Source organism: Psychrobacter sp. D2, from assembly GCF_013608135.1.
Taxonomy (GTDB): Bacteria; Pseudomonadota; Gammaproteobacteria; order Pseudomonadales; family Moraxellaceae; genus Psychrobacter; species Psychrobacter cryohalolentis.
This window is the reverse complement of sequence record NZ_JACDXZ010000007.1, coordinates 1-57,671: the sequence shown is the minus strand read 5'-3', so window position 1 is coordinate 57,671 and position 57,671 is coordinate 1. Positions and strand designations below refer to the sequence as shown.

The window sequence follows — 57,671 nt, the reverse complement described above, 5'->3', positions numbered from 1 at the left end:
AAACCTTGCCACCACTTGGGTTTCTTTCCAGCCAATCTCTTCAAAATGGTGATGCAGCGGTGCCATACGAAAGACGCGCTTTTTGCGTAGCTTATATGAGCCAACCTGTAGCATTACCGACAATGCTTCTGCAACGAACAGTCCGCCCATAATTGCGAAAGCGATTTCTTGACGGGTCATCACCGCAATGGTACCGAGCATCGCGCCCAGTGATAGCGCGCCCACATCACCCATAAACACTTGCGCTGGATGGGCGTTAAACCACAAAAAGCCAAGCCCTGCGCCAATCATCGCGCCACAGACAATAATCACCTCAGAATTGTAGGCAATATAAGGTACGTGCAAGTAATCCGCAAAGCGTACGTCACCAGAGACATATGCCATCGCGCCCAAGCCTGCAGCAACCAAGACCACTGGCAAAATCGCCAATCCATCCAAGCCATCAGTTAAATTGACCGCGTTAGAGGCGCCATTAATCACAAAGTAAGTAAAGATAATAAAGCCAATACCAAACGGCACTGCCGAAAATGGAATCATCCAATCTTTAAAGATAGGTATTAATAAATCCTGCATCTCGCGAGTCGTCGCAATATCTGGCTGCAGTGTGGCAATATAATATAAAGAAATGCCGACGAACAATGCGCCCATCGAGAGCCAAAAATATTTTTTGCGAGCGATTAGACCTTTTGGATTCTTATATTTAATTTTGAGCCAGTCATCCGCCCAGCCTACCGCACCAAAGATAATCATGACGATGAGCAAAATCCAGACATACGGATTATTCAAACGCGCCCAAAGCAAGGTTGATACCCCAATCGCGCTTAAAATCAGCACCCCACCCATGGTAGGGGTGCCAGTTTTGACCAAATGCGACTGTGGTCCATCATTACGAATCGCCTGACCGTACTTAAGTGCACGCAAACGTCGAATAACGCGATTACCAAAAACCATGCTAAAAGCAAGGGCGGTAACGACCGCCAGTAACGCGCGCAGCGTCAAAGAAGAAACCGCATAAAACGGGGCATAATAATGACCAAGCCAGCTAAACAACCAAACTAACACCGCCTACTCCTCGACTAGCGCATTGATAAGTGTTTCCATTTCCATGGAACGAGAACCTTTAAACAACACCGTACAAGGTTGCGCCTGCTGCGCTTGCAAATAAGGTTTCAAATACGCCAATAAACTGTCTTTATCGGTAAACGCATGGGCATTGATATCAGAAATCTCCTGCGCACCTTCTACTGTATAAGGGGCATATTCACCAACGCAAAGCAGTACATTAATACCTGTGGTTGCAATGGTACGACCCAAGCTTCGATGCTCGCTCACTGCAGCCTCACCTAACTCAGCAATATCGCCTAATACCATCACTTGCGTACCCGTTTGCGCTGCCAATACTTTGGCAGCTGCCCGTACCGAATGTGGATTGGCATTATAAGTATCATCAATCAGTCGATGCATGCCTAACAGCTGACTGTTTAAGCGACCTTTGGCAGGACGCGCATTTTCAAGTCCGACGACGATATCACTAACTTCAATATTTAATGCATGGGCACAAGCAGCAGCGGCTAAAGCATTATTGACATTGTGCTCGCCCGCTAGTGGCAAGTTGATATCATGGACTTGATTGCCGATATGCAGCTTAAATTCACTGCGCTCAGGCTCGACATCTAAATGGCTGGCACTAACATCAGTATTACCAAAGCCAATCACGTGTGACGTATGCTTTTCAGCGATACGGCGTAATTGATTGGTAAAATCATCTTTATCAGGAACGATCGCAAATTGGCTATCATTCAAGGTATGGTAAATCTCAGCCTTGGTTTGGCAAATCCCTTCACGGCTGCCAAACTCACCCAAATGCGCTGTACCAATATTTAAGATACACGCAACATCTGGCTGGACAATCTCCGTAGTATAAGCAATTTCGCCAATATGGTTTGCGCCCAATTCCAAAATAGCATAGCGATGATGATCGGATAATTCGAGCAACATCATTGGTACGCCCAAGTCATTATTTAGGTTGCCACGCGTGATAAGCGTTGGGGCAAGTCTGCCAAAGATACTACCGAGCATCTCTTTACAGGTGGTCTTACCACTAGAGCCAGTAATAGCAATGACGGTTAAATTTTGATGCTGTTGACGACGATACGCAGCCAATTGTCCTAAAGCTAAACGGGTATCACTGACAACCAATTGTGGAATATCAGTAAAGATAGGACGTGAGACGATAGCAGCGAGCGCGCCTTTTGAGGCAGCTAGTTCAATATAATTGTGACCATCAAAATTGTCACCCGTTAACGCTAAAAATATATCACCAGGCTTTATCGTACGGGTATCGGTGGCAATACGAGTGCTCATTACATCGTTTTCTGAGCCGGATTGTCCCTCACTCAGCTGCCAATGCCCGTTGAGCGCTGTGGTTGCTGCGAGCAGATTGTCTGCTTGCCAAACATACAGCCCTTGCGACTGAATGCTGTTATCGTTGTCGGCTGTCATAATGATTACCTTATATATGATGACTACTTATTTATTTTTTATAGTTAACGACTAATACTTTTTAAATAGCATGGAAAACTAACTGTAAGCGCTATTATTTATCTATAAATGCTATACACGCCCTGCTTGTTTTAAGGCATTTCGCAAAATAACACTGTCGTCAAAATCATAACGAACATGGTTAATTTCTTGATAGGTCTCATGACCCTTGCCCGCGATAACGACGATATCATCAGCCGCTGCTTGATTGACCGCATACTCAATCGCTGCTTGGCGCGCAGGCTCAATATGGGTACGCTGATATTGTTCAGTACTCATCCCTGCCTGCATATCTTGCAAAATCGCGTTGGGGTCTTCAGTACGTGGATTGTCTGCCGTTAACACGACTTTATCCGCGCCTGCCAATCCTGCTTGCGCCATCAAAGGACGTTTGCCCGCATCACGGTCACCACCGCAGCCAAACACTGCCCATAGCTGGCCTTTACAATGAGTTTTGAGACTGGCAAGCACCTGACTTAAGGCATCAGGGGTGTGAGCATAATCGACAATGAAACAACCATCATTCGATGGTACACGCTGCATACGCCCAACCGCACCTTGTAGCTGCGGGATAACGGTCGCAATGCTTTCAAGACTAATTCCTAAAGCTACAGCAGCTGCGATAGCAGCAAGTAAATTCGCCACGTTAAAACGTCCCAATAATGGGCTAACGATATCTAAATGATTCATTGTCCCATCGCCGAAATCTGTACGCAGGCTGATCTCTACACCTTGTAAACTTGGCGTGATGTTAGCGGCGACGAAGGTAGCTGTTTTTAGTGAATCTAAGCTGTATGTCCAAACTATTAATTGGCTAGCGTGTGCGGTGTCGAGCATAATCTGGGCATGCTCGTCATCGATATTGATAATAGCGTGGGTCAAATCCGGAAAATGGGCTTTATCAAATAGCTTGGCTTTAGCCGCCGCGTACTCTGCCATATCAGCATGATAATCTAAATGATCGCGACTCAGGTTGGTATAAATCGCCACCGACACTGGCATACCTTGCAGACGCTGCTGATCTAAACCATGTGAGCTGGCTTCCAATGCTAGTAGTTCAGCACCTTCTTTGCCCATTTGATATAAAAATTGCTGGACCGCTAAAGCATCTCCCGTGGTATGGCTGGCTTGCACCAAAGCGCCAAGCCGACCATTACCCGCCGTGCCCATGACTGCGCTACTCATACCGGTGAGCTGCGTCAATTGCGCCACCAATTGACTAATAGTGGTTTTGCCATTGGTGCCCGTCACGGCTATGACAGTTGGTAATGTCACGGGCTGCTGATACTGCAAACGTGCTTGAATCAAGCTGCCCAGAAAATCACGGATATGAGGTACATATAATACGGGGCAAGGCAAAGTATCTAATTGCTGTTGTGCGATAGATTTTGCATTATCAGTTTTAGTCAATTCGAGATTGGCATGAGGCGGGACATTAGCGGTGGCAAGCAAAGCAATAGGGTCGATTTCCGATAGGATAAAAGCCGCATTATTAGCGGCTTGATAAAGGTGGTCACGGCTTTTTTGGCAATTTGGCGTATGGCTTTTTAACAAGACGAACACGTCGTTGCTGGCTAGTTGACGGCTGTCTAAACAGAACTGCTGGAATGGAATATTGATCACCGCATCCAGTTGAACAGCGGTCATTTGATGCGATGACTCGCTAACAGCTGCGGTCATATTCGCTGTAAATACCTGCTGTAGACTATGTCTATCGTCGCTGCTACTAGCTGCAAGCAGCTGTTGCAAGGTAACTGTGATACTGCTTGGCGACGAGGTAGACAGGGTCATTGGCAAATCCTAAACGGTTAAAACACATCAAATAGTTAAGAGGTGGATATGAAAAAATTTACTTTTATATCTATTGAGCTTCGGTTTTGAGCGGCTTATCTAAGGGCACATTATATAAACGCAGTGCCTCTTTCATAACATTATGAAAAACAGGAGCCACGGTTAAACCAGCATAAATCTGACCACGCGGGTCTTCGATTAACATGACACCGACCAGTTTTGGATTAGAAGCTGGTGCCATACCCGCAAAGACATTACGATACTGGTCAGTATAGTAGCCACCTTTTGGATTGATACGGCGCGAGGTTCCTGTTTTACCAGCAACGCGGTAACCATCAATAGCCGCACCTTTAGCCGTACCGCCGTCTTCTGTGACACTTTCCATCATCTGTACGATGGCCATCGCTTGTTCATGCGCCATAATACGTTTGCTTGGTAGCGCTTTGTCATTTTTATTCAACGTTAGCGGATGCATGACGCCACCTGCCGCCAGCGCTGAATAAGCTTGCGCTATCTGTGCCAGCGTCACCTGTATACCATAGCCATAACTGACCGTTGCCCGTCTCGAAGTTTCTTTTTCTTCTGGTGTCACCACAAGCCCACTGCCTTCACCTGGGAATTGCAGTGGTGTTTTTGCCCCAAAGCCAAACTGTCTTTGCATATTGGTAATGCCGTCAGCCGGTAGAGACAAAGCAATCTTGGTCGAGGCGACGTTACTAGATTTCTGTAGTAGCGTTGCCATCGTGATCCGCCCTAGATTATTATGGTCACGAATCGTATAACCACGGACACGGATAGAGCCAGGATTGGTATCGATCAAAGTAGTGGCAGTGTATTTCCCTGAATCTAAAGCCGCAGCAACGGTGAATGGCTTCATGACTGAACCGGGTTCAAAGACATCAAGGAGCGCACGGTTACGCTGATTTTCACCCGTCATCTCATTTAGATTATTAGAGTTAAATGACGGCCATGTTGATAGCGCAAGTACTTCACCGGTTTGTACATCGACTACCATACCCGTCGACCAGCGCGCTTTTTGCAAACGCCCCGCCTTTTCTAACTCTTTATAAAGCAAATATTGCAAACGCGAATCAATGGTCAATGTCACATCTTTACCCGGCACTTCTGGTTCAACCTGTTTGATTTCTTTAAGACTGTTTTGTTTGGCATCTTTGAGCACCAAAACCTTACCATCATCACCCGCCAGCTCTTTCTCATACTGACGTTCGATACCAGCACGTCCTTCGTAACCACCTTCCGGATCGTTGGCATTTTGTCCCATGAAACCTAGTAGTTGCGAGTTAGGCTGTGGCTGCGGATAATAGCGCTGAAAAAAGTTTTTCTCATTAACACCAGGAAAATCAAGCGAGCTAACGCTTTCTGCAATCTCCGGCGTTACTTTATTTAATAGTGGTAAATAATGCGAGCCTGCACCCGATGGCAGCGCTGCTTTGACTGCCACTTCATCCGTTACATCAATAGTAGGGTCGATAGCTGTCACTCTTTTTAGCTCATCGGCTGAGATGTTGGCAGCCGCCGCAAGCGTCGTCAAATCCATATTATCCAAGCGCTTTTGCATACGTGCGATAAGCTGCGGACTTTCAGGATTGGTGATAATAATACGCTTAAGCTCGTAGTATTCACGGGCATAGTCATGCGGGCTAAAAGAGACTGTCGCAAGTGGTGCACTGACAGCCAATGGCAAATCGTTGCGATCCGTAATCATGCCACGATAGGATTTTTGCGTGCGTACACTGGTGATGAGCTCATTGCCTTTATCTTGATAAAACTGAGTATTGGCAATTTGAATATAGTAAGCACGACCGATAAGTGCCACCAAAATAAGCAGCGCTATACCCCAAATCAAACGGAAACGGTTCTTATCTTGTTCGACACCGCCGCGAGAGGAAGCACCAGATGCTTTTCCCAAAATTGATCTTTTGCTTTTTAGATTTTTGACACTGGTATAAGCACCCTGTTCTTCATTCTTTTTTAAGCGACCAAATAGCTTGGCTTTACGGCCATCATCTGATTTATTGTCAGGCTTGCTACTCGTTTGCCCAGATTTGGCCGCACTAGCACGGCGTAGTGGCTTAGTAACCTTGCCGCTGGCTGGTTTTTTGCTGGTCGCTTTAGCACTGGGTTTTTTATCGCTCATTGTCCTGCCTCCGCTAGGTCAGAATCGGTAGCAGCAGCCTTAACGGGTGCATCGCTCACAGCATCAGCTTCGAAAACATCAGAATCATTCGTCGTTAAAGTATCTGGAGTACTGGCATCAGGGTCCACGAGTGCAACTGCTGTCGCAGCACCTGGCTGGATAATCAGCTTATCTTTGAGTGTCGGTGAAAACATCCCAAGCTCAGCAACGGCACGACTGGCAATCTGCGGCGTCGCACTAAAGGTCTGCTGTTCAATAAGCAGACGCTGATGCTCAACTTGTAATTTTCGCTCTTGTTTTTTCATGTCTTGCAAGGTTTTATAATCCTGATGATATTGCTGAACACCTTCAGCCGTTTTGATGCCACTCCATACAATACCAGCCGCCAACAGTACCAATATAGCCACATAGATATTTGATATTTTAAATTTACGCACAAATAAGGCGCCAACATCGGTATTCGATGGCGTTGCGGCGCGGCGGTTTGCAGGTTTGTCGGATATTGCCATGACAATCTCAAAAAAGTGAACTTCAAAATATAAAAAGCGATAACCATTTACGAGTTATAAAACTCTTATAAGCCATCAGCACCATCAATACAAACAATACCAAGCAAAAAAGTAACTGCTGAGCCTAGCAGATAATGTTTACAGCTTTTTAACAGCCGCGTAATCATTAAAACATTCAGTCATATTTAAACCACATAATTTAATAATGGCATTCATGGATGAACATCGGCTACATAGTCAGCATCAGTACGTGTTGCCATGCGTAACCATGCACTACGCGAGCGTGGGTTATGACTTATCTCTGCTTTACTTGGACCGACGCGTTTTGGCTTACTAAAGTAACGTGGACGCTTGGGTGGCATCGGCAAATTCTCATCTTCTGGATATTGCCCTTTACTATGACGCTGCAAAAACTGCTTGATACGGCGATCTTCTAACGAGTGAAAACTAATCACTGCTAGCTGTCCGCCTACCTTTAATATCGGAATACTTTGCTCTAAAAAGTTATCGACATCACCAAGCTCGTTGTTAATAAAAATCCGCATCGCCTGAAAGCTCTGGGTCGCTGGATGCTTGCCGCGTTGCCAGTTTGGGTGCGCAACTTTTATCACTTCAGCCAATGCTAAAGTAGAATCGTAACTGTCCATCTGCTTAATGGCACGAGCGATACGGCGACTGTGACGCTCTTCGCCAAACTCATAAAGCACATTGGCCAAGGTTTCATCATCGACCGTCTCAAGCCACTCAGCAACCGACTGCCCGCGGCTGGTATCCATACGCATATCGACCGCGCCATCGCGCATAAAACTAAAACCACGACTGCCATCGTCAATTTGTGGTGATGAGATACCTAAGTCTGCCATTAAACCGTCAACTTGAGTGATTCCCATTGCAGCAAGACTGTCTGTTAACGTCGCAAAACTATCGTGCACCACTTTTACGCGACTGTCGCTATTTGCCAATTCACGAGCAACGCTAATGGCCGTTGGGTCTTTATCAAAAACAATCAAGGTTGCATCATCGGCAAGCTGGCTTAATAGCAAGCGACTATGGCCACCACGACCAAAGGTAGCATCGACATAGATACCGCTTGCTTGCAAGCTATCTTGACTTTCGTCGTCTGTCTGCTTCGGTAGCGCTTTGACACCCAATACTGCGGCGACCGCTTCTTGCAATAGCACCGCATCATGGACAAAACTCAATTCGTCAGACGTAGCTTGATCTTCACTAGACTCTTGTATAAGTTTTTGAGTAGAAGTGCTTTCTTCAGAAAACAGACTCGCCGCTGACATAGAATGATCAGGGTCAGAAGGATTGTAATTAGCATTTGGCGTATTTTTTGGCTTACTATTCGATATGGACACAAACAACTCAATAGATGATGGTCAAATTGACCAGTAATAGTAAAAAATCAGATGAAAATAAACAAGTTATGGCTTACCTAACATTATTATCGCAAGGATACACGGGTAGTCAAGCGCTAGAAGGGCATTTCGTTAAAAATATCCCATCTCTCTGTTATACTAGCGCTATATTTTACGCTATTTTTCAACGTTGACTGCCATTCTTTCGTCCATATTTTCACTTTTCACTACTACTTTTGACTGTCCCATTCATTAACAACAACATTCTGAGATTTTTATGATGCAACCATCTACTTCTACTAACACTATGCGCCCTGTCCGTACCCGTATTGCCCCTTCGCCTACTGGCTTCCCGCACGTTGGCACTGCTTATATCGCACTGTTTAACTTGGCCTTTGCCAAAGCTCATGGCGGCGAATTTATTTTGCGTATCGAAGACACCGACCAAACGCGCTCGACAGAGCAATCTGAAAAAATGATTTTAGATGCACTGCGTTGGGTCGGTCTGGACTGGGCGGAAGGTCCAGATATCGGCGGTCCGCACGCGCCTTATCGTCAGAGCGAGCGTAGTGATATTTACAAAAAGCATGCAGAGCAGCTGATAGAAAACGATCATGCGTTTCGCTGCTTTTGTAGCAGTGAAGAATTAGATATTATGCGCGCTGAGCAAATGGCCAATGGTGAAACGCCGCGTTACGACGGTCGCTGTGCCCATTTAGCACCAGAGAAAACTGCGCAATTGGTTGCTGAGGGCAAACCAAACGTCATTCGTATGCGTGTGCCAACCGAAGGCGTCTGTCAGGTACAAGATATGCTGCGCGGTACGGTCGAGATTCCTTGGACGCAAGTGGACATGCAAGTGCTGCTAAAAACCGACGGCATGCCGACTTATCATTTAGCCAACGTTGTCGATGACCACTTGATGGACATCAGCCATGTGCTGCGTGGTGAAGAGTGGCTCAACTCTGCGCCGAAACATCAGCTGCTTTATGAGTATTTTGGATGGGAGATGCCCGTACTTTGCCATATGCCATTACTGCGTAACCCAGACAAATCAAAACTGTCTAAGCGTAAAAACCCAACCTCTATCACGTATTATCGTGATGCCGGCGTGCTACCTGAAGCCTTGCTAAATTACCTTGGTCGTATGGGCTACTCAATGCCTGACGAAGCTGAGAAATTTACGTTAGAGGAAATGATTGCCAGCTTTGATATTCAGCGTGTGTCACTTGGCGGCCCTATTTTCGATATCGAAAAGCTCAACTGGCTTAATGCCGAATGGCTACGGGCGCTAACGCCAGAAGAACTCAAAAACAAAATCCTCGACTGGGCAAGTAACAGCGATAAATTAACCGCTATCGCAGCAGCGATTCAGCCGCGTATTGAGCTGTTATCTGATGCAGTTAATTGGGGTGGCTTTTATTTCCAGAACTTACCTAATATCAATGCTGAGAGCTTTACCCATAAATCACTCTCGGCTGAACAAATTACTGAGATGCTGCAATTAGCGCTTTGGCAGCTAGAAGTCTTGCCAACGTGGTCAGAAGAAAATATCTACGCCACGCTTAAGGGTCTTGCGGCTCACCTTGACATTAAGATGCGCGACTTTATGGCGCCGTTCTTTATCGCTATCGCTGGTAGCACCTCATCGACGCCAGTCATGAATTCTATGGCGATTATCGGCGCTGACATGACCCTAACACGCTTGCGCCATGCGGTTGACGTACTTGGCGGTTTGGGTAAAAAGAAGCTTAAAAAACTAGAGAAACAAGCAGCAGAGTTGCCAGATTTTTTAGTAGCAGAATAGTTGTTTGTTAATAATATTGTTGATTCATGATGCTATTAGTGGATAAAAAAGAGGGGTCAGGCTAATACTGACCCCTTTTTACGTGGATATCAGCATTTGCATACGAATACTGATTCTTTATTTAATACTTAAATTGGAAATAAAAATGGCAGCCAAGACCGTCACGATAGAAAGTAAAGATTATGCCTTTAACACGTTAAAAGAAGCGCAGAAATACTATGATGCCATCATAAAAGAGCTATACGATACCAAGCTAATCCTCACGACCGGTCAAGACTTTGATGACTTAAAGTGGATATATGCCTCTTATTGCAGTTATATCAATCATAATGTCGATCGATTGAAAGAATCTGACATTATTGGTTTTAAAGGTATCAGCACAGTACAACTAAAAGGTGGGCAATATATCCCCACAGAATGCGGTGCAGTTATTTTTTCAGATGGTACTGAAGAAGAATTCTTTACCGATAAAGCCATTAAAGAGATAGCCAGTCAGCAAAACCCACGCTAAATTGGGCTGAGTAAGTTAATAAAATAGCTTTGAACACTTTTTTTTGCATATTTATGCATTATTTTTAAAATAGCAGTTGACAAGACTGCTGGTCTTACATAAAATACGCACACTCTTAGCGAGGGGCTATAGCTCAGTTGGTAGAGCACTTGCATGGCATGCAAGGGGTCAACGGTTCGACTCCGTTTAGCTCCACCATACTATTTATTGCAAAGCTCAGTTTACTGAAACTTTAATGTAAATACTCGCTAGTAGGACGATATCAGCACCTAGGCAATACTTATTTATTAAGTTATCTGATATTGTGAAGTACCGTTGTAACCACTGGTTATAACACTCTATGCGTCCCCATCGTCTAGAGGCCTAGGACACCGCCCTTTCACGGCGGTAACGGGGGTTCGAATCCCCCTGGGGACGCCACTATACGGCGTCACTTATTAGCACTTTTGCTTAGCATCAGATTAGACTAATAAGCGAACAATAAAAAAGCCCAGTCATCATACGGTGACTGGGCTTTTTTATGTCTGTCATTTCTGAAAAATGTTAGCAAGGCTATATATACCATTAGGAATATTGATAGAATGCAATGTAAAGGCGCTCTATAAAATGTTGAGCTGAATTGCTATCACAAGGATGTATTGGCTATGTTTGGTATTGAAAATTATCTGGGATTTATTCTTGCTGCTATTTTATTAAATATAACACCCGGAACAGATAGCATGTATATCATTACTCGTAGTATGTCACAAGGACAAACTGCAGGATTCTACTCTGTCTTCGGTATTATCTCTGGTATTTTAGTACATACTTTGCTGGCTGCGCTCGGATTGTCCGTCCTATTAGCCAATTCACCATTTGCATTTACGCTAGTGAAATATATTGGCGCAAGCTACTTATGCTATCTAGGCTTTAAAATGCTGACTAGCAAACCAGTACCTTTACTTGCCAGTAATTTACCCATTGAGGAAAAAGTAGCGTCTACTCGACCGTTAGATAGGTGGCAGATATATAAGCAAGGGGTCATAACTAATACCTTTAATCCAAAAGTAGCATTATTTTTCTTGGCATTCTTCCCACAGTTTATTGACTCGAGTTACGGTAATAGCATGTTGTCTTTTTTAGGTCTTGGGCTAACTTTTGCTACGACCGGTTTTATGTGGTTCTCGTGCTTGGCATTGTTGGCGTCAAAATTCAGTGAAAATCTGCGTAAGAACCCTACTATTGAAGTAATTTTAAATAGAATAAGCGGTGTGATATTTATCGGCATGGGAGTCAAGCTGCTGACTGAGAAAGGTTGAGCGATAAAATTACCTAAGCACGATAATATTGCATAAAAGAGCCCAATCATATGATTGGGCTCTTTGTTATATTAAGTCTAACTTACCATTACGCAGCGTCTTTACTCTCAGCAGCCAGTTGACGTAGCACATAGTGCAATACACCGCCATGACGCACGTATTCACGCTCTTTTGGCGTCTGTAACATGACATTGACATCAAAGCTCTCAGACGAACCATCGGCACGCGTAGCCGTGACTTTGGCGGTCTTGCTCTCACCATTATCTAGACCTGTGATACTAAGCACTTCAGAGCCGTCTAAGTTATAGGTCGCTGCATTTTCACCATCTTTAAAGGTCAATGGCAAGACACCCATACCGACTAGGTTTGAGCGGTGAATACGCTCAAACGAGCTGGTCAATACCGCTTTTACACCGAGTAGGATCGTTCCCTTCGCTGCCCAGTCACGGCTAGAGCCAGAACCATATTCTGCACCGCCAAGTACCACGAGCGGACGCTTGTCTTCTTTATACTTCATCGCCGCATCATAGATAGCCATTTCTTGACCATCTTGTAGCGTGGCACTATCACCATTGAAGTAATAGGTATAACCGCCCTCTTTGCCCGCCATCATGGCGTTTTTGATACGAATATTGGCAAAGGTACCACGAGTCATGACTGCATCATTGCCACGGCGTGAACCATAACTGTTGAAGTCAGCTTCCATCACACCACGCCTTTGCAAGTACTTGCCCGCAGGAGAATCAGCATCGATATTACCAGCAGGTGAGATATGATCGGTGGTGATTGAATCACCGAACAACCCTAAGATACGCGCGCCTTCGATATCAGGGATACCTTCTGGCTCCATGGTCATGCCATCAAAGAACGGTGGGTTCTTAATGTACGTAGACTCTTCGCTCCATGGATACAGCTGGCTATCGGCTGAGCTAATCGCGTTCCATGCTGCACTACCGTCAAACACTTCGCCATAGTTTTTACGGAACATATCCGCGTCGATATTATTGGCAATTAGCTCGTTAATTTCTTCTGACGTTGGCCAGATGTCTTTTAGGAATACATCATTGCCTTCTTGGTCTTGTCCTAGCGGATGCGTGGTCAAGTCAATATCAACCGTACCTGCTAGGGCATAAGCAACAACCAATGGCGGTGACGCCAAGTAGCTGGCTTTTACATGTGAGTGAATGCGACCTTCAAAGTTACGGTTACCTGATAGTACAGCAGCGGCAACCAAATCACCTTCTTCGATAGCCCCTTCAATCGCCCCTAATAACGGACCTGAGTTACCGATACAAGTGGTACAGCCATAACCAACTAGGTAGAAGCCTATTTTCTCTAGCTCATCCATCAATTCGGCTTTTTCAAGGTAATCAGTTACTACTTTTGACCCTGGAGCCAGTGAAGTTTTAACCCATGGTTTAGCCGTTAGACCTTTTGCAGCGGCTTTTTTCGCCACCAAACCTGCGCCAATCATCACTGCTGGGTTTGAGGTATTGGTACAAGAAGTAATCGCCGCGATAACGACAGAACCATCACGCAATCTATACTCTTCGTCTTCGATTTTGACCGTGCAATAAGTACTGCCTTCAGCGCAAAAAGGATTGGGTTTTGCCGCGAGCGTTTTTGCTTGCTCTTGCTTACCGCCTTCTTCATCGAAGCGAACCTTGGCTTCAACTTCTTTCTTACGGTCTTTGGTCATCGCCGTCAAGGTTTCGCCAAATTTTTCATGCATATCAGATAGATTAATACGCTGTTGTGGCAAGTTTGGACCGGCAAGTGCTGGCTGAACGGATGATAAATCCAGCTCCAACTTACTTGAGTAGGTCGCTGCTGGAGTATCTGCATCATGCCATAAGCCTTGTGCCTTGGCATATTTTTCAACCAACTCGATTTGTGCTTCATCACGACCTGATAGACGTAGATAATCAATCGCCATTTGGTCAATCGGGAAAATACCGCAGGTTGCACCATATTCTGGTGACATATTGGCAATGGTGGCACGATCTGCAAGTGGCATACTATGTAAGCCTTCGCCATAAAATTCGACGAACTTACCAACCACGCCATGCGCACGCAGCATTTCAACCACACGTAACACTAAATCTGTTGCAGTAACGCCTTCGGTTAACTTACCTTTTAGCTCAAAACCAACCACTTGTGGGATGAGCATTGATGATGGCTGACCGAGCATTGCCGCTTCCGCTTCAATACCGCCCACGCCCCAACCAAGTACACCAATACCATTAATCATAGTAGTATGACTGTCAGTACCAAATACCGTATCAGGATAAGCGGTCAGCTCACCGTCGACATCAGCAGCCATTACCACACGGGCCAAGTACTCTAAGTTAACCTGATGCACAATACCTGTGGCTGGTGGCACGACAACGAAGTTTTTAAAGGCATTCTTGCCCCAATGCAGAAATTCATAGCGCTCATTATTACGCTTGAACTCAATCTTTTCGTTAAGATCTATGGCATCTTCGCGGCCATAAGCATCAACTTGTACTGAGTGATCGACGACCAATTCACTTGGGATAAACGGGTTAATTTGCTCAGCTTTACCGCCAAGCTCAACGACGGCATCGCGCATCGCTGCCAAATCGACTACCGATGGCACACCAGTAAAATCCTGCAGGACAACACGGGCTGGCATAAAGGCTATTTCTTTTGACGCTTCTGCGCCTGCATCCCAATTGGCGACCGCTTCGATGTGATTTTTGCCAACAGACTGCCCGTCATCTTCATTACGCAATAAGTTTTCTAAAACGACTTTCATGCAAAATGGTAACTTGCTGATGTTTTCGTAAGTCTCGGTTAACTTGGGCAGACTGTAATAGGTATGGTCCTTGCTATCGACCGTAATGGTGTCTTTTACATTAAAAATATCACTCATGGTAGCTTCCTTATCGTTGTTATAGATCCTGAACATAAATGACTCTTGAACTAATATGACTATCAATCAATAAGCATTTATGCTGATAATTGGTGGCTAAATAATAGTGCTTAAATTTTTACTAAATGAATTTAATGGCTAACTTTAGTAGCTGTTATTAACAACTCAAATGAATGACTCATAAGAGTTGCTAAGAAAAATAGACCGCTGTATTTTTATACTAACAAAATCTTAGGTAACAAAAGACATAAGCATATCTTTAGTATTTAACAGTAACGTCCTTTTACCATAACAAATAACCCGAGCTTTGTTAACGTCTAGACGTAGTCAAATCGTGGCACAATCGTAAACGTAACAATGCTTTAGCGGTTAAGCATTAACGGTTAACTCGTAAGGTATTCCCTTATCTTTTTATTTTTGACGGCGACCACTGCGAAACACTTGGCTATCATCATAAAAGTTAGGCTTGGCATTTTCAGCCCAAAAATGCGGCACACCCAAAATAGGCAATGGAGACAGTTTGCGCGGTGTCACATCCGGTTGTGATAATAATGCCTCCATATAATCAGCTACTTTCTGATCCAAATGACTAATACGCTCAGATAGCGATAAGACAAAAAAATCTGGCGTCACATAAATAACAATACTATGGGCGCATAATGCTTTACGTGGTTGTAGCAGTTTTTCTATTAAGGCATGACCAAAAATATAAACTGCAGCTTGAGAGGCGCTATTTAGCGCTTTTGGTTTATCCCACTGCTCACGCGGTTCTACCAAACTTTTTTGCCAGTCAAAATCCACTAGTGCCTCACCAATACTAGGCTCTGCTGTCACTAAAATCGCGCCGTTCTCATCAAATACGGTAATGGTATCGCGGACACGCCCGCGACTGGCACCAATACCTTGTTGTTCGATTTCAAGCATATGATAATAATTCAGCAAGGCTTTAGTTTTGGGAAAAGTGAGCCAAATACTGCCATTAAATAAGTCATGCAAATTATCCCGTGTCGGAATATTACCAGTCGTACCGATAAAACTCTCGTACGCTTCGCCTTCTGGCAGCGCATTTTGTGAGACAAATCGTAAGGTGTGGGATTGATTGTTTAGTGCAGGTTTGGTTTGCGGTAATGACTGAAGTAGGTCATCAGCCTGTTGCTGCAACGCTGTATTTAAAACCTTGGCGATAATATCAGGTGAGTTTTCAATTTTATCTGTCTGAGCAGGGTCGTTCTTTAAGCCACTTAGCTGAGTAATGGCGTGACTTATATAATCTAACTGATTTAAGTGACACAGCCATGGCGCTTGCCAGTCAATAACAACAAAGCTGTCATCAAGCTGACTATCGCATGTAGACGGGTTATTAATAGATGCATTAGAAGCAGCATTTCGATAGGGCTTAGCGGGTAAATCAGTAGCGGTCATATTGACTATCTCTATTAGACGACTGGCGTGGCTATGGTATCATGGAGCGCTTTTTTACGGCTAGACGAGCCGCTCGAAATGACGTTTTCGTGCGCTACTTATTGATGAGTTTTTATGGCAAATTTTAACACCCACTTAAATGTCGCATTCATGGTCAGTGGTACGATGAGTCTAACGGTTTATAAAGCTGGATTGATTGATGATTCAGGTTTTTTGATGTGTGTGGCGCTCGGTACCATCGGTGGGTTGCTCCCTGACTTAGATTCAGATAACTCGACGCCGATTAAACTTGGCTTTAATATTACCTCGTTTATTTTTGCCTTTGGTCTGGTGATGCATTGGCGTAGTGAGCTGAGTTTACTGGCGTTGATAGCGTTATGGTTGGCCGGCTACGGCTTTATGCGTTATGTGGTATTTTCGATTTTTACCAATATGACCGTGCATCGTGGTGTCATTCACTCGGTGCCCTATATGGCGATAATGGGGCTTGGAATGACCTATATTAGCTATGATATTTTAAACTTACCGTTGACGGTTAGCTGGTTTTACGGCTTGTTTTTATTCGGCGGTGCGATAGTGCATTTGGCATTGGATGAGCTATATAGTGTGAATTTATCCAATATGAAAATGAAGCGCTCATCGGGTACGGCGATGAAGTTCTATCAGCATAAAGATAAATGGTGGTATCTGCTACTGTACGTCATCCTTGCGCTCCTGCTATATTTTGCGCCACCGTTTGATGGTTTTTGGCAGCAGCTACTTGACCCCGCACCTTGGGCAAAGCTTAAAATCGGTCTATGGCCAGAATTGATAAAAAACTGGCTAAATTAAAACTTATGAAACTATCAAAACGAATAATAACTTGAGTAAATAATGTCAATTTCTCTACAGACCTGCCCTTGCCAAATTAACCCGTCATCGGATGACATTAGCGCGCCGCTACTTTATCAAGATTGCTGCCAGCCTTACCATAACAGTTTATTGAGCGAAGAAACTGATAAAGCTGACGGCATAAAAGCAGAAACTGCTGAGCGATTAATGCGCACGCGCTATAGTGCGTTTGTGTTGGTCAAGCCAAACTATATCGCCAAGACCACGCTACCAGCGCAGCAAAATTTACTAGATGTTCAGGCGATTGAGAGTTGGGCAAAGGAGACGGATTGGGCAGGATTAGAAATCATTACGCATACGCCAAAGCTAGCTAAACGTCATGCGCAAGTTGAGTTTAAGGCTTACTTTAATGTCTCTGATAATGAAGATGATGGCTTGCAGGCGCATCATGAATTGTCTGCCTTTGTAAAAGTAACAGACAAGGCGAACAACGATGCGCGTTGGTACTTCCTCGACCCAACAGTAGAAATGACTGTCACCCAAAAACAGCCGTGTATTTGTGGGTCAGGAGAAAAGTTTAAGCGGTGTTGTGGAATGTATATTTAATTAACATCCACTATTCACCACTCCTAAACACTCGCCCCAACTGCCCGTGCTACCGCAACGCCTTCCTCAATCGTCAAAAACTTGCGCTGGCTTGGGCTGTCTTTATAAATGACATCCCCATCTTGAAATATTAAGCACTCATTAACTGCCAGCTGCTGCCATTTTTCATTTTCAGTCAATGGCACAGTCACTAAGATAGTCACTTTATCTTTATCAGTGGTTACATCACCAAAGTTAATCGCCAAATCATCATCTGCTAATTTTGCTTCACCAAATGGTGCTTTGCGCGTGAGATAAAACAGTAAACTGCCTGCATAAGCCAATTGCCATTGACCATTCGATATTAAGCAATTAAACAAACCGTTAGCGGATAAATAACGACATTGAGTCGTCAAAAAGTTAAACAGCGTTTTGTCATCCGGACGAGTTTTAAAGCTACTTTTCAGCCGATTGACCAGATAACAGAATGCCATTTCAGAATCAGTTGTGCCGACTGGTTGGCAATGTGAGGCATTACCATTGTCTTGCAGGCGCTGGCAGCGTTTAATAAATTCGCTATTCATCTGTCCATTATGCGCAAATACCCACTGCTCGCCCCAGACTTCACGGACAAAAGGATGGGTATTGGCCAAGCAATTCTGTCCTTGGGTCGCCTTACGGATATGGGCAATGACGTTCATCGCTTTAATCGGATAATTATTAACCAAATCAGCAACGGGCGATAAATGGCTTGGGCGATTGTCATGGAATAAACGTAGACCAGTCGAGGCATTGTCCGACTTTTCACTATTAGAGCTGTCACTATTAGTGCATTCGCTACGCTCAAAAAATGCAATACCAAAACCATCCTCATGACTGTCTGTCATGCCGCCGCGACGACGGAAGCCTGCAAAGCTAAAACCAATATCGGTTGGTGTATTACAGTTCATACCTAAAAGTTGACACATTTATAGAGTACCGCCGTTATCGTCGTCTGTTTCAGGCAAGCTTGCCGCATCCTTATCAATACTATCCAAAATGCGTTTAGCATGCACCAAATCGGTATCTTGTACCCAAAGCACAATCCCAGAATTCATACCAGGCATCGCACTCAGCGGTTGTAGAGAAACAGTAATATCATTATTACGCAGCAAATTGGCATGTAACTCACCTTGGATATTGGTATCGTAGCGTGCCAGTTTGTGCCAGTTATCAACTTGATCGGTCATGAGGTCGCCTTTATATGTTTGATACAGGAATGCTCAAAAAAAATTATACTAATTGATCGAGCGTATATTCTTTAATAATAAAATCGCTGCTATTACCTAAACTATCACATGTTTGCTCAGCTTGCGTAATACTGCTAAACACACCGGCTATCGGCTTTTCGATCTTATTATTAATAGCTAGCAGTACAAATACCGTATTTTGTGCTTTTTCAACATGTGACCAATGATAAGCGGCTAGACGCTTCATCAAGTCAGGGTTTTTGACCATGATGTTATCACCGGTACGTCCTTCGGTACGGTTGTAATGGATAACGTTTAAACGTAGCAGCCAAAAAATCACCGCGGCTTTTGCGAGCATCACTGGTAAGGCACGCTTTTCATCTTCACCGAGCATGCGTTTCGACTCATAGCCTTGCAAAAAAGCCGCCATTTTACTGCGGTCAAAGTTTACCGACTCGCCTTGTTCAGCCATACCCCAAGTAGTACAAAAGTCATTAATAGTAATGGCAATATCCATCACATAATGTTCAACGCTGACTTCGGTGAAATCTAATAACCCAGTCAGACGCGCTTCACCTTTTTGACTGTTATTTAAAGATAAGTTCCATAAAGTATTATCAGCAAACATGTCTAAATGACATAAGCCTTTTGGCAAAGTGGCAAGTGGCAAGTCCGTATAAGATTGCCAAATATCACTCATCAATTTGGCTTCGTCGCTTGGCATAAACTGCTTTTCACGGTCGCGTACCTCGCTCCATGGATACAAAGGCACGCCATATTCTTCCGCAGGCTGTAGCTGTTGTAGCGTTTCATGCAATACTGCCAAAGATGCGCCAATTTCATGACACATGGCTTGCGTCGTCTGCTGTGGATGCGAACCTGCTAGGCATGGCACTAAGGTAATCGCTTTATTGTCATAGCGTATGACATAGCATTTTTCTGCACTATCAACGAGTGATAACGGCGCCGCTACCGGCAATTTACCATCTAATTGGTTTAAGATAACCGCCATTTTTTCGATATCTTCTGGTGGACGCTCTTCAAACAAGGTAAACACATAAGAATGTGCACCATCTACATCATCAGTCGTCTGAATAAACCAGTTAGAGTTTTTGATACCTTGGGTAATCGGAATGGCACGCGCGAATGACACGCCAAAACGTTGGCAAAAGGTAGCAAATTGGTCATCGGTTAACTGGGTATAGACGGACATGACATCTCACTTATGGCAATTAAATAAAGGTAAATAGAATAAATATAGACGGTGATGGCGACGATTGCACCGCTTATAGATAAACTTTGGCAAAAAGCACATTAATCTTGCGAAAACCTGCCTGAGATGGCAGTGATTTTGCTAGACTAGCGCTTATAGAATGAATTGATTATAAGGTGAAAGACCCTATGTTAGCAAAGCGTATCATCCCTTGTTTGGACGTTGATAATGGGCGCGTGGTCAAAGGCGTACAATTTGTCGATATCAAAGATGCAGGTGACCCTGTCGAGGTAGCGAAACGCTACAATGAACAAGGCGCCGATGAGATTACTTTTTTGGACATTACTGCGACCAATGACGAGCGTGACACCACTTACCATACGGTAGAACGTATGGCGGAAACGGTATTTGTGCCATTAACTGTCGGCGGCGGCGTGCGTAAAATTGCCGATATTCGTAATTTGCTTAATGCTGGCGCCGATAAAGTGGCGATCAATTCTGCTGCAGTATTTACCCCTGAGTTCGTCGGTGAAGCCTCGCAGAAATTCGGCAATCAATGTATCGTCGTTGCTATCGATGCCAAGCGCGTTGCTGATATTGAGGTTGATGGCATTATCATGCCACGTTGGGAGATTTTTACCCACGGCGGTCGTAAGCCAACGGGCATTGATGCCGTCGCTTGGGCAAGCAAAATGGCTGAGCTTGGCGCCGGTGAATTATTGGTAACTTCTATGGATGGCGATGGCACCAAAAAAGGCTACGATTTGGCGCTTATGAAACAAATTACCAGCCGCGTTAACGTACCTGTCATTGCCTCAGGCGGTGTTGGTAACTTACAGCATTTAGCCGAAGGCGTATTAGAAGGCGGCGTCGATGCCGTCCTTGCTGCCAGTATTTTTCACTTTGGTGAGTATACCGTTCAAGAAGCCAAAGCATATATGGCAGCGCAAGGGATACAAATGCGTTTGTAAGACGTTGGTAAAATACAAATATAGCAGCAAAAAATGTTATCATAGCGCTAACTGCTTATTATCATTTGGTTTTCGTTCATTTTACTGCCTATTTATCTGGTCACTAGCCAATTAAATAAGCGATTTGAACCTAGCAATATATTTAGATTCCTAATACTTAGATTCTTATACTTCTATTAATAGCCTATTCGGCAAAGGATTTTTTATGTCAAATTTACAACAGCAACGCAATGACGTGACCCATATTGATGGCAATTTACATCAAAACGAGGACGTGCGTATCGGTATCGTCGTCGGTCGTTTTAACGGTTTTGTCGTTGAGTCATTGGTTGATGGTGCGATTGATGCATTGCTTCGTCATGGCGTATTGGGCAGTAACATCACTGTGATTCGTGTGCCGGGTGCTTTCGAGTTGCCATTGGTTGCACAGCGCGCTGCTGAGTCTGATCGCTTTGACGCTATCGTTGCTTTGGGTGCGATTATCCGTGGTAGCACGCCGCATTTTGACTTTGTCGCAAGCGAATCTGCTAAAGGTTTAAGCAGTGTTGCCATTGACTATAATATTCCAGTAGCAAACGGCGTATTGACGACCGACAGCATCGAGCAAGCGATTGAGCGTGCTGGTACTAAAGCTGGTAATAAAGGTTCAGAAGCAGCGATGGTTGTATTAGAAATGCTTGCCGTGTTATCACAGTTAGACATTGATGATTGCAGCGAAGACGCTTAATTGCACTCACTGTTAGCCGCATTTATGAGTATAAAATTATTATTTATTGTTTGAAACGGGGCTATGGTTATAACGATAGCCCTTAGCACTTTACAATAGCATTAGCATTAATATTTTAAATGATTATCGAACATCCATCTCCAAGACTGACTAGCAACATTTGCTAGTCGACCACTATTTAACATTTTATTTTTAAACTTATTATCTCAAAAACTAGGTATAGACCCCTTATGACTGACCAACTCAAGCGCGCTATTAGCGCTGCACAAACCGCACAAGTTAATGACCAACAAGCTGAAGCCACGCGCATCGCGAGCAGCAGTGCGGGCGATCAAACCTTTGATATGAGTGAGTCTTCTTATAAGACCAGTCACACTGCTATCCGTAAGGCACGCCGCTTTGCTATGCAAGGTCTATATGAATGGCTGGTTACTGACCGCCGTTTTGATATCGATGGCAAGCTTGGCTGGAAAGCCAATGCCCCGCACGATATTGCTGCTCGTACACGCGCGACTAATGCTATGCATACTGTACATATTGGCTACTATCATGAAATGATGCGTGATATCCCAGAGCAGATTGATGCCTTAGATGCGCTTATTAGCCAGCATCTAGATCGTGAAATCAATAAACTCGATACGGTTGAACATGCCATTCTTTTGGTTGGCGCTTATGAGCTACAAAATCGTTTAGAAATTCCGTACAAAGTGGTACTTGATGAAGCGATGAAGCTAAACAATCACTTTGGTGCAACCGATGCACATAAACTGATTAATGCCGTCTTAGATAGAATGGCAGTTGAGCTACGTGCTCCCGAAGTAGACGCAGATAGTAAAGCCAATCTTCGCACCTCACAAAAAGCGGCAGCTAAGCCTGTTACTAAAGCGGATAAAAACACAGATATCAATGCTAATAATAGTGATATCGAAGAAAAGCCAACAGCATCAAATAAACCACGTATCAGTGCTAATAATGCCAGTGTTAAACGCAATAGTGTCAGTAAAGCTTTGGCAAATATTACTGATTACAAAGCCAGTAAGCAGAACGATACTCAAAATACGGTTGAGGAAATTATTATTAAACCGACTAGCATCGAAACAGTCATCGTTGATAAAGCAGACGAGATTGCCGTTACTGCCGAAAACATTGCCAATGATCAGCCAGTAGAAGAAAACATCGCTGCTAGCAATGACAAAGTTACAGCAGAGGTCGAATTACTTGACTCGAATAGCGCTGATTTTGATACAAAAAGTGCTGAATTAAATGATGCTGATGAAAAAAGCAAAGACTAGCCATGAATGAATTTGAGCTGATTGAGCGTATATTTTCGCAAATGCAAGCCACGCAGTCATCATCTAACGCTGTCGAAAAGGGCATCGGTGATGATGCGGCTGTGATGGCACTGCCGCAAGGTGCGCGCTTAGTCAGCTGTATTGACACACTCGTTCAAGGTCGTCACTTTAGTGAAGACTGGGATCAGATTAACAAGTTGGCATTTGCCATTGGTTATAAAGCGGTAGCCGTTAACGTCTCGGACATTGCGGCTATGGGTGCCACCCCGCATAGCATTTTACTGGCATTAGCATTACCTCAGCGCCTTGCTAATAGTCAGTGGCTGACTGAATTTGCCAAAGGTTTATTTCATGCTTGCCAGTTATTTGGCGTAACCCTTATCGGCGGCGATACGACCCGTAATGATAGCTTAGTGTTAAGTGTCAGTGCCCAAGGGCTGCTTGCCGCAGATACTCCCGCTGTCTATCGCTCAGGTGCGCAAGTCGGTGATAAAATTTATGTATCAGGTACACTGGGCGATGCCGCTTATGCCTTACAGCACCCTGATAATGCTATCGGTATTGAACTTGCGCATCGACTTCATATGCCAACACCACGTATTAGCTTAGGTGCAGCACTAGCACAAATCGGTGCAACGTCAATGATAGATATCTCTGATGGTCTTTATCAAGATCTTGGTCATATCTGCGAGCAAAGCGGCATCGCTATGAGACTTAATTTGGAAGCTCTTCCTACCAGTAACCCTTTAGCTAGTATCGATGTATCTGAGCGGCTATTGTGTCAATTGGCTGGTGGCGATGATTATGAGTTGGCTTTTACCTTGCCTCCCCATATCGAGCCGTCTTCTTGTACCGACGTTAATACGCCTGTGACTTACATTGGTAATGTGATTGCATTGGCGAGTGATAGAAATACAGATAATGCGGCGCATAAACGTCCTGAACTTTATTATCAAGATCAGCCAGTGACACCCACCCATCCCTCACCGTTTATTACTTGGCCCAATCTTACGGGTTACCAACATTTTGCAGGTTAACCCATGACCGATCACGACCTAGTTAAGCCCGATGTCCGTAAAGCCAATGATTGCCCTCCTCTGTCAGTCAACGCCACCATGCTTGACCGCGCAGTTTATTGGCTAGGTATCGGCTTGGGCAGTGGTTTACCTCGCCGGGCGCCCGGCACTTGGGGTACGGTTGGCGGCTTAATCGTTGCAATACCGCTACTAAGCTTAGGTTTTATACCATTTTTAATTATTACACTTTTATCTTGCATCATTGGTATCTGGATATGTGGTCGCACCTCAGATTTGATGGGTGGTCATGATGACCCACATATCGTCTGGGATGAGTGGGCAGGTATATGGATTACCTTATTGCCGTTGTCCTATATAGGTATTGCTGACGGTAATTTTTGGCACAATATCTCGCAACCTTTTTCTGTCGCTGCTCTGATCATGATCTTTATACTTTTTCGCTTTTTTGACATCATTAAGCCACCACCCATTGGCTGGGCAGATAAAAAAGTCGCTGGTGGTCTAGGCATTATGTTAGATGACATTATTGCTGGCATTATGGCAGCGGCAGTTTGGGTTATTATTTATAATATAATCCTCTAATTTTACATTAGCAGCGCATTTATTTTATCTTGTAACCAGATAGGGATAACAAAACAACTTTCATCATTTAATATTGCTGTTAGCGATAGCTGAATTACAAAGAGGTCACGACATAGCGTTTTAGTTAAATGCCAATTTACGCTATAATCCCAAATTATATTTTGTTACATTTGTAGGGCTATTATGACATCTTCTCTTTCGGTAATTATCCTCGCTGCTGGTAAAGGCACGCGTATGCAGTCGGCTAAGCCAAAAGTGCTACAGACATTGGCTGGCAAGTCATTGCTAGGTCACGTGTTAGACACTTGCCATCAATTGACGGTTGATGACACCATCATTGTGCATGGTTTTGGTGGCGAGCAAGTACAAGATCACATTGACCAGCAATATGCGCATTTGCCCATTACTTGGGTTGCCCAAACTGAGCAGTTGGGCACGGGACATGCGGTCAAAGTGACTCTATCTGCGCTACCAAAAGATGGACAAAGCCTCATTCTTTACGGCGACGTGCCATTGGTTAGCTGCCAAACGTTAGCGACACTACAAAATGCCAATACTGACGGCATGTCTATGTTGACGCTAACCGTAGATAAGCCATTTGGTCTTGGTCGTATTAAACGTGATAAAGATGGCAATATTGAAGCCATTATTGAGCAAAAAGACGCCAATAGCGATGAGCAACAGATACAAGAAATTAATAGCGGTATTTACTGCGTCGATAATGCTTTATTGCATAAATTTTTGCCCAAGCTATCAAATGACAATGCGCAGCAAGAATACTATTTGACCGATATTGTCAAAATGGCGGTTGCTGATGGCATCACTATTGCAGCGATTGAGCCTGAGCATACCTTTGAGATTGAAGGCGTGAATAACCGTCAACAACTTGCTAGCTTAGAGCGTACATGGCAAGGTAAACTTGTCGCCGACTTACAAGAAGCTGGCGTACAGTTCGCTGACCCTACTCGTGTCGATATTCGTGGCACCTTGAGCGCAGGTCAGGACGTGTTTGTCGATGTGGGTGTGGTATTTGAGGGTGATTGTGTCTTAGGTGATAATGTTTATATTGAAGCGGGCTGTGTCATTAAAAACGCCCAGATAGGCAACGCTTGTCATATAAAACCTTATTGCGTGATTGATAGCGCTGAAGTTGGCGCAGGTGTAGATATTGGTCCTTTTGCACATTTACGTCCTGAGACCGTACTCTCTGACAACAGCAAAGTCGGTAATTTTGTCGAAATTAAAAAATCAACGATTGGTGATGGTAGCAAGGTTAATCATCTAAGCTATATTGGTGATGCCACTATTGGTACTGGTGTCAACGTTGGCGCTGGTGTGATTACTTGCAATTATGATGGTGTGAATAAATCACAAACCATCATTGAAGATAATGCCTTTATTGGCTCTAACTCAAGTCTAGTGGCGCCAGTGAAAATTGGTGATACCGCTACTGTGGCAGCTGGTTCAGTGATTACTAAAAACGTTGATGCTCATGCACTAGCCTTTGGTCGTGCTCGTCAAACACAGAAAAATGACTTTAAGCGTCCGACTAAAAAATAATGGCAGCGTTGACAGTTAGCTAAATAAAAACGGCTCTTAGCAATCTCAAGCAGTACGACAATGATTTGTGGTGCTGCTTATTTATATTTATAGATTAACCAGACATCGTCATATATCGAAATACTAATAATTAAATTTAAGGAATAGTTATGTGCGGAATAGTTGGAGCAGTGGCTGAGCGTAATATCGCCAATATCTTACTTGAGGGACTTAAGCGCCTAGAATATAGAGGCTATGATTCTGCTGGTCTGACTGTCATTCGTGATGGCGAGCTCCACCGTGAGCGCCAAGTGGGTAAAGTTCAGGCCTTAGTCGATGCCGTCGCAGTCAACCCAGAGTTTTTCGATGGTCATATTGGTATTGCGCATACACGCTGGGCAACGCATGGCGAGCCGGCTCAGCGTAACGCCCATCCGCATGTTTCAGGTAAGATTGCTGTGGTACATAATGGTATCGTTGAAAACTACGCCGAGCTAAAAGAAGAATTAATTGCCAAAGGGTACGAGTTTACCTCGCAAACCGATACCGAAGTCGTCGCGCATCTTATTAACGATATCTATAAAGCAACGCCTGACTTATTAGAAGCCGTTCGCACTGTCACTCCTTTATTACATGGCGCATTTGCCCTTGGCGTTATCCATATTGATTGCCCAGAAGAGCTTATTACGGTACGTTTAGGCTCTCCTTTAGTGATTGGCGTCGGTATTGGCGAAAACTTTATCGCCTCCGATCAATTGGCACTTTTACCAGTGACCAATCGCTTTATGTATCTAGAGGAAGGCGATATTGCCCGATTAACGCGTAACAGTATTCAGGTTTACGCTGATGGTGTCGAGGTCACACGCCAAATCCATGAAATTGACGCAGCACAACACAATGCGGACAAAGGCGAATTTAAGCATTATATGCTCAAAGAAATCTACGAGCAGCCAGATGCTGTCGCTCGTACTCTCGAGATGGCATTAGATAATGATGAGCCAACTAAACTGCGTGATGATTTTCTGCAACGTCATGAAACGCAATTAAAAGGCATTAAGCACGTACAAGTGATCGCTTGTGGTACCAGCTATCATTCAGGTCTGGTCGCAAAATACTGGTTTGAGAGTCTTATTCGTCTGCCTTGCTCAGTGGAAGTTGCCAGTGAGTTCCGTTATCGCAATCCAGTCGTCATTGATAACTCTTTAGTGATTTGTATTTCTCAGTCGGGCGAGACTGCTGATACTTTATCTGCACTACGTGATATTCAAAAACAGTCTCCTATTGGACTGGTTAGTCTGGCATTGTGCAATGTGCCAACCTCATCATTGGTACGTGAAACGGATATCTTCTTACCAACGCTTGCCGGTCCTGAGATTGGCGTGGCATCTACCAAAGCCTTTACTACTCAGCTTGCAGCACTGATGTTATTGTTATTAAAGGTAGGTGTAACCCAACAGCGCATGACTGACGAAAATTTGAGCACGCTGCTTGGTCAACTGCAACAACTACCGGGTCAGCTCCATGCCAGCTTACACCTCGACGCGCCTATCAAGATCATGAGTGAGCATTTTGAATATAAGAAAAGCTGCTTATTCCTAGGTCGTGGTTTACAGTTCCCAATTGCTCTAGAAGGCGCATTAAAGTTAAAAGAAATCTCTTATATTCATGCTGAAGGTTATGCGGCAGGCGAGCTGAAGCACGGACCATTGGCATTAGTGGATAAAGACATGCCTATCGTGGTGCTAGCACCTAAAGACAGTATGTTTGATAAGTTAAAAGCCAATATGCAAGAAGTTCATGCCCGTCATGGTGAGTTGTTTATCTTTGCGAGCGAATCCAGTCAAATGGTCGCAGCAGATAGATTGCACGTGGTGTATGTGCCAGATGTTTGCGAAACGCTTGCGCCGATTGTTTATAGCGTGCCAGTACAATTGCTGTCATATCATGTCGCAGTAATGCGCGGTACAGACGTTGATCAGCCACGTAACCTAGCAAAATCAGTTACAGTCGAATAATATTTACTAATTTAACAATATTTATTGTTAGCGAGTAATAAAGTATCATACTAGACAATTCATTCTATTTACTCAACTATTAGCCCTTGCTGTTGTTTAATACCATAGCAAGGGTTTTTTATGCGCTCAAAAAAAAGCAAAAATGGCTTAAAGAAAGTAGAGGTACAATACAAAAAAAATAGCGATACCCCGTCTTTCATTAAATGAGGTATCACTACTATGACTATGCCTTATTACCTTTAATGACTTTTAGTCTCTTTCTAATACCACTCTATAGCGAGCGTTACCACTCTCTAGGCGCTCAAATGCTTCATTTATCTCAGACATTTTGTACGTTTCAGTCACTGGCTGAATATTATGTCGAGCGGCAAAATCCAGCATTTTTCGCATGGTTGACGGTGATCCAACTGGTGAGCCTGACAGACTGTTTTGAGCCATAATCATTGGTGCAGCTGATATCTCTAATGGAGCTTCTAACAGTCCAACAAAGTGTAGCTTACCTTTTGGTCTCAAAGTCTTGATCACAACATCCCAGTTCATATCGACGTTCACTGTTGATATGATTAAATCAAAAGAACCAGCTGCTTTTTCAATTTCACTATCCTCTCTTGAGTTTAATGAGTGATGAGCGCCCATCTCTTTTGCCTCTTCCATTTTTGATTCACTGGTAAATGCCGTCACCTCACAGCCCCACGCATTGGCAAATTGCAGCGCTAGATGACCTAAACCACCAATACCTATAACAGCTACTCTTGAGGTTGGCGTGATGTCATACTGCATAAGCGGATTAAACACCGTAACACCGCCACATAACAGTGGTCCTACCGCATTAAAATCAAGCCCTTCAGGTATCTTGATGACGCTCGTATCTTTTGCGCGTACCTTATCTGCAAAACCGCCATGATTACCAATGATAGTCCCTTCTTGCTCAGGGCATAGATTGTGGTCTCCACCGATACATAGATCACAAACGTTGCAATATCCTTTATGCCAGCCAAGCCCGACTTTATCGCCAAGCTCTAGGTGCTTGACGTGTTTGCCTTTTGCGAGTACTTTTCCTGCGACTTCATGCCCACCTACAAACGGATATTGGGTCATTCCCCATTCGTTTTGCCACATCGATAAATCGCTATGGCAGATACCGCAGCTATGTACTTCGATTTCTACTTCATGATCCCCTAATGTGCCAGGATCATATTGATAAGGCACAAACTCGCCGCCTTTTTCTTTTGTTGCATAAGCATTAATCATAGTTATTCCTTGTTTTCTAATATGTATAGAAACTGGTTTATAGTTCTAGTAATGATCAAGACACGGATAGCATCAAAATATCGATATAAACCGTTTCTTTGATAAATTTAACTGAATCGACTATAACAAAGACTTGCTCAACTAAACCACTAAACTTACCAGTTTCAGACTAACGTCATACAAAGAACCATAATTAAAGCCCATTACCTTGGTAACTTGTCTCCCAATAACACACATTACGACTCTTTGACCTCATAGTAGCTTGAATTAATCTAGTAGCTAACATCTTACCCATAAAAAGCTCAAACTATACCTGAATATAGTTTGAGCTTTTTATGTCGCTTACTAACAGTAATACTGTTAGAGCTGCTATTTTTCCTCAGTCACTCTATCTGGCTTACCATTTGGAGCAAGCCACTTAGCAAACCATCCTGATAGGTCATCCATCAGCGTATAGACAACTGGAATGACGACCAAGCTTAATAAAGTTGAAGTGACCAAACCACCCAATACGGCGGCCGCCATCGGTCGACGGAACGTCGGATCGGCATCGCCCCAACCAAAGACCAATGGCAGCATGCCCGCACCCATCGCAATGGTAGTCATAATAATCGGGCGCGCACGCTTACGACAAGCATCGATAATCGCCTCAAAACGTGCTAAGCCGCGCCGCTGAGCAATCAGTGCATAATCGACCAAAAGAATAGAGTTTTTGGTCGCAATGCCCATCAACATAATAAAACCAATCATCGAGGGCATCGACAGGCTGCTATTGGTAATTACCAAGCCGACAAAGGCACCACCGATAGACAGGGGCAATGCCATGAGAATCGTAAATGGCTGCAAAATGCGTCCAAATAATAATATAAGTACGCCCAAAATACAGACCACGCCGACAGACATTGCAATCACAAAGCCGCTAAATAACTCGGCCATATTTTCTGCTTGTCCTTGATCAATAATAGTAATAGAGGCTGGCAGCTGTTGCATACTAGGTATGCTCTTGACCGCTTGTACCAAATCACCAAGCTCACCATTGGCAGGCTGAACAGTAATACTAATCGCCCGCTCACGATCAAGGCGACTGATTTGCGCAGGTCCAGTACCAAAGTCGAGTGTCGCAACTTCGCCAACACGCACGCCTTGTCCTGCTGGTAGCGCACTTGGTACATATAGACCTTCGAGTTGGCTGACGTTTTGCTTAGCGATATCTGGCAAGCGCACGACAATTGGTATCTGCCGCGTATCTAAATTCAGCTTGGACAAACGTTGCTCATAGTCACCAACGGTTGCTACACGTAAGGTCGTGGCGATGTCTTGCGTCGTCACCCCTTTATCCGCCATTGCTAGCCTATTTGGTGTGACGGTCAACTCTTGGCGCGGTAGACTACGGTCACTGGTTACAGAACCTGCCGTCGGTAACAGACGAATCTCTGACATCATCTGCTGCACCGTTTGCTCAAGCAGTTGCGGATCGGTGCTGGTCAAAGAAAAATTATAACCTGTCTCACCACCACTCGATAACCCGACCGTAAAGCGCGCACCGGGTACTTCTGCCAATATAGTACTCATCTTACGCTCAATCTCTTGCTTAGAGCCGCGCTCTGCTCTTGGCGCAAGTACAATATCTAGACCTGCTATATTTTCTGCCTTGCCACCGCTAGAGTTTGAGTCCATTGTCGCCTGCGCCTCACCTACCGACGTAAAGATATTGGTTACTTCAGGCATGGCTAAAATACGCTCACTTGCCAGCGCGGCAACTCGTTCCGTGTCCGCTAACGCCACATCGGGTGTCAGCTCAATCGCCACCCGTGTTTGGTCAATATCATTGTCAGGTATAAAAGAGGTGGGTAATAATTTTACCAAAGCCAATGAAGCCACAAACAATACTAAGGTAGCACCCATCGTAATCCAGCGATGATCTAGTGTCCATGAGACCACTTTAAGATACCAATCCATCAGCGCGCTCTGCTTTTCAACGTGCTTCTTTTCTGGTTTCAATATATATGCTGCCATCATCGGTGTGATAAGGCGCGCAACCATTAACGAGGCAAATATTGATAATGCTGCTGTCCAACCAAACTGCCGAAAAAACTGCCCGACAATTCCGCCCATAAACGCAGTCGGTAAAAATACGGCAATCAAGGTAAAGGTAGTGGCAACAACCGCCAAGCCAATCTCGTCTGCTGCTTCCATTGCCGCCTCATAAGGCGTCTTACCCATACGCAAATGACGAATGATATTTTCAACTTCTACAATGGCATCGTCGACCAGTACACCAATGACCAGCGACAATGCCAATAAGGAGATAATGTTAAGACTAAAACCAAACAGATACATACCCAAAAAAGTAGGTATGACGGACAATGGCAATGCCACAGCAGCCACAAAAGTCGCGCGGATATTGCGTAAAAATAAGAACACCACGACTACGGCAAGCAAACCACCTTCTATCAACATGCGTAATGAGGCTTGATAATCTTCAGCGACTGGCGTTGCCCGATCATAAACCTTTTCAATACTAATATTGCCCACATCTGCTGACAGCTTGGCAAGCTCAGCGTCAACCAGCTCCATGACTTCCACTTCACTGGCACCACGCGAGCGCGTAATATTGAACGCAACCACCGTTTGCCCATCGAGCTTGGCAATAGAGCTGGGATCAGCCGCGCCATCCGTAATTTTCGCCATACGTCCAAGCGCTTGCGTACCGCCGGTAGGGACGGCTATTTGCAAATTATTCAGCTCGCTTGAGCGCTCAACAGCACCAAGTACACGAATGGTCTGCGTGGTTTTACCGACTTCGGCTTCACCGCCTGAGCTGTCTTGCTGAATACCGGTGATTTGATTGGATAATTGTATGATAGAAAGCTTTAGACCACTCAAGGTAATAGGGTCAGCGGCAACCGTAATTTCACGCTGCAAACCGCCGATACGGCTGACAGTACTGACACCGGGTATATCAGATAAACGCTTAGTGACGGTATCATCGACGAACCAAGACAAGTCTTCTACATTCATGTTTTCAGCAGCGACAGAGTACGTGACGACTGGGAATCCTGATGTTGAGACTTTGGTAACGATAGGGTCATTGGCAGCGGCAGGCAAATCGCCACGTACCTCACCGACTGCCGAGCGCACATCATCAACCGCTTCTTGGATGTCTTTTTCTAAGACGAACTCAGCGACCATAGTAGCGGCGCCCGTCTGTAGCGTCGTACGAATGTGCTTGACGCCTTCAATACTGGTGAGCTTATTTTCCACCTTCTTTGCAATATCGTTTTCAAGCTGCGATGGCGCAGCGCCCGGTAAAGTAACCGTGACCACCACCGCTGGTAGGTCAATATCGGGAAACTGCTGCACCTTCATTTGCATAAAGCCATAGATGCCGCCTAATGTCAGCAGTACAAACAGCAAGATAGCCACTAATGGATTTTTAATCGAGTAGGCGGAAACATTTAAACTCATGAGCGCGCCTGCGTGTCTGTGCTAGTAGCCTGCTTACCAGTTTGACTCAGACCATCAACGACACGTACCAAGTCACCATTATTTAAGAAGCTTCCCCCTTGCTTTACAAGTCGGCTCTCTGCAGGGAGTGGCTCTGTGAGCATAATACTATCGCCAAAGCGCTCGCCAAGGGTCACACGTTGTTGCTTGATACGGCCAATGTTGTGACCGTTTTTACCGTCTTTAGTACTGATATTGGTCACTAGCATCACATAGTCATAGCCGTCATTGCTGACAATGGCGCTATTAGGAACCGTTTGAGCGCTGCTACTACCCAATAAAAACTCGCCCGTTTGATACATGCCTGCTCGTACTTTTGCGTTAGCAGCAAGGCTAGCATAAATGGTAATTTGCCTATTATTATCAGCAGTTGGTGCAATGCGACTGACCTGCCCCATGACAGAATCGCCGCCCGGTAGGTTAACTTGCACTGGTGTGCCAACATTAACCTCACCAATCAGCTTAGGATCGATATCCGCACGCCATTCCAAAATACCACCTTTGATAATAGTAAATAGTGGGTCTCCACCAGCAACCATACCAACTTCAGCCATTTTCTCACTAATAATACCGCTAACCGGTGCAACCACATTGGCATTATTGACACTCAAGCGCTGCGTACTCAGTCGAGCTTTAGAGGCTTGCAGTGACGCCTGCGCTTGTAGTTTAGCCGTACGATAGCGATCCGCTTCTTGCTTGCTAATGGCATCAATATCAATAAGTGGCAGGACGCGGGCGGCATCGGCAGTGGCATTGGCAAGCGTCGCTTCTGCTTCGGCAACATCTGCTTCTGCTTGCAAGACTTGCTGCTCCATCGCGTCGGTATCAAATACAGCCAGTATTTGACCAGCTTTAACACGCTGACCTTCTTCGACCAATATCCGTTCAATCGCTACGCCGTTTACTTTGGCACTGACATTAGCGACATCTTTAGCATTGATGGTTCCATCAGCACTGAGCGTATTACCAATATTATCTTGGCTGGGTAGCACTGTTTCAACCGATAATACAGCTTGCTCGATGCTAGCATCTTTTAGGTTAGCGCTATCGTTTTGCACACTGTTAGCAACGGGCAACTCATTGCTCGCTTCCTCATCATTGCCCCAGTACTTACCAACCAATACCCCAATAACGAGCACAATGGCCAATACTGGTAATAACCATAAAGGAAATTTTGATAATGGCTTATCTGATAAAGGCTTAGATGCTCGCGCATCAGATTGGCGGTATGGGGGTAGCTCAGATTCAACTGGCAGCTTGTTGTCTTCAACATCGCTCATGATAACTCTCTGTCAATACAGGCAATAATAAGGATATATAATATGAGGAAAATAATAGGTGAAAATAGGCTAGCATTACGTTAAACGAGCATCTTTATATGGTCAAAATGCTGTTTGTGACTACAATAGTTCGTAAATTTATTGAGCATAGCATATATTAAGTTGTCATCTGATTTATATATATAGTGTCTGAGCTTCGTAAGTTCCATACTGACTCAATATCGGCAGATGTAAAAACGCTCCAAGCGAACATATTAAAAGTGATAAGCAATACATACTGCTTATTAATGAATTTGACAGGATAGAGATTCTTTTTGTAGATCGTAAGACAAAACGCACATTCCTAAGAATGTGCGCTATGTTTATCCTACTATTCTGTAGTTACTATAAATCTTCTATTAGAAACGATAGCCGACGCCAAGGAAAGTAATATAAGGATCGATATCGAGGTGAGCTTTCGATCGAATCAACTCTTCATTCTTATCATTTTTAACGGTGATGGTCGTATCGCTGTCCAGTTTTGCATAAGACAATGACCCGACTCCAAACCATCTATCGTTGAAATCATAAGTAGCGCCAACAGTGACGATAGGTGCAAAAGCGCTTTCTGCCTCCACATCCACGTTCATCTCTCGATTGGATGGCACATTTTCTAGCGCAGCACCAGCTTGACCATCTTTGATATTCTGAATTTGATGTCCAGCTGCCTCTAAATCTTTACGAATACCATCATTTAGCTCAATACCGTTAAAATAGGCATACATGACCCCAGCACCGACATAAGGGCGAAACTTATTGACCCCAGATTTGCCAAACTGATATTGCACCCCCGCTGCCGGTAGCCATGCGCGAGCCCTAGATGCCACGCCATCACCTTGTTCTAAATCGGTTATAAGCTGTTCTTTTTTAATTTTAAATTTTGGTAGTGCATATTCTCCTATTCCACCAGCTGTAACCTCACCAGATATAGGTGCATACACTTTCCCTTTACCCATAATATCTACTTTAGGAGGAAATCCGGCTTTGACTTCAATCGACCAGTTATCATTTAGATAATAGTTAAATAGCGAACCAAAAGTATCAACATCAGCAGACTCAAGACCCGTACCTGGACTGCTGAAATTCTCTAAACCGCCAAGCTTAACTTGACCTGATACATCACCTAGGGTAGTTCTAGACAAATCAGTTTCTTCACCTCTAAAGCTTACTACCCCTATAGCAGTTAGGCCTGTATTTACTTTAACTTTAGTAAGCTCACTTTGATCAGGATCAATAACCTCTCTGACAGTTTTTATTTTAACACTGCCGTTTTTAGCGACAGTACCATCTTTAATGGCTGTCGTATTTTCTAGAGGATTGGCCGTGCCTTGCGGAGAGGCATGCAACCAGCCAGCAGAGACCGAAAAGCGTTTGAAGCTACCATCGGTTTTAAAATAATCGAATGCAGCAAAAGCAGACTGGCTAAATAATAATGGTGTGGCGATAGCACAAACGAAGGTTAACGTCTTTTTCATGAAACATCCTTGTTAATAAATTCAGGTCGTTAATAAAAAGCATGAATGGCACAGTAGTCATCAGAAAAAGCAGATAGATTGCCACTATGAAGTTAATCAAGTTCTCATCCTAACGTCCTGTTAGAATCGATAAAACGACTAGAAATACGCATATTTTAACCATATATCATTATGTAAAACGCGATATCCTAGCAAACGCATGGAAGACACTGTGCCAATCCATTATCGTAAACTGCCACACAAATAATCATAGTTCAATAATAACTCATGAACACATAAGTCAATATTAGTTCATTAAAATAAGAATACAGTGTTAATTATTGGTTGATAAATGATTTATAAAAACCATAAAAAAGCCATTATTTTAAGAAAATAATGGCTTTTTTATGGTAACCAGTAATAGAAAACAGGTTGAGTTAACTATCATTAAGCATTGGTATAACGACTTGCCTCTGGCATCCAACGATGAATCAGTTGGCTGACATCGGCTTTACGTGCAGGATCTGCAATCAGATGCTTTGCCAAACGCTGGGCAATAGCAAATAACTGCTCATCCCGAATAAGGTCCGCCAAATAATAGCCGACATTACCTGTTTGACGCTTTCCTAATAACTCGCCCGGACCACGCAGCTCTAAATCTTTTTGCGCAATGACAAAACCATCGGTACTATCTCGCAGTACATTTAAGCGCTCTGTACCTGTCTCCGACAACGGCTTCTGATACAACAGCACACAATAGCTTTTTGTTGAACCGCGCCCGACTCGCCCGCGTAATTGGTGCAATTGCGATAGACCCAATCGCTCTGCATTTTCAATGACCATCAGAGAAGCATTAGGCACATCAACACCCACTTCGATAACTGTGGTAGCTATTAACAAATCAAGTTGTCCTGCCTTAAACGCTTGCATAATGGCTTGTTTATCAGCGCTTTTCATTTTGCCATGCACCAAGCCAATACGAATATCTAAACGCTCGCTCAAATCTTCATAAGCCGCCTCAGCAGCTTGCGCATCGAGTACACTCGATTCTTCTACCAGTGAGCACACCCAATATGCCTGCCTGCCAGCTTCACAATTAACTGCAATACGTTCAATCACCTCATCACGGCGGTTGCGGTCAATTGTTACGGTAGTAATTGGTGTACGCCCTGGTGGTAGCTCATCGATAATAGAAGTGTCCATATCGCCATAAACACTCATCGCTAGCGTCCGCGGAATGGGCGTTGCAGTCATAATTAGCTGATGCGGTGTGCTACCAGCCACGCCTTTATTGGTCAATGCCATACGCTGCTCAACACCAAAACGATGCTGTTCATCGATAATAACCAAACCCAATTTGGCAAATTGCACCTGGTCCTGAAAAAGCGCATGAGTACCAACGACTACTTGTACGGTATTCTCGCTCACCGCTTCTAACGCTTCGCGGCGCTGCTTCGCGGTTTGTTTACCAGCCAACCAACCGACCCCAATACCTAACGGCTCAAACCAGTTTTTGAAATTAACCAAATGCTGTTCCGCTAAAATCTCCGTCGGTGCCATCACCGCCACCTGCCAACCACTATCTAATGCATAACCCGCCGCGCCTGCCGCGACTAAGGTTTTACCAGCGCCAACATCGCCTTGTACCAATCTGAGCATTGGTATTGAAGTCGCCATATCAGCGGTAATATCCCTCATAACTCTTTCCTGCGCGCCCGTTAAATCAAATGGTAACGCACCAAATAATTCATCTGCCAATGGACTTTGGATAGCACATTTTGGCGCTTTATACTGATGCAATTGCTGACGGCGATATAATAAGCTGAGCTGATGTGCAGTCAACTCTTCAATAATGAGGCGTTGACAAGCAGCATGAGTACGAGCGCTTAATTGGGTTAATAATTTGTATTGTTGACCAGCATCAGTATAAGTAGGCGGCGTATGCAGTAATACCAACGCTTCAAATATGGTTAAATTATAGACGTTATTGTTAGCCATACTTATAGCATCGGAACTGGTATTATTTCGACTATGATAAAAAGAGGGCTTCGTTCTATTGACGCTACTGTTACTGCTATCACTAACACTACTACTAAAACTGTTGTCAGGCACACTACGCGCGAGGGTGGAAAAGATATCTTCTGGATAATCTGGCTCGGTTATCGGTATTTTAGCTGGTTCAAAAGGCACTAATAGCAAATCCGCAACGACTGAAAAATCCTCAGGCGTAAATAAAGTCATCGGCAAGCCCTGACTACGAACCGTTTGCAGCGCAAGCTTAATTAATGTACGCAGCTTATTTTGATGTAAACCTTTAACGCTTGGATAAATAGGCTGTAAACCCGTATTTACTACCGTCTCGTTACTGCTGATAATTTGATATTCAGGATGATGTATCTGCTTACCGTAGCGGCTCACTTTGACTTCACCGAATAATTGCAGATGGGCACCTAGACACATAGTTTGAGCAAGTCCACGATATACCTTAAAAAAGCGTAGAGATATCGTACCCGTGTCATCATCTACAATCACCGTCATGCCGCTGCGATTGGTATCAACATGCACGACGCGACCAGTAATCATGGCGGCTTGTCCATGAGCCACATCGCCTATCGATACCAAGCGACTACGATCTTCATAGTCGCGCGGCAGATGTAGTAGCAAATCAAAGATACGGGCAATGCCCAATTGCGTCAATTGCTCGGCCACTTTTGGTCCAACACCTGCCAGCGCCGTCACCGGCATATCAAGTGCCAAAACATCTAGTAAATGAGGTATAGCAGGGTTAACCGATGTGGGCATCAAAAATCCTAACGATGTTAATATAAATTTTATAGGCTCAAGTGTCTTGTTTAAGAATTCATGCTAGCTTATAAGCTGTCTTATCATGTGATAATGATCAATATTCTGTAACGTGCCTAGCTATACCGCTAAATTATTATGCTAACTAATACCTTATGCTAAGCTATTTCGCCATACAACGTCTAGCTGATTTCTGCGTAACCTATTGATGAATACCCTACTACACCGCTATTTATTCCTCTATGATAATTTTTGATAAGGTTTTTTATGTCCTCTCATTCTATCTGCCACCCTTATTATCATTTTTTATTGACGCTTCGTCTGAGCCTCTTCGCTATATTCGCTATATTGATGAGTGCTTGCAATAGTTTGACGCCAGTCGCGCCAGCAGATACGTCAGTACCGAACAAACCTACGGTAGCTTTAGTATTAGGTGGTGGCGGTGCAAAAGGTTTCGCTCATGTAGGCGTGATTAAAGCATTAGAAGAGAACGATATTAAACCGACACTGGTAGTAGGCACCAGTGTCGGGAGCTTAGTTGGTAGCTTATATGCCAGTGGTTATAATGCAAAGCAGCTTGAACACTTGGCATTGAACACCACTGATAGTGAATTGACAGACTTTACCTTATCTAACCAAGGTTTTATCGAAGGTATTAAGCTCAAAAACTTTATTAACGTGAATGTTGGTGGACGAACGATAGAAAACTTCCCCATCTCCTTTGCGGCGGTTGCTGCTGATAAAAACACGTTGAAAAAAGCAGTCTTTACCACGGGTGATGTTGGGCTTGCGGTACAAGCATCCTGTAGTGTGCCTAATATCTTTATTGCACCGCGCATCCCTGAAAAAGTCGGCAAAAAATATATTGATGGTGGCGTGGTCAGCTTAGTGCCTGTGGATAGCGCCCGTGATTTGGGTGCCGATATTATCATCGCCGTTGATGTGACTGCTGCTAACGCTAATACATCGACTGTCAATCAAAAACCGAACCTCCATTCATTAACCAGCTTTTGGGGCTTTCTTGAAAACAGTTTAATCGCCAATGCAGCCTATAATGCGAAAGCATCTCCGATTAATCATAGCGCTGCATCAATGCGTCATGAGCGTGAGCGTGCTGATATTGTGATTATGCCAAATGTCGGTCATATCAGCACGCTAGATACCAGCCAGCGTAGCGCTTTGATTGCTGCTGGCTCGCAAGCCACTACCGCCAAAATTCATGCCATTAAGCAACTTATTAACGAAAAATCTAAGAGTAAATATGCTACTCTTTAATTTATAGTGGAAAAGGATATATAAAAAATCCTGCTAACTACAGATATTAAAGATTGACGATAAAAAAAGCACCACAGTGATTGCTGCGGTGCTTTTTTGTTGAAGCAGATATCAAAGCATAAACTTATTTGACACGTGCACGGTATTTCACTGCGACTGTATCATTAAGACCTACGCCTTCCAAATCCCAGCGTACAGCTTTATAGAATTTTAACGGAATTTCTTGCAACTGATTGTCAACTTTTCCACGTAGCGGCATACGGGCAAAGGTATTGCCATCTGCACTACCATAAGGAAAATCAGGAGAAACAGCACGCAGCAATTCTACTTGTTCAGGAATACTCATCGTCACGGTCATTTTACGAACACGATCGGCATTGGTATTGGTAAAATAGCCTTGATACTCTAAAACATTACCTGACTGCAAACGCGTATTTGCATCCACAGGAACCAGTATTTCTTTACCATTGGCATCAACACTAATCAATGACGCTGTAATTCTACTGTTAACTGCTTGCGCATTTGACTGACTGTTTTGATTAAAGTTTGACTGAACTGCTACTGAATTATTAACGGCTTGTTCTGGTGTGGGTAACATCGCTGATGCTTGCGTGACAGCCATTACGCCAACGAGCGTACCAGCGACAACATGAAACAAACGGTGTCCAGTCCATGCACTGAATGGGTTCGCAAAATGGTTACTTTTCTTCATGACATTCATTATCCCTAGTTGATGTATCGGTAAAACAAAGCTGGTAAAAATTAGTAGTTTTAAAAATATAGGAGAGTAAGCAATTTACCATCATATATGGTCATACTCAGTCATGTTAACTTTTAAACATTATTATTTTTATCAATTATCTGCGTAAGCCATCGGTAAAGCAATAGCGCTTAGCATAGCAAAAAGCATTTATACGTATATTAACCCTGTGTTGATGTTGTGTATATCGTTAATCTGCTGTGAAGACTCTTTAACGCTACTGAAATAAAAGATAGCTCATAACGACGTTTTTTGCTATGGTAAATCTTTAGCGATCCTTTAGCGACAGGCATTCTCTGTCACGCCCTTTTTCTTATTCTAACGACTATTGCTCCCATTATGACTACTAGCGCCATGCCCCAGATTAACCCTGAATACGTCCATTGGTTCCGTAATTCTGCCCCCTATATCAATACCCATCGCGGCAAAACGTTCGTGATTATGTTTGGTGGTGAGGCGGTCAATCATCCAAATTTCAGCACACTGATTCATGACTTTGCTTTATTGCATAGCTTGGGTATCAAGCTGGTATTGGTGCATGGGGCGCGACCACAGATCGAGAAAAACCTCAAAGATGCTGATATTGAATCGCCACTGCATCAAGATATTCGTGTGACACCTCGCGTCGCGATGCCTTCTATATTACAAGCGGTTGGTGCTATTCGCTTGCAGATTGAAGCGCAGCTATCGATGGGGCTTGCCAACTCACCTATGTACGGCTCACGTATTGATGCAGTGTCGGGCAATTTTGTCACTGCGCGTCCTTATGGTATCCGCGATGGCGTTGATTACCAGATGACAGGCGAAGTACGCTCTATCGATGTTGAAGCCATCAAAAATAATCTACTACACGATCATATTGTAATTTTAGGCTCTATGGGCTATTCGGCAACCGGCGAAGTTTTCAACTTGCTCGCGGAAGATGTTGCTCTTAGTGCCGCCGTGGCGCTTGGTGCTGATAAGCTGATTTTCCTAGGAGAAGAAGCCGGTATCAATCACAATGATCGTTTGTTACGTGAGATGATTCCAAATGAAGTCGACCGCTTCTTACGTGACCGTGATCTAAACTGTGAGATTAATTACTTTTTGAGCTGTGCCAGCAATGCCTGTCGCCAAGGGGTTCATCGCACCCATATTATCTCTTATGCCAAAAACGGCGCACTACTTGAAGAGCTATTTACCCGTGATGGTTCTGGCACCTTAATTAGTCACGACCCTTACGAAGAGATTCGCCGCGCTGATGTCGATGACGTGGTAGGGCTGATAGAGCTATTATCGCCGTTAGAAGAGCAAGGTATCTTGGTCAGTCGCTCACGCGAACGCTTGGAGCAAGAGATTGATAATTATAGCGTCATCGAACGTGACGGCATGATTTTAGGTTGTGCAGCGCTTTATCCACTCGATACAGATTCAGCAGAAGTTGCCTGCGTCGCGGTACATCCAGAATATCGCAGCGGTAGCCGCGGCGCTGATTTACTGGCATTTTTGGAGCAACAAGCACGCAGCCATGGTCTACACAAGTTATTTGTATTGACCACTCGTACAGCACATTGGTTCGTTGAACAGGGGTTTGCTGAAGTTGAGGCAAGCGCCTTACCTGAAGTACGCCGCGAGAAGTATAATAACGGTCGCAATTCTAAAGTTTTCCAAAAGAACCTTTAAATAATGGCTCATTAACGTCGAAAGCTTAAGCGCTATTTCTTACGCAAAAAGAAGCCCTCTTACATTAAGAGGGCTTCTTTTTGCGTCTATTGTATCAATACTAAATTAGCATTAATTACTGCTAATTACTTTACTTTTAATAGCTCAACAGTAAAGATTAGCGTGCTATTAGGCTCGATACCTGCGTTACCCGCTTCACCATAAGCGATATCAGAGGGGATATAAAACTCGTATTTACCGCCCTCTTTCATCAACTGTAGACCTTCAGTCCAGCCAGCGATTACTTGGTTTAGTGGGAATTCAATTGGCTCACCGCGCTCATATGAGCTATCAAATACAGTGCCGTCAATCAATTTACCTTCGTAGTTTACTTCAACCACGTCCGTAGCTTTTGGCGACTTGCCAGTACCTGCGGTCACTACTTTATATTGTAGACCTGAAGCAGTGGTTTTTACGCCAGCTTTTTTGCCATTCTCTACTAAGAATGCGGCGCCCTTAGTTTTGTTTGCACCTGCTTTAGATTCCATATCTTTCACAAACTTCTCTTCCTGTTCTTTTTGATACGCCATTAAAACTTCTTGCATTTGCTCTTCTGTCAATGCCGCTTTTTTGCCTTCATAGCCATCACGGAAACCTTTTTCAAACGTATCAAGGTTCAGATCCCCAACCGCTTCTTTATTCCCTTCTGCCATCATATAGCCCAAGCTATAGCCTACTTTTTCCTTGGCAGGGCTTTGTTCAGTCACTGAAACACTTTTGGTAGCGGTTTCTTTACTGCCATTGTTTGCGCTACAGCCTGTGATTAATAACATAGCACTAGCAAGGGCACTGATGCTTAGGGTAGTGATTTTTTTCATAAAATGCTCTCAAATTGTAATAATAGTGGCGAGATGTCACATTTATCTATAATAGCAAATCTTAGTTTTGCCTGCTATGACTCACTTGAAATTATCGGTCAAATGTACAGTCTATGTTAATATTTACCGTAAAAATAACAACTTATCACACAAATATAGTAAGACGTTAAGCTTTCTATCTTTAAATTCATAATTACATAAGTTAAGCTAAATTGGTTAAGGAAAGAAATAACAAAAGGTATGTTTTGTTAATAGTGACTACTGATTGTTAAGTATAAATTTCTTATAAAGCACTAAAATCAAATTTTCAAATAATTTTAATTAAAAATACTAATAAATAGGTGTGTGTTTGCCTCAGATGAAACGCTTGAATTAAAGTGATTTTCTTATCTTATAGCAGACACATGATCATTAGAGGAGGACAGGATGAATCCAATGTTTACATCGTTCAACGGTTATCTGGGTGGCCCTATCGGCTCCATCATCGGCGCTATTCTTATTTTTATCATTGGTTGGCTTGTCGCCTTGGGCATAGCTGCTCTGGTACGCGGCGTGCTGTCTAAAATCAATCTCAATCAACGTATGAACTCTTCAACAGGTAAAAGCTATGACTTAGAAGGCATCATCTCTAAGATTGTTTTTTGGTTTATTTTCGTTATCGCTATTTCTGGCGCGTTAAGTCAGTTAAACCTAAACTCTATATCAGCACCGTTTGCCAACATGGTAAACCAAGTACTCACCTTTATCCCTAATCTTATCGCTGCTATTGCAGTTGGTGTGATCGGTTGGGTTATTGCAACGGTTGCACGTACTGCCATCAATGCTGCACTTTCAAAAACCTCAATGGATGAGCGTTTAAGTGCAAAAGCTGGTGTAAAACCAATGAGCAGCACGATTGCTGACATGGTTTATTGGTTCATTCTATTAGTAGTATTGACCATGGTATTAGGCCAACTAGAGCTTGACGGTTTATTTGCTCCATTAACCAATATGGTTGATAAAATCTTCAGCTTTATCCCTAATATTCTGATTGCTGCTGTAGTATTCGTAGTAGGTTACATCATTGCCAAAGTGGTACGTGGCATCGTAACCAACATTGTTTCTACTTTCGATGTCCAGAAGCTTGCAACCAAAGCTGGTTTAAGCGAACAGAATAGCTTACCGAACATTGCAGGTTCTTTAGCCTTTCTAGTAGTGATTATTCCAACAATCATTGCTGCTTTAAATGCCCTAAAAATTGATGTAATTGCTCGCCCTGCAACCAACATGTTAAACAAAATCATGGAAGCCTTGCCAAATATCTTTATGGCAATTGCTATCTTGGTTGTGACTTTTTATGTTGTACGTATGGTTGCAAACATCATCAAAGGCTTGCTTGAAAATACGCAAATCAATCAGTTACCTGCCAAAGTTGGTCTTCAACAGACCATGGGTGATAAAAAGGTTTCTGACTTAGTTGGCTATGCCATTGTATTTTTTGCCATGTTATTTGCCTCTATCGCTGCTGCTGACTTATTAGGTTTTGAGCCTATCTCAGCCATCATCGCGATGTTTATTGCTTTCGGTGCCAATATCATCCTAGGCGCGATTATCCTATTTATTGGTTTTTGGCTTGCCAACATCATCGCTGGTGTTGTTGAGCGCTCTGAGCAAGGTTCACAGTTCCTAGCAAATATCGTGCGCGTTTTGATCATGGGCTTAGTTCTTGCCATGGGTCTAAAAGCGATGGGTATTGCGGATTCTATCGTTAACCTAGCATTTGGTCTAACTTTAGGTGCAGTTGCCGTAGCATTTGCCCTATCGTTTGGTCTAGGTGGTCAAGAAGCAGCAGCACGTTTCTTACGCAAAATGCAGGATAAAATGGACAGAGAACGTGACGAAGCAAAAGCAAAATCTGCTTTGACGCCAAGCGCATCGACTCAAGATAAGGTTGCTGCTTCAGTACGTGACAATACGCCAAGTACAGCTACTGATACGTTTGGTAGCAGCACAACCCAAGTAGATGATAATACCATCACACCTAATAACTTAAGCTCTACCAGTGATGTAAATTCTTCTACGGTTGATATCAATCATATTGCAACTGATGATAGTGATATCGATGGTCCTAATAATCTAAGATAATTTATCGTTATTGATTTAAAAAAAGACAGCTTAGGCTGTCTTTTTTTATGTTTGATTATAAGTCATTTTAGTCAGTATTATTAGGGCGAGATGCACTTGGAATATTTAAGCGCACTTATGATAGAGGATTAGAGCCAGCTTTTTTATTACTATTTCAGTAATTTCACTAGCATTACTCTGATTACTTTGCTGTAACTGCTGAACCTTTTTGGTCAGTTGACGCTCGCGCTGGGTCATGGGATTAACTGGCTGAATCCATAAATCAATATCCATAAAAGCATCTTCAGCCTCTATTATAAAATCTATACCCAATACAATCACATGATGTAGTTCTGCCATTGGTAACCGTGTCGCCACATCTAAAGCGATTTTCGCTAAATTTGGGCGTATAGCCAACTTACCATGCTTTCCTTCTGCATCTTGTCCATAAAATATTAGTACATAATGCCGCCCCAAACACTCGTAAGAATGTTGGTGGACAACATAGCCTTGTTGCTGCAACTGCTGCAACTGCTTGGGATGCTTATATAAAGTGCGAATTAACTCATGACGCGAAAACAATGACTCATCCAATATCTGCCGTTGCCAATGAGAAAAATCTGCCTTACTAGACTTCTCCGATGATTCTTTTTGCTTAAACGCAGCAGGATTTTTATAAACTGTTTCTAACATCTGCATACTAAGTTGTGACCATAAAGCAGCCGCTTGCGCCATATGCTGTTGATACATCTGCTTAGTTGTGCTATTGGTTTTCTGCGCCAGCGACATCGCTATCAATGCCGAGTTAGGCTCATTTTGCAAACCATATTTTATCAACGCATTATCTATCGTAATTGCAGGTGCAAAGAAGTCGGCAACATTTAGAAATCCAGTAATAATATCGTTTTCGGAATTTGTTATATGATCCTTATTATCCTGCTGTGACTGCCCTAAACGATAGTGTAAAAATCGCCATAGCTCGCAAGGTATCTGTAATTTATTTAAATGAATATGCCAGTCATGCCAGCCAAATGCTTGTAATGGCTGAATAGATGCACTTGTATCAACGAGCGAACCCTCTACTAAATTACTGTCCGTAAAACTATGGGCTAGACGTTGAACAGGATTTTTTTTGCAGGATTTATTATGAACATCATGTTCAATATCAATTTGACGTTGGATATCCAAAACCAAGACGTCAATACTACGTAACTGGCTGTCCATAGATCTTGATATATGAGTCTTGCGCCATATATTTACAGCATTAAAAGCCGTCCTACCTAGTGCCTCAATATCAGCTGGCAGCATGTCATTAGGCAAATATATCACCAACTCTACTAAGTTAAGATCGCCCAGTGGTAGCTGATACTGAGAATATTGCGCTTGATAGTTGCTCTCTATCACTGGCATATCCGGTAAAATAATCTTTAAGATATCGGCTCGTAAATAACAAGCCATTTCATGCATAAGATAGCTTCCATCAGACATTACCATCGTCGAATCACTGGGCACAGTCACCACCTTTTTGTCTGAAAAAAATACGCTATTATAAGCGGCGCAATTGGTGTGCAGCGGATAAATGTAACTGCTACTCCAAGACTATTGGATAAAAAATAAACTACATAATAGCAATTATACATGGTCGCTTTCAGCACAGTGACTTGTTATGATGATATAAAAGCGGTATTACTCGCGTATTGAGGAATCAATTAATACGCATGCTACTTTACAATATAATTAGCCCATTTATGTATCAAATAACTCTCTGATGATAACAAGGACTTGCCCATCATGAAACGCTTTAAAGAGAAAACAGTCGTCGTAACAGGTGCCGACTCACATATCGGTCGTGCAACTGCCATTCGTTTTGCGAATGAAGGTGCTAATGTCATACTCGTCGGACGCTCGACTGATACATTAAATCAAATCACTGAAGGGTTTCCACAAGACCGTACATGGATTCATACCGACAACTTTTTAACCATTGCTTGTGACATTGGTGTTGAGAGCCAAGTACAAGAGATGATAAAAAGAGTCATCGATAAGTTTGAAACAATCGATATATTGGTGAATAACGCAGCACAAACGACGCAAGGCAGAAATAGTGGGTTATCTACTGAACAGAAGAGTCCGGCTGTTGATGACTATTTAAGTGAAACCTTGTATGTCTGTCAGACGGCTATGCCTTACTTAATACAGAGTAAAGGTAGTATCATTAACGTTCCTTCATTTGCAGCTTGTAGTAGCGATCAGAGTGCAGCGACTTATGATGCTGCCACCTCAGGTATTACTGATTTGACCCGTACGTTGGCTTCGGCACACAGCGCAGACGGCGTGCGCGTTAATGCAGTAAATCCAAGCGTCACTCAGTCTGATATATCAGATGCGATTCAAAACACCGATATTCAAAATACCGATATAACAGATCTTCAAGCAAATATAGATGAATCATCAGATAATAGTCCATTAGGACGCTGTGCCACACCAAACGATATTGCCGCGGTGATTACTTTCTTAGCAAGCGATGATGCTGCCATGATTACCGGTACCAATTTGCCCGTTGATGGCGGTGTAAGCACTTCTAACCGTCAGCTACCTTTATAAGAAGTTTACTTATAAGCAACTTTATAAAGCCTTAATGTGTAAGGGCTCAAGATTAATAGGCGCAAACAAAAAACCCCTGATACTCCATATCAGGGGTTTTTTATAAATATAATCAGCTACTACTTAAAAAACTACTCCGCTGATTTATTAACGTCCTGTAGCGGCTGCGATAAACGCTCAGGATGTCTTGGAATTACACCTTGATATTGAGCATATATTTTTGGCAAATCGGCTTCGATATCTCCGGTAGGATAGACCAAAGGCATAAAGCGTATCTCTTTGGTATTGTAATCCAGCGCCACTGGCAAGATTGGCACACCGGCACCCACTGCTAAATAATAAAAGCCTGACTTCCAATTTTTGGTGTACTGACGCGTACCTTCTGGCGACAACCCCAAAAATAATGGCTCACCTGTTTTAAATTTATCAATACTCGCTTGTAATACGGAGCCTTTATTACGGCGATCAATCGGCACAATACCTATCCAATGCAGCAACTGTGCAAGGACCGGCACCTTAAATAAGGTGTGTTTGCCCATAATACTGATTTTCAAATCGAGCGCAAACAAACTGGGTATCGCATATACACCGTCGATATTTGATGTATGCGGAAGCGCTAGCACCACTGCCTGTGGAATATTTGCTATCTCACCAACGGTACGCCAGCCTGCCGCTTTTAACAATGCAGACGCAATCACTGGCGCAATCTTGTTGCCGCGTCTAGGAACCAAATTCCCAAGCTGTTTTTTATTGAGACTTGGTAATGTTTTAGAGCGTGGCGGCTTAGCACTGTTAGCATTAGAGCGATTAAATAATTTTGATGTCATAACGGCACCATGTAGTAGAAGATATCCATATAATACCATTAAGCTGGTATCACTAATCTGGATTTTACATGCTTTTGTTATGTTATATCTTACTCAATCATGATTATAAATAACGCTAAGCGTCCTAAAAATAGCTATGAGATATCAGCTAGATTACCTTTATCTTCTAGCCATATCTTACGATCAGCAGCACGCTTTTTGGCTAGCAGCATATCCATCACACTGTTGGTTAGTACCATGTTATCCATATCCAACTGAACCAAACGACGAGTATCGCGATTCATAGTTGTTTCACGCAACTGCTCTGCACTCATCTCACCCAAGCCTTTAAAACGTGTGATTTGGGCTTTTTTATTGCCCGGTACATTGGCTAAAATATGCTGAAGCTCGGTTTCATCTAACGCATAATGCACTTCTTTAGCCACATCGACACGATAGAGTGGCGGCATTGCAACAAATAAATGACCAGCATCGACTAAGGCAGGAAAGTGCTTCACGAATAGCGCACAGATCAAGGTAGCAATATGCAGTCCATCAGAATCGGCATCTGCTAAGATGCATACCTTGTCATAACGCAGCTCAGATAAATCGTCAGATGCCGGATCAACGCCAATGGCAATCGCAATATCATGAATTTCTTGACTCGAGAGCACTGTATCTGATGAGACCTCCCAAGTATTTAAAATCTTACCACGCAAGGGTAGAATCGCTTGGTAATGACGATCACGTGCTTGCTTCGCACTACCACCCGCAGAATCCCCTTCTACCAAAAACAGCTCAGCCCCATCACGCAAATCACCGCGGCAATCTGCCAATTTACCGGGCAATGCTGGCCCCTGAGTGATTTTCTTACGAGCGACTTTTTTTGCCGATTTTAAACGACGTCCTGCTTTATTAATTGCCAATTCGGCAATTTGCGTACCCATATCGGCATGTTGATTTAACCACAGACTAAAGGCATCTTTTGCCAATGTCTGCACGGCTCCAGCAGCCTCACGGCTAGACAAGCGCTCTTTGGTCTGTCCAGAAAACTGCGGCTCAGAGAACTTAAGAGACAGGATATAGTTCACCCCATCCCAGACATCTTCTGCGGTTAGCTTTACACTACGCGGTAGTAAATTATGGATATCGCAGAACTCACGCAAGGCTTCTAAAATACCCGTGCGCAGTCCATTGACGTGCGTACCGCCCTGAGCTGTAGGAATCAAGTTTACATAACTTTCTTGAATTGGCGTCCCACCATCAGGCAACCAAGACAAAGCAAAGGTAATAGCAGCTCGTTCGCCCGCTTTCGCATCGTAATTATAATAAAACGGTGCTTCAGGTAGCGTCTCAAGACCATCTAATTGTTCGTTTAAATACTCGACCACCCCATCCGTAAACTGCCAAACCACCTTTTCATCATTGATATCATCGGTGAATTCAATCGTTAATCCAGCAGCCAAAACCGCTTTGGCTTTTAAATTGTGCTTGAGCTGCTTCACATTGAATTTTGGCGTATCAAAGAAACTACCATCTGCCCAAAAATGTACTCTAGTACCACGTTTGCGCTTATTTGAGCTGACCGCTTCGGTCAACGGCGTGACTGGTGCGCCGTTTTCAAACGCCATATCAAACTGTGTGCTATCACGCCATACCGTAACCTCAACACGCGTTGATAGCGCATTGACGACAGAGATACCCACGCCATGCAAGCCACCTGACACCTCATAATTGGAGGTCGAAAACTTCCCTCCTGCATGTAAGCGGGTCAAAATCAGCTCAATCCCTGATTGGTTAAATTCAGGATGAATATCCGTTGGCATACCGCGTCCATCATCTTCGACAGACAACGAACCATCACTATGCAGTTGCACTTTGATGGTTTTAGCATAACCCGCTAACGCCTCATCAACCGAGTTATCAATGACCTCTTGCGCCAAATGATTGGGGCGAGTGGTATCAGTATACATACCGGGACGACGACGTACTGGCTCAAGCCCTTCTAAAACTTCTAACGATTGCGCATTATACTGACTCACAAATGCATCCTTAAATATTCATATACGATTAATTCTATTAAACCATTATAACGAAAAATAGCGACGGTAACGGTAATAGTCAGTCGCTTACGTCAGATAATGTCGTCTATTTAATACGCTATGTCAGCTTTATTTGAACTTAGAGCAACTGCTGTAGCATATCAATCACCTTTGGCAATTGCTCACCAAAATCGCTAAACCTGTGATCGCCACCTGCTTGCACAGCTACCGATGCGCCCTGACTCTGATAATAAGCTTTAGACAATTCAGAATTTAACAGCTCATCGCCTTTTTTCAGTAGCACAGCAACTTTATCGGGATAATTTACTGCTAAAAGTTGATGGTCTGCAAACCATTGTAAATCTGAGGGAGTAATATTCCAGCCGCCCGCCGTCGTATGCAGGACTTTATTATTAGGTAACCCATCACTGCTATCTCGATTTGATATCGATGTATTATAAAAACGCTGTAGGGTGATATGAGGCTGAGTACTAGGGTTTAGCAATAGTGCAGGGCAACCTGTATGATTGCTTACCAAGGTGGAAAAATAGCCCCCTAACGAGCTGCCAATCAGTACGGTTTTATTATCTTTTTTCAGCTCAGTGACCAAATCAGTTAAATAACTAAAGACTTGTTCAGGTGATTGGTTTAGATCAGGACGATATACTTTAATGTCAGAATGGTTTTTTTGGCAGTAGCTTTCTAATAATATGCCTTTGGTCGAGTTGGCATCACTGTCCAGTCCATGGATATAAATCAGGTTCACGTATCATCTCCTTTGTTAATTTTGTTATGATTATCTTATATAGGCTATCAAAGCCAAGCATAGCACCCGCTAGACAAAAATAATAACAATAAAACAGCACACTATAAGTCAGTATTTGCGACATAAGAATATTGTCATAGTGGTTGTATGTAGGTCAAAGGAATGACGGTAAATAGCAACGGAGTCGCCATGAACCAACAGTTTGAGCTGTTCGACATTGACAACCCTTGTATCGGTGTCTGTCAAAGCAACAAAAAAGGCTATTGCTTTGGTTGCCTGCGTAGTCGAACGGAACGCCAACGATGGCATGATATGACGACAGAGCAGCAACGAGAAGTACTGAGACTTATCGTAGGACGTAAACAACGTATAGAACAAATGAGACAGCGTAAGGATGAACAGTTAGGATTTGATTTTGAAGACACAGTAGAAGCGGGTAAGCTTTTCTAAAAAGCTCATGATAACGCCTCACTAGGATACGTACTCTAAACTGAATAAATCAGCACGATTATCCAATAAACACGACCCCAACCAAACCCGCACACGAAAGAAAACCCCCAACGAATTAACGTTGGGGGTTTTCTAGGAATAGAGAGCTGACGATGACCTACTCTCACATGGGCGAACCACACTACCATTGGCGCGACGATGTTTCACTTCTGAGTTCGGGAAGGGATCAGGTGGTTCCATCGTGCTATTGTCGTCAGCAAAGGGGGTTAGATATGAGTCTGTTATTATTGTTTTGACGTCAAGATATTATCTATTGGTCGACCAACTTGTAACCTAACTGAATCAAGGTTAAAGGTGATATCGAAATTATATATATTCTATAGCCTAGGCTATACAAGATAGATTAATTAGAGCTTTCATACAAACCACTTGGGTGTTGTATGGTCAAGCCAAACGAGCAATTAGTACAGGTTAGCTACACACATCGCTGTGCTTCCACACCCTGCCTATCAACGTCGTAGTCTTCAACGGCTCTTTAGGGAAATCTAATCTTGAGGTGGGCTTCTCGCTTAGATGCTTTCAGCGATTATCCCATCCGAACGTAGCTACCGGGCAATGCCACTGGCGTGACAACCCGAACACCAGAGGTTCGTCCACTCTGGTCCTCTCGTACTAGGAGCAGATCCTCTCAAATTTCCAACGCCCACGGTAGATAGGGACCGAACTGTCTCACGACGTTCTAAACCCAGCTCGCGTACCTCTTTAAATGGCGAACAGCCATACCCTTAGGACCTGCTTCAGCCCTAGGATGAGATGAGCCGACATCGAGGTGCCAAACACCGCCGTCGATATGAACTCTTGGGCGGTATCAGCCTGTTATCCCCAGAGTACCTTTTATCCGTTGAGCGATGGCCCTTCCATACAGAACCACCGGATCACTAAGACCTACTTTCGTACCTGCTCGACTTGTGGGTCTCGCAGTTAAGCGCGCTTTTGCCTTTATACTCTACGACCGATTTCCGACCGGTCTGAGCGCACCTTCGTACTCCTCCGTTACTCTTTAGGAGGAGACCGCCCCAGTCAAACTACCCACCATACATTGTCCTCGGTATTGTTATACCTGAGTTAGAACCCCAACATGACCAGGGTGGTATTTCAAGATTGGCTCCACAAACACTAGCGTGTCTGCTTCAAAGCCTCCCACCTATCCTGCACAAGTCAGGTCAAAGTTCAATGTAAAGCTGTAGTAAAGGTTCACGGGGTCTTTCCGTCTAGCCGCGGGTACACAGCATCTTCACTGCGATTTCGATTTCACTGAGTCTCTGCTGGAGACAGCGCTGCCATCATTATGTCATTCGTGCAGGTCGGAACTTACCCGACAAGGAATTTCGCTACCTTAGGACCGTTATAGTTACGGCCGCCGTTTACTGGGGCTTCGATCAAGAGCTTCGCTTACGCTAACCCCATCAATTAACCTTCCAGCACCGGGCAGACATCACACCCTATACGTCCACTTTCGTGTTTGCAGAGTGCTGTGTTTTTAATAAACAGTTGCAGCAGCCTGGTATCTGCGACTGCCAACAGCTCAAGGAGCAAGTCCTATCACCATCGGCAGCGTACCTTCTCCCGAAGTTACGGTACCATTTTGCCTAGTTCCTTCAGCAGAGTTCTCTCAAGCGCCTTGGTATTCTCTACCTGATCACCTGTGTCGGTTTAGGGTACGATTCGTTTATAACTATTGCTTAGAAGCTTTTCCTGGAAGCATGGTATTTGCCACTTCGCTGTACAAGTACAGCTTGCTATCAGATCTCAGCATAATGACAGTCCGGATTTGCCTAAACTGTCTGCCTACATCCTTTCACCTGGACAACCAACGCCAGGCTGACATAACCTACTCCGTCCCTCCATCGCATTATAAACAAGTATCGGAATATTAACCGATTTCCCATCGACTACGCCTTTCGGCCTCGCCTTAGGGGTCGACTCACCCAGCCCCGATTAACGTTGGACTGGAACCCTTGATCTTCCGGCGTGCGAGCTTTTCACTCGCATTATCGTTACTCACGTCAGCATTCGCTCTTGTGATACCTCCAGCATGCCTTACGACACACCTTCACAGGCTTACACAACGCTCCCCTACCACTTGAAAACAAATTCAAATCCGCAGCTTCGGCTCCTAGTTTGAGCCCCGTTACATCTTCCGCGCGGGCCGACTCGACTAGTGAGCTATTACGCTTTCTTTAAAGGATGGCTGCTTCTAAGCCAACCTCCTAGCTGTCTATGCCTTCCCACCTCGTTTCCCACTTAACTAGGAATTTGGGGCCTTAGCTGGCGGTCTGGGTTGTTTCCCTCTCCACAATGGACGTTAGCACCCACTGTGTGTCTCCCGGATATCACTCATCGGTATTCGGAGTTTGCATCGGTTTGGTAAGTCGGTATGACCCCCTAGCCGAAACAGTGCTCTACCCCCAATGGTGTTCGTCCGAGGCGCTACCTAAATAGCTTTCGGGGAGAACCAGCTATCACCGAGTTTGATTAGCCTTTCACCCCTATCCACAAGTCATCCCCTAGCTTTTCAACGATAGTGGGTTCGGTCCTCCGGTGCCTGTTACGGCACTTTCAACCTGCTCATGGATAGATCACTCGGTTTCGGGTCTATGCCCTGCAACTAAACGCCCTATTAAGACTCGGTTTCCCTACGGCTCCCCTAAACGGTTAACCTTGCTACAGAACATAAGTCGCTGACCCATTATACAAAAGGTACGCGGTCACCCTAATAAATTAAGGCTCCCACTGCTTGTACGCACACGGTTTCAGGTTCTATTTCACTCCCCTCACAGGGGTTCTTTTCGCCTTTCCCTCACGGTACTGGTTCACTATCGGTCAGTCAGGAGTATTTAGCCTTGGAGGATGGTCCCCCCATCTTCAAACAGGATTTCTCGTGTCCCGCCCTACTTAATATGTTAACGCTAATGTTTCGAATACAGGACTATCACCTACTACGGTCAGCTTTCCCACGCTGTTCTTCTACATTAGCATTAATCGGCTTCTCCCCGTTCGCTCGCCGCTACTTGGGGAATCTCATTTGATGTCTTTTCCTAAGGGTACTGAGATGTTTCACTTCCCCTCGTTTGCCTCTTGTACAAGTACAAGATACCTACCTTATGGTAGGTGGGTTTCCCCATTCAGAAATCTCCGGATCACAGGATATTGCCGCCTCCCCGAAGCTTATCGCAGGCTGTCACGTCTTTCATCGCCTCTGACTGCCAAGGCATCCACCATGTGCGCTTCATTACTTGACCATACAACCCCAAGTAGTCTTTCTCTAACCTTTATTACTAAAGATAGGAGTTAGATTTCTAAGTGCTATATAAGTCTAATTATGATAACGATATCACCTAATTTTATACGCTTGATTCAGTTCTCTTTACTTTTTTAATAACTCACCACTGGGATAACAACTGATGTCGTTAAGTAGTGAGTTATTAAGGTTAGAAACAACGCGTGAACACGTGTTCCTAACCCAGACTCATATCTATGTTTTTAAATAGTCTCTATGCTCTCGTCGAGTCACAGATTCTGTATAAAACAGAAAGAAGTAATCTTGTCTTTGTTAAGACGAATCACTTGTTTCTATTTGATACCTATTTATTTATTAGCATCTAAAGAATAGTTTATTATGTGGTGGAGCCAAACGGAGTCGAACCGTTGACCTCCTGCGTGCAAGGCAGGCGCTCTACCAACTGAGCTATGGCCCCTAATAATGGTAGGCCTGGGCAGACTTGAACTGCCGACCCCCGCGTTATCAACACGGTGCTCTAACCAGCTGAGCTACAGGCCTGTGCGAGGCATATACCTCTAGCTAATAAACTAGCTTAAACTAAAGAACAACTTGTTGTGAATTCTTGCTGACCGAATGCCATCTATAAGGAGGTGATCCAGCCGCAGGTTCCCCTACGGCTACCTTGTTACGACTTCACCCCAGTCATCAACCACACCGTGGTGAACGCTCCCCCGAAGGTTAAGCTATCCACTTCTGGTGCAATCAACTCCCATGGTGTGACGGGCGGTGTGTACAAGGCCCGGGAACGTATTCACCGCGGCATTCTGATCCGCGATTACTAGCGATTCCTACTTCATGGAGTCGAGTTGCAGACTCCAATCTGGACTACGATAGGCTTTTTGAGATTCGCATCACATCGCTGTGTAGCTGCCCTCTGTACCTACCATTGTAGCACGTGTGTAGCCCTGGTCGTAAGGGCCATGATGACTTGACGTCGTCCCCGCCTTCCTCCAGTTTGTCACTGGCAGTATCCTTAGAGTTCCCGGCTTAACCCGCTGGTAACTAAGGACAAGGGTTGCGCTCGTTGCGGGACTTAACCCAACATCTCACGACACGAGCTGACGACAGCCATGCAGCACCTGTATTCTAATTCCCGAAGGCACTCCCGCATCTCTGCAGGATTCTAGATATGTCAAGACCAGGTAAGGTTCTTCGCGTTGCATCGAATTAAACCACATGCTCCACCGCTTGTGCGGGCCCCCGTCAATTCATTTGAGTTTTAACCTTGCGGCCGTACTCCCCAGGCGGTCTACTTATTGCGTTAGCTGCGTCACTAAGTCCTCAAGGGACCCAACGACTAGTAGACATCGTTTACGGCGTGGACTACCAGGGTATCTAATCCTGTTTGCTACCCACGCTTTCGAGCCTCAGTGTCAGTATTATGCCAGAAGGCTGCCTTCGCCATCGGTATTCCTCCAGATCTCTACGCATTTCACCGCTACACCTGGAATTCTACCTTCCTCTCACATACTCTAGCTCAACAGTATCAGATGCAGTTCCCAGGTTGAGCCCGGGGATTTCACATCTGACTTATCGAGCCACCTACGCTCCCTTTACGCCCAGTAATTCCGATTAACGCTTGCACCCTCTGTATTACCGCGGCTGCTGGCACAGAGTTAGCCGGTGCTTATTCTGCAGCTAATGTCATCGTCTCCGGGTATTAACCGAAGAGTCTTCTTCACTGCTTAAAGTGCTTTACAACCAAAAGGCCTTCTTCACACACGCGGCATGGCTGGATCAGGGTTTCCCCCATTGTCCAATATTCCCCACTGCTGCCTCCCGTAGGAGTCCGGGCCGTGTCTCAGTCCCGGTGTGGCTGATCATCCTCTCAGACCAGCTACAGATCGTCGCCATGGTAGGCCTTTACCCCACCATCTAGCTAATCCGACTTAGGCTCATCTAATAGCGAGAGCAGTAAACTGCCCCCTTTCTCCCGTAGGTCGTATGCGGTATTAATACGAGTTTCCCCGTGCTATCCCCCACTACTAGGTAGATTCCTAAGTATTACTCACCCGTCCGCCGCTCGACGCCTGATAGCAAGCTATCATCGTTTCCGCTCGACTTGCATGTGTTAAGCCTGCCGCCAGCGTTCAATCTGAGCCATGATCAAACTCTTCAGTTTAATCTTGCTATGAAGTCCTTTAAAGAGACTTCTAAACTTGGCTCATCTAATCTGGCAAAATCGCTAAAAATTATGTTCGTAATGAATTAACTTTGAGTTTTTTTACTGTCTTAAATGATAATTTTTATAGTTAGAATCCTATCGAAAAGATAGTCAACCAACTTTATTTTTTAGCATTCTGAATCAGCAAAAATCCACACAAGTTGTTCTTTAGTTATGCTTTTAAATAA

General features: G+C 44.0%; 39 protein-coding genes, 4 tRNA genes and 3 rRNA genes (1 of these 46 running past the window's edge). 19 read left to right on the top strand and 27 right to left on the bottom strand.

The features are described from left to right. The 6 genes from mraY to rsmH form a co-directional block, all read right to left on the bottom strand. On the bottom strand, positions 1 to 1,062 hold the 5' portion of the coding sequence (gene mraY / locus H0262_RS09775) for a phospho-N-acetylmuramoyl-pentapeptide-transferase (protein ID WP_011514680.1). It extends 57 nt beyond the left edge of the window; 1,062 of the gene's 1,119 nt are visible here — the first part of the coding sequence; the start codon lies at positions 1,060 to 1,062; the stop codon falls past the left edge of the window. Positions 1,063 to 1,065: 3 nt separating this feature from the next. Then, on the bottom strand, positions 1,066 to 2,502 hold the full coding sequence (murF, locus tag H0262_RS09770) for a UDP-N-acetylmuramoyl-tripeptide--D-alanyl-D-alanine ligase (protein ID WP_181210628.1): 1,437 nt from the start codon (positions 2,500 to 2,502) through the stop codon (positions 1,066 to 1,068). 111 nt (positions 2,503 to 2,613) lie between these two features. Then, positions 2,614 to 4,332, bottom strand: a complete 1,719-nt coding sequence (locus H0262_RS09765; RefSeq protein ID WP_181210627.1) for a UDP-N-acetylmuramoyl-L-alanyl-D-glutamate--2,6-diaminopimelate ligase — start codon at positions 4,330 to 4,332, stop codon at positions 2,614 to 2,616. A 70-nt stretch (positions 4,333 to 4,402) separates the two neighbouring features. After that, positions 4,403 to 6,490, bottom strand: coding sequence for a penicillin-binding protein 2 (locus H0262_RS09760; RefSeq protein ID WP_149409702.1), 2,088 nt, complete (start codon positions 6,488 to 6,490; stop codon positions 4,403 to 4,405). Then, a complete protein-coding gene (locus H0262_RS09755; protein ID WP_011514684.1) occupies positions 6,487 to 6,999 on the bottom strand; it encodes a cell division protein FtsL in 513 nt (170 codons plus the stop codon). Before H0262_RS09755 ends, H0262_RS09760 begins: the two co-directional genes overlap by 4 nt. Positions 7,000 to 7,211: 212 nt before the next feature. Further along, positions 7,212 to 8,363 (bottom strand): 16S rRNA (cytosine(1402)-N(4))-methyltransferase RsmH, encoded by a 1,152-nt coding sequence (gene rsmH, locus H0262_RS09750; protein WP_310502989.1) that lies wholly within the window; start codon positions 8,361 to 8,363, stop codon positions 7,212 to 7,214. A 277-nt stretch (positions 8,364 to 8,640) separates the two neighbouring features. On the opposite strand from rsmH, the gene gltX reads away from it, so the two are divergent. From gltX to H0262_RS09725, 5 genes are all read left to right on the top strand, one after another. Beyond that, positions 8,641 to 10,170, top strand: a complete 1,530-nt coding sequence (gene gltX, locus H0262_RS09745) for a glutamate--tRNA ligase (RefSeq protein WP_181210626.1) — start codon at positions 8,641 to 8,643, stop codon at positions 10,168 to 10,170. A gap of 145 nt (positions 10,171 to 10,315) precedes the next feature. After that, positions 10,316 to 10,681 carry a hypothetical protein gene (locus tag H0262_RS09740; RefSeq protein WP_181210625.1) on the top strand — a complete coding sequence of 122 codons (366 nt, stop codon included), beginning with the start codon at positions 10,316 to 10,318 and terminating at the stop codon, positions 10,679 to 10,681. A gap of 122 nt (positions 10,682 to 10,803) precedes the next feature. Continuing rightward, positions 10,804 to 10,879: transfer RNA gene (locus H0262_RS09735), tRNA-Ala, on the top strand. A 146-nt stretch (positions 10,880 to 11,025) separates the two neighbouring features. Next, positions 11,026 to 11,101: transfer RNA gene (locus H0262_RS09730), tRNA-Glu, on the top strand. A gap of 224 nt (positions 11,102 to 11,325) precedes the next feature. Further along, on the top strand, positions 11,326 to 11,979 hold the full coding sequence (locus H0262_RS09725) for a LysE family translocator (RefSeq protein ID WP_181210624.1): 654 nt from the start codon (positions 11,326 to 11,328) through the stop codon (positions 11,977 to 11,979). Between the two features lie 88 nt (positions 11,980 to 12,067). Here the strand turns inward: H0262_RS09725 and acnA are convergent, their stop codons facing one another. Further along, positions 12,068 to 14,875: an aconitate hydratase AcnA gene (gene acnA, locus H0262_RS09720; RefSeq protein WP_181210623.1), complete on the bottom strand. Its 2,808-nt coding sequence runs from the start codon at positions 14,873 to 14,875 to the stop codon at positions 12,068 to 12,070. Between the two features lie 411 nt (positions 14,876 to 15,286). After that, positions 15,287 to 16,297, bottom strand: coding sequence for a DUF3025 domain-containing protein (locus tag H0262_RS09715; RefSeq protein WP_181210622.1), 1,011 nt, complete (start codon positions 16,295 to 16,297; stop codon positions 15,287 to 15,289). A gap of 114 nt (positions 16,298 to 16,411) precedes the next feature. On the opposite strand from H0262_RS09715, the gene H0262_RS09710 reads away from it, so the two are divergent. Continuing rightward, complete coding sequence (locus tag H0262_RS09710) at positions 16,412 to 17,128, top strand: metal-dependent hydrolase (RefSeq protein ID WP_181210621.1); 717 nt, start codon at positions 16,412 to 16,414, stop codon at positions 17,126 to 17,128. Positions 17,129 to 17,170: 42 nt separating this feature from the next. After that, complete coding sequence (locus H0262_RS09705) at positions 17,171 to 17,734, top strand: YchJ family protein (protein WP_181210620.1); 564 nt, start codon at positions 17,171 to 17,173, stop codon at positions 17,732 to 17,734. Positions 17,735 to 17,757: 23 nt separating this feature from the next. Here the strand turns inward: H0262_RS09705 and H0262_RS09700 are convergent, their stop codons facing one another. Genes H0262_RS09700 through H0262_RS09690 form a run of 3 tightly spaced genes read right to left on the bottom strand, consistent with a single transcriptional unit; the run spans position 17,758 to position 20,155 of the window. Next, positions 17,758 to 18,681, bottom strand: coding sequence for a class II glutamine amidotransferase (locus H0262_RS09700; RefSeq protein WP_011514693.1), 924 nt, complete (start codon positions 18,679 to 18,681; stop codon positions 17,758 to 17,760). Continuing rightward, on the bottom strand, positions 18,682 to 18,942 hold the full coding sequence (locus H0262_RS09695) for a hypothetical protein (RefSeq protein ID WP_011514694.1): 261 nt from the start codon (positions 18,940 to 18,942) through the stop codon (positions 18,682 to 18,684). Positions 18,943 to 18,985: 43 nt separating this feature from the next. Beyond that, positions 18,986 to 20,155, bottom strand: a complete 1,170-nt coding sequence (locus tag H0262_RS09690) for a homoserine kinase (protein ID WP_181210619.1) — start codon at positions 20,153 to 20,155, stop codon at positions 18,986 to 18,988. A gap of 188 nt (positions 20,156 to 20,343) precedes the next feature. Between H0262_RS09690 and hisF the strand changes: the two genes are divergently transcribed. From hisF to glmS, 7 genes are all read left to right on the top strand, one after another. After that, positions 20,344 to 21,126, top strand: coding sequence for an imidazole glycerol phosphate synthase subunit HisF (gene hisF / locus H0262_RS09685; protein ID WP_011514696.1), 783 nt, complete (start codon positions 20,344 to 20,346; stop codon positions 21,124 to 21,126). Between the two features lie 205 nt (positions 21,127 to 21,331). After that, positions 21,332 to 21,853, top strand: a complete 522-nt coding sequence (gene ribE, locus H0262_RS09680) for a 6,7-dimethyl-8-ribityllumazine synthase (protein WP_181210618.1) — start codon at positions 21,332 to 21,334, stop codon at positions 21,851 to 21,853. A gap of 230 nt (positions 21,854 to 22,083) precedes the next feature. After that, positions 22,084 to 23,145, top strand: a complete 1,062-nt coding sequence (gene nusB, locus H0262_RS09675) for a transcription antitermination factor NusB (protein ID WP_259275449.1) — start codon at positions 22,084 to 22,086, stop codon at positions 23,143 to 23,145. A 2-nt stretch (positions 23,146 to 23,147) separates the two neighbouring features. Next, complete coding sequence (thiL, locus tag H0262_RS09670) at positions 23,148 to 24,182, top strand: thiamine-phosphate kinase (RefSeq protein ID WP_181210617.1); 1,035 nt, start codon at positions 23,148 to 23,150, stop codon at positions 24,180 to 24,182. 3 nt (positions 24,183 to 24,185) lie between these two features. Further along, a complete protein-coding gene (locus H0262_RS09665; protein ID WP_181210616.1) occupies positions 24,186 to 24,764 on the top strand; it encodes a phosphatidylglycerophosphatase A in 579 nt (192 codons plus the stop codon). Between the two features lie 183 nt (positions 24,765 to 24,947). Further along, the gene (gene glmU, locus H0262_RS09660) at positions 24,948 to 26,324 is read left to right on the top strand and encodes a bifunctional UDP-N-acetylglucosamine diphosphorylase/glucosamine-1-phosphate N-acetyltransferase GlmU (RefSeq protein ID WP_181210615.1); all 1,377 of its coding nucleotides are present in this window, start codon (positions 24,948 to 24,950) and stop codon (positions 26,322 to 26,324) included. A 149-nt stretch (positions 26,325 to 26,473) separates the two neighbouring features. Further along, complete coding sequence (gene glmS, locus H0262_RS09655) at positions 26,474 to 28,318, top strand: glutamine--fructose-6-phosphate transaminase (isomerizing) (protein WP_181210614.1); 1,845 nt, start codon at positions 26,474 to 26,476, stop codon at positions 28,316 to 28,318. A 249-nt stretch (positions 28,319 to 28,567) separates the two neighbouring features. On the opposite strand, the gene H0262_RS09650 is transcribed toward glmS, so the two are convergent. The 5 genes from H0262_RS09650 to recG all read right to left on the bottom strand — a co-directional run bounded on the left by H0262_RS09650 (position 28,568) and on the right by recG (position 38,651). Continuing rightward, positions 28,568 to 29,569, bottom strand: a complete 1,002-nt coding sequence (locus tag H0262_RS09650) for an NAD(P)-dependent alcohol dehydrogenase (protein WP_181210613.1) — start codon at positions 29,567 to 29,569, stop codon at positions 28,568 to 28,570. A 369-nt stretch (positions 29,570 to 29,938) separates the two neighbouring features. Next, the gene (locus tag H0262_RS09645; protein ID WP_181210612.1) at positions 29,939 to 33,037 is read right to left on the bottom strand and encodes an efflux RND transporter permease subunit; all 3,099 of its coding nucleotides are present in this window, start codon (positions 33,035 to 33,037) and stop codon (positions 29,939 to 29,941) included. Then, the gene (locus H0262_RS09640) at positions 33,034 to 34,356 is read right to left on the bottom strand and encodes an efflux RND transporter periplasmic adaptor subunit (RefSeq protein ID WP_181210611.1); all 1,323 of its coding nucleotides are present in this window, start codon (positions 34,354 to 34,356) and stop codon (positions 33,034 to 33,036) included. The genes H0262_RS09645 and H0262_RS09640 overlap by 4 nt, the downstream gene beginning before the upstream one ends. Before the next feature lie 398 nt (positions 34,357 to 34,754). Beyond that, the gene (locus H0262_RS09635) at positions 34,755 to 35,870 is read right to left on the bottom strand and encodes an OmpW family protein (RefSeq protein WP_181210610.1); all 1,116 of its coding nucleotides are present in this window, start codon (positions 35,868 to 35,870) and stop codon (positions 34,755 to 34,757) included. A gap of 426 nt (positions 35,871 to 36,296) precedes the next feature. Beyond that, on the bottom strand, positions 36,297 to 38,651 hold the full coding sequence (gene recG / locus H0262_RS09630) for an ATP-dependent DNA helicase RecG (protein WP_181210609.1): 2,355 nt from the start codon (positions 38,649 to 38,651) through the stop codon (positions 36,297 to 36,299). 267 nt (positions 38,652 to 38,918) lie between these two features. Here recG and H0262_RS09625 point away from each other — a divergent pair, with 267 nt between their 5' ends. After that, positions 38,919 to 39,926 carry a patatin-like phospholipase family protein gene (locus tag H0262_RS09625; protein WP_181210608.1) on the top strand — a complete coding sequence of 336 codons (1,008 nt, stop codon included), beginning with the start codon at positions 38,919 to 38,921 and terminating at the stop codon, positions 39,924 to 39,926. A 124-nt stretch (positions 39,927 to 40,050) separates the two neighbouring features. Here H0262_RS09625 and H0262_RS09620 read toward each other — a convergent pair whose 3' ends face one another. Next, positions 40,051 to 40,638, bottom strand: a complete 588-nt coding sequence (locus tag H0262_RS09620; RefSeq protein ID WP_011514709.1) for a hypothetical protein — start codon at positions 40,636 to 40,638, stop codon at positions 40,051 to 40,053. A gap of 387 nt (positions 40,639 to 41,025) precedes the next feature. Here H0262_RS09620 and argA point away from each other — a divergent pair, with 387 nt between their 5' ends. Beyond that, complete coding sequence (gene argA / locus H0262_RS09615; protein ID WP_020444499.1) at positions 41,026 to 42,348, top strand: amino-acid N-acetyltransferase; 1,323 nt, start codon at positions 41,026 to 41,028, stop codon at positions 42,346 to 42,348. A gap of 125 nt (positions 42,349 to 42,473) precedes the next feature. On the opposite strand, the gene H0262_RS09610 is transcribed toward argA, so the two are convergent. Continuing rightward, positions 42,474 to 43,205: an FKBP-type peptidyl-prolyl cis-trans isomerase gene (locus tag H0262_RS09610; protein ID WP_149493132.1), complete on the bottom strand. Its 732-nt coding sequence runs from the start codon at positions 43,203 to 43,205 to the stop codon at positions 42,474 to 42,476. Positions 43,206 to 43,631: 426 nt separating this feature from the next. Between H0262_RS09610 and H0262_RS09605 the strand changes: the two genes are divergently transcribed. Then, positions 43,632 to 45,329, top strand: a complete 1,698-nt coding sequence (locus H0262_RS09605) for a mechanosensitive ion channel (RefSeq protein WP_181210607.1) — start codon at positions 43,632 to 43,634, stop codon at positions 45,327 to 45,329. A gap of 105 nt (positions 45,330 to 45,434) precedes the next feature. Here the strand turns inward: H0262_RS09605 and H0262_RS09600 are convergent, their stop codons facing one another. Next, positions 45,435 to 46,820, bottom strand: coding sequence for a hypothetical protein (locus H0262_RS09600; protein WP_259275448.1), 1,386 nt, complete (start codon positions 46,818 to 46,820; stop codon positions 45,435 to 45,437). 279 nt (positions 46,821 to 47,099) lie between these two features. Between H0262_RS09600 and H0262_RS09595 the strand changes: the two genes are divergently transcribed. Beyond that, complete coding sequence (locus tag H0262_RS09595; RefSeq protein ID WP_020444503.1) at positions 47,100 to 47,912, top strand: SDR family NAD(P)-dependent oxidoreductase; 813 nt, start codon at positions 47,100 to 47,102, stop codon at positions 47,910 to 47,912. A gap of 131 nt (positions 47,913 to 48,043) precedes the next feature. Here the strand turns inward: H0262_RS09595 and H0262_RS09590 are convergent, their stop codons facing one another. From H0262_RS09590 to H0262_RS09580, 3 genes are all read right to left on the bottom strand, one after another. Then, positions 48,044 to 48,739: a lysophospholipid acyltransferase family protein gene (locus tag H0262_RS09590; protein WP_259275447.1), complete on the bottom strand. Its 696-nt coding sequence runs from the start codon at positions 48,737 to 48,739 to the stop codon at positions 48,044 to 48,046. A gap of 134 nt (positions 48,740 to 48,873) precedes the next feature. Then, complete coding sequence (gene parE, locus H0262_RS09585) at positions 48,874 to 50,760, bottom strand: DNA topoisomerase IV subunit B (protein WP_181210605.1); 1,887 nt, start codon at positions 50,758 to 50,760, stop codon at positions 48,874 to 48,876. 139 nt (positions 50,761 to 50,899) lie between these two features. Then, positions 50,900 to 51,526 carry a YqiA/YcfP family alpha/beta fold hydrolase gene (locus H0262_RS09580; RefSeq protein ID WP_181210604.1) on the bottom strand — a complete coding sequence of 209 codons (627 nt, stop codon included), beginning with the start codon at positions 51,524 to 51,526 and terminating at the stop codon, positions 50,900 to 50,902. Positions 51,527 to 51,715: 189 nt separating this feature from the next. Here H0262_RS09580 and H0262_RS09575 point away from each other — a divergent pair, with 189 nt between their 5' ends. Beyond that, entirely contained in the window at positions 51,716 to 51,976 is a 261-nt protein-coding gene (locus H0262_RS09575; RefSeq protein ID WP_181210677.1) for a DUF1289 domain-containing protein, read from the top strand. A 144-nt stretch (positions 51,977 to 52,120) separates the two neighbouring features. On the opposite strand, the gene rrf is transcribed toward H0262_RS09575, so the two are convergent. From rrf to H0262_RS09550, 5 genes are all read right to left on the bottom strand, one after another. Next, a 5S ribosomal RNA gene (rrf, locus tag H0262_RS09570) occupies positions 52,121 to 52,234 on the bottom strand. A gap of 182 nt (positions 52,235 to 52,416) precedes the next feature. After that, positions 52,417 to 55,278: ribosomal RNA gene (locus tag H0262_RS09565) — 23S ribosomal RNA — on the bottom strand. Positions 55,279 to 55,658: 380 nt separating this feature from the next. Next, positions 55,659 to 55,734, bottom strand: a tRNA-Ala gene (locus H0262_RS09560). Positions 55,735 to 55,740: 6 nt separating this feature from the next. Continuing rightward, positions 55,741 to 55,817: transfer RNA gene (locus H0262_RS09555), tRNA-Ile, on the bottom strand. An 85-nt stretch (positions 55,818 to 55,902) separates the two neighbouring features. Next, positions 55,903 to 57,441: ribosomal RNA gene (locus H0262_RS09550) — 16S ribosomal RNA — on the bottom strand. The 16S, 23S and 5S rRNA genes sit together here with 2 tRNA genes alongside, the layout of an rRNA operon. Positions 57,442 to 57,671 lie beyond the last annotated feature (230 nt).

What these genes read in the sequence shown, in the direction of transcription:
- murF (WP_181210628.1), bottom strand. Translation starts at nt 2,502, where the DNA reads ATGACAGCCGACAACGATAACAGCATTCAGTCGCAAGGGCTGTATGTT.
- H0262_RS09765 (WP_181210627.1), bottom strand. Translation starts at nt 4,332, where the DNA reads ATGACCCTGTCTACCTCGTCGCCAAGCAGTATCACAGTTACCTTGCAA.
- H0262_RS09760 (WP_149409702.1), bottom strand. Translation starts at nt 6,490, where the DNA reads ATGAGCGATAAAAAACCCAGTGCTAAAGCGACCAGCAAAAAACCAGCC.
- H0262_RS09755 (WP_011514684.1), bottom strand. Translation starts at nt 6,999, where the DNA reads ATGGCAATATCCGACAAACCTGCAAACCGCCGCGCCGCAACGCCATCG.
- gltX (WP_181210626.1), top strand. Translation starts at nt 8,641, where the DNA reads ATGATGCAACCATCTACTTCTACTAACACTATGCGCCCTGTCCGTACC.
- H0262_RS09740 (WP_181210625.1), top strand. Translation starts at nt 10,316, where the DNA reads ATGGCAGCCAAGACCGTCACGATAGAAAGTAAAGATTATGCCTTTAAC.
- H0262_RS09725 (WP_181210624.1), top strand. Translation starts at nt 11,326, where the DNA reads ATGTTTGGTATTGAAAATTATCTGGGATTTATTCTTGCTGCTATTTTA.
- acnA (WP_181210623.1), bottom strand. Translation starts at nt 14,875, where the DNA reads ATGAGTGATATTTTTAATGTAAAAGACACCATTACGGTCGATAGCAAG.
- H0262_RS09715 (WP_181210622.1), bottom strand. Translation starts at nt 16,297, where the DNA reads ATGACCGCTACTGATTTACCCGCTAAGCCCTATCGAAATGCTGCTTCT.
- H0262_RS09710 (WP_181210621.1), top strand. Translation starts at nt 16,412, where the DNA reads ATGGCAAATTTTAACACCCACTTAAATGTCGCATTCATGGTCAGTGGT.
- H0262_RS09705 (WP_181210620.1), top strand. Translation starts at nt 17,171, where the DNA reads ATGTCAATTTCTCTACAGACCTGCCCTTGCCAAATTAACCCGTCATCG.
- H0262_RS09700 (WP_011514693.1), bottom strand. Translation starts at nt 18,681, where the DNA reads ATGTGTCAACTTTTAGGTATGAACTGTAATACACCAACCGATATTGGT.
- H0262_RS09695 (WP_011514694.1), bottom strand. Translation starts at nt 18,942, where the DNA reads ATGACCGATCAAGTTGATAACTGGCACAAACTGGCACGCTACGATACC.
- H0262_RS09690 (WP_181210619.1), bottom strand. Translation starts at nt 20,155, where the DNA reads ATGTCCGTCTATACCCAGTTAACCGATGACCAATTTGCTACCTTTTGC.
- hisF (WP_011514696.1), top strand. Translation starts at nt 20,344, where the DNA reads ATGTTAGCAAAGCGTATCATCCCTTGTTTGGACGTTGATAATGGGCGC.
- ribE (WP_181210618.1), top strand. Translation starts at nt 21,332, where the DNA reads ATGTCAAATTTACAACAGCAACGCAATGACGTGACCCATATTGATGGC.
- nusB (WP_259275449.1), top strand. Translation starts at nt 22,084, where the DNA reads ATGACTGACCAACTCAAGCGCGCTATTAGCGCTGCACAAACCGCACAA.
- thiL (WP_181210617.1), top strand. Translation starts at nt 23,148, where the DNA reads ATGAATGAATTTGAGCTGATTGAGCGTATATTTTCGCAAATGCAAGCC.
- H0262_RS09665 (WP_181210616.1), top strand. Translation starts at nt 24,186, where the DNA reads ATGACCGATCACGACCTAGTTAAGCCCGATGTCCGTAAAGCCAATGAT.
- glmU (WP_181210615.1), top strand. Translation starts at nt 24,948, where the DNA reads ATGACATCTTCTCTTTCGGTAATTATCCTCGCTGCTGGTAAAGGCACG.
- glmS (WP_181210614.1), top strand. Translation starts at nt 26,474, where the DNA reads ATGTGCGGAATAGTTGGAGCAGTGGCTGAGCGTAATATCGCCAATATC.
- H0262_RS09650 (WP_181210613.1), bottom strand. Translation starts at nt 29,569, where the DNA reads ATGATTAATGCTTATGCAACAAAAGAAAAAGGCGGCGAGTTTGTGCCT.
- H0262_RS09645 (WP_181210612.1), bottom strand. Translation starts at nt 33,037, where the DNA reads ATGAGTTTAAATGTTTCCGCCTACTCGATTAAAAATCCATTAGTGGCT.
- H0262_RS09640 (WP_181210611.1), bottom strand. Translation starts at nt 34,356, where the DNA reads ATGAGCGATGTTGAAGACAACAAGCTGCCAGTTGAATCTGAGCTACCC.
- H0262_RS09635 (WP_181210610.1), bottom strand. Translation starts at nt 35,870, where the DNA reads ATGAAAAAGACGTTAACCTTCGTTTGTGCTATCGCCACACCATTATTA.
- recG (WP_181210609.1), bottom strand. Translation starts at nt 38,651, where the DNA reads ATGCCCACATCGGTTAACCCTGCTATACCTCATTTACTAGATGTTTTG.
- H0262_RS09625 (WP_181210608.1), top strand. Translation starts at nt 38,919, where the DNA reads ATGTCCTCTCATTCTATCTGCCACCCTTATTATCATTTTTTATTGACG.
- H0262_RS09620 (WP_011514709.1), bottom strand. Translation starts at nt 40,638, where the DNA reads ATGAAGAAAAGTAACCATTTTGCGAACCCATTCAGTGCATGGACTGGA.
- argA (WP_020444499.1), top strand. Translation starts at nt 41,026, where the DNA reads ATGACTACTAGCGCCATGCCCCAGATTAACCCTGAATACGTCCATTGG.
- H0262_RS09610 (WP_149493132.1), bottom strand. Translation starts at nt 43,205, where the DNA reads ATGAAAAAAATCACTACCCTAAGCATCAGTGCCCTTGCTAGTGCTATG.
- H0262_RS09605 (WP_181210607.1), top strand. Translation starts at nt 43,632, where the DNA reads ATGAATCCAATGTTTACATCGTTCAACGGTTATCTGGGTGGCCCTATC.
- H0262_RS09595 (WP_020444503.1), top strand. Translation starts at nt 47,100, where the DNA reads ATGAAACGCTTTAAAGAGAAAACAGTCGTCGTAACAGGTGCCGACTCA.
- H0262_RS09590 (WP_259275447.1), bottom strand. Translation starts at nt 48,739, where the DNA reads ATGACATCAAAATTATTTAATCGCTCTAATGCTAACAGTGCTAAGCCG.
- H0262_RS09575 (WP_181210677.1), top strand. Translation starts at nt 51,716, where the DNA reads ATGAACCAACAGTTTGAGCTGTTCGACATTGACAACCCTTGTATCGGT.